Here is a 57,671-nt window from a genome sequence, read left to right on the forward strand (position 1 = left end):
AGCACCGGCACCGTCACGGCCCCGTCCAGGCACCCCTGCGCCATACCGCTCAGGACACCGCCAGGGCCGATCTCCACGAACGTGGTCACCCCCAGGTCGTGGAGGGTCCGGACACCGTCGGCGAAGCGCACCGCCTCGCGGACGTGCCGTACCCAGTACTCCGGGGTGTAGGGCTCGGCCAGGCGACCGGTGAGGTTCGAAACGACCGGTATACGCGGCTCGTTGAAGGTCAGGTCGCTGATGGCCTGTGCGAAGTCGTCCAGCATCGGATCCATCAGGGGCGAGTGGAACGCGTGGCTGACCTTCAGGCGGGAGGTCTTGCGACCCTGAGCGGCGAACGCCTCGGCGACCGCCAGGACTGCCTCCTCCGCGCCCGAAATCACGACCGACCGAGGCCCGTTGATCGCCGCGACACCGACACCGACGCCGTCGGTCAGCCGGGGCAGCACCTCGTCCTCGGTGGCCTGTACGGCGACCATCGCACCGCCCGCGGGCAACGCCTGCATCAGCGCGGCACGCGCCGACACCAACTTCACCGCGTCGTCCAGCGACAACACCCCAGCCACATGCGCGGCCGCGATCTCACCCACCGAGTGACCGGCCACATAATCCGGCCGCACACCCCACGATTCGAGAAGCCGGAACAACGCCACCTCGACCGCGAACAACGCGGGCTGCGTGCACCCGGTCTGGTCCAGAGACTCGGCGTCGACATCGAACGGCACATCCAGCCGCGCGCACACCTCGTCGTACGCATCGGCGAACACGGGGAACGCCCCGTACAAGTCACGCCCCATGCCCAGACGTTGCGAGCCTTGACCGGAGAACAGGAATCCGACCTTGCCTCCCGGTCGGCCCTGGACGACTCCGGGTGAGGGGGTGCCGGCGGCCAGCAGGCCCAGTTCTCGGCGGAGTTCGGCGTTGGTCTCGCCGATGACGGCCGCCCGGTGGCGCAGGGCGCTGCGGGTGGTGGCCAGGGAGAAGCCGACGTCGGCGGGTGAGGTGTCGTCCTGTACATGGGCCAGCAGCCGTCGTGCCTGGTCGCGCAGTGCGGCGCCGCTCTTGGCGGAGAGCAGCCAGGGCAGGAGTACCGGGCCGGTGCTCGGCTCCTCGGCTTCGACGGGCGGGGCCTGTTCGATGATGGTGTGGGCGTTGGTGCCGCTCACACCGAACGACGAGATCGCGGCCCGGCGCGGGCGGTCCGTCTCCGGCCAGTCCACGGCATCCGTCAGCAGCCGCACCGCACCCGCCGACCAGTCCACATGCGGTGTCGGCTCGTCCACATGGAGGGTCCGGGGCAGGACGCCATGGCGCATCGCCATGACCATCTTGATGACGCCGGCCACACCGGACGCCGCCTGGGCATGACCGATGTTCGACTTCAACGAGCCCAGCAGAAGCGGCCGTTCACGATCCTGCCCGTAGGTCGCGAGCAGCGCCTGCGCCTCGATCGGGTCACCGAGTGTCGTCCCCGTACCGTGCGCCTCCACCGCGTCCACATCGGCGGGAGTGAGTCCGGCGGAGGCGAGGGCCTGTCGGATGACGCGCTGCTGCGCCGGACCGTTGGGCGCGGTCAGACCGTTCGACGCGCCGTCCTGGTTGACCGCGCTGCCCCGAACGACGGCCAGCACCTGGTGCCCGTTGCGGCGGGCGTCGGACAGCCGCTCCACCAGCAGCATGCCGACACCCTCGGCCCACCCGGTGCCGTCCGCACCGGCACCGAACGCCTTGCAGCGGCCGTCGGGGGCCAGCCCGCGCTGGCGGCTGAACTCCACGAAGGCGCGCGGGGTGGACATGACCATCACACCGCCGGCCAGTGCCATGGAGCACTCGCCGCCGCGCAGCGCCTGGACCGCCCAGTGCAGGGCGACCAGGGAGGAGGAGCAGGCCGTGTCGACGGTGACGGCCGGTCCTTCCAGGCCGAGGGTGTAGGCGATGCGGCCGGACATGATGCTGGCGGAGTTGCCGGTGCCGAAGAAGCCCTCGGAGTCGTCGATCGCGTGGAAGGCCTGGGCGGCGTAGTCCTGGTAGCCGGAGCCGACGAAGACTCCGGTACGGCTGCCGCGCACCGACTCCGCGTCGATACCGGCACGCTCGAACGTCTCCCACGTCGTCTCCAGCAGCAACCGCTGCTGCGGATCCATCGCCACGGCCTCACGCGGCGAGATCCCGAAGAACCCCGGATCGAACTCCCCCGCGTCGTAAAGGAATCCACCGTGCCGCGTGTACGTCTTGCCGGAGGCGTCCGGGTCCGGGTCGTAGATGCCGTCCACGTCCCAGCCGCGGTTCTCCGGGAACTCGCCGACCGCGTCACCACCGGAGGCCACCAGCCGCCACAGATCCTCGGGCGAACGCACCCCGCCCGGATACCGGCACGCCATGCCGACGATCGCGATGGGTTCGTCGTCCGCGGCGGGTGCGGTGCCCGGCTCCGGGGCGGCCGCCGGGGTGCGGCCGGTGAGCTCGGTGCGCAACTGCCGTGCGATCGCCTGGGCGTTGGGGTGGTCGAAGACCAGGGTGGTGGGCAGGGTGAGGCCGGTCTCGGTGGTGAGCCTGTTGCGCAGTTCGACGGCGGTCAGGGAGTCGAAGCCGAGGTCCTTGAAGGCCCGGTCGGCCTCGACCTCGCCGATGCCGCTGTGGCCGAGGACGGCCGCCGCGTGGGTGCGGACGAGGTCGACCAGCAGGGTGTGCTGTTCGGTCTCGGACACCTTGGTGAGGCGGTCGGCCAGGGGCGAGGCGGTGGCCGTGCCGGGTTCGCCCGCCGCGCTGTGCGCGGTGCGGATCGGCTCGGCCTGCGGGAGGTCGCCGAACAGGGCGCTCGGGCGGCCCATGGTGAACGGGGGCAGGAACCGTGCCCAGTCGATGTCGGCCACCGTGGTGGTCGCCGCGCCGGAGTCCAGCGCCCGTGCGAGTGCGGCCACGGCGAGCGCGGCGGGCATCGGGAGCAGGCCGCGGCGGCGCAGCCGTTCGTCCGCGCCGTCGCCCTCGGCCATGCCGCCGCCCGCCCAGGGGCCCCAGGCCACGGCGGTCGCCGGCAGTCCTCGGGCGCGGCGGCGTTCGGCGAGTCCGTCGAGCAGGGCGTTGGCCGCCGCGTAGGCGGCCTGGTGGCCGCTGCCCCACACACCGGCGATGGACGAGAAGAGCACGAAGGCGTCGAGCTCCCGGCCGTCGAAAAGCGCGTCGAGGTGCAGGGCGCCCGCCGCCTTGGCGGAGAGCACGTCGGCGAAGGCGCCCGGCGTCATGGTGTCCAGCGGGTCCAGGTGGTCCACTCCCGCGGTGTGGACGACGGCGTTCACCGGGTGCGCGGCGAGCAGCGCGGCCAGCGCCGCACGGTCGGCGACATCACACGCGGCGACGGTCACCCGTACGCCCGACTCCTCCAACTCCGCCTTCAGAGCGGCGGCACCGGGCGCGTCGAGACCCCGACGGCTGGTCAGCACCAGATGCTCGGCACCCGCACCGGCGAGCCAGCGCGCCACATGCCCGCCCAGCGCACCCGTACCACCCGTGATCAGCACCGTGCCGCGCGGCGACCACCCGTAAGGGGTACCGGTGTCGCGGCGGGCGGGTGCCTGGGTGAGCCTGCGACCGAAGACACCTCGGGCGCGGATGGCGACCTGGTCCTCCGCCGACTGGGTGAGGACCGCGGCGAGACGGTCGGTGACCCGGTCGTCGATCGTGTCCGGGAGGTCGATCAACCCGCCCCAGCGCCGAGCGTGTTCCAGCGCGGCGACCCGGCCCAGACCCCAGACGGCGTGCTGGGCGGCGCTCGGCGCCGGGTCCGCGCGGCCGGTGGACATGGCGGACCTGGTCAGTGCCCACAGCGGGGCGGCAATGCCCGCGTCGCCCAGGGCCTGGACGAGCGCGAGGGTCAGCGCGGTGCCGACGGAGATGTCCGGGTGGGCGGCATGGGGGCTCTCCTCGGTGCCGAGGAGGGAGATCACCCCGTCGACCGTGACGTCCCTTACCGTGTCGGTGAGTTGGCGCAGCAGTGTGTCCCGGTCGGCGGCGGGGTCGACGGTGACCCGGATCAGCCGGGCGCCACGGGCGGCGAGCCCGTCGGCGACGGCGGACGTCCACGCGGCCTCGGCCGGCCGATCCTCGGCGGCCGTCGCATCGTCCGTGCCGGTCGGCTCCTGGGTGGTCAAGAACAGCCAGTCACCCGGCAGTTCACGGGTCCGCAGACCGCTGAGCGGCTTCCAGCCCGTGCGGTAGGACCAGCCTTCCACGGCCGATTCCTGGCGCCGCTTCCGGCGCCACGCGGACAACCGGGGCAGCACCGCGTCCAGTTGCTCGGCGGGCAGGTCGAGGGTGGCGGCGAGGGACTGGGTGTCCTCGCGCTCCACGGTCTCCCAGAACCCGGCCTCCACGGCGTCGGTCGCCGCGGCGGCGCCTGTGGGCGCGGTGGTCCGGAGCCAGTACCGCTGGTGCTGGAAGGCATAGGTGGGCAGTTCGGCGCGCCGGGCGCCGCGCCCGGCGAAGAACGCCGCCCAGTCGGCGGGGACGCCGAGCACATGCAGGCGCGCGACCGCGCCGGTGATCGCCTCGGGCTCGGGGCCGGCGGACCGTGTGGAGGGCACGGTGACCGCGCCGTCCAGGCAGCCCTGGGCCATGGCGCTCAGCACCCCGCCGGGGCCGGTCTCCACGAATGTGGTGACGCCCAGCTCGCCCAGGGTGCGGATGCCGTCGGCGAAGCGCACGGCCTCGCGGACGTGCCGGACCCAGTAGTCCGGGGTGTACGCGTCGACGAGTTCGCCGGTGAGGTTCGAGACGACGGGTGTCCGGGGCGTCTCGAAGCGCAGTCCGCCGACGACGCGGGCGAAGTCCTCCAGTACGGGGTCCATCAGGGGCGAGTGGAAGGCGTGGCTCACCGTGAGCCGGGACGTCTTGCGGCCCTGGCGGGTGAAGACCTCCGCGATCTCCAGCACGGCGTCCTCGGCTCCGGAGACCACGACGGACTCGGGGCCGTTGACCGCCGCGATGTCGGTGTCGTCGGTGAGATGCGGCCGGATCTCGTCCTCGGTGGCCTGTACGGCGATCATCGCGCCGTCGGCGGGCAGGGCCTGCATCAGCGCGGCACGGGCGGTCACGAGTGTGGCCGCGTCCTCCAGTGAGAGGGCCCCGGCGACGTGCGCGGCGGCGATCTCGCCCACGGAGTGTCCGGCCAGGTAGTCCGGTCGTACACCCCAGGACTCCAGCAGGCGGTGGACGGCGACCTCGTGCGCGAACAGGGCGGGCTGGGTGAAGGCGGTGCGGTTCAGGTGCGCGCCATCGCCGTGGCCGTTCTCGCCGAAGGCCACCTCCCGCAGCGGCCGGTCGAGGTGCCGGTCGAGATGGGCGCACGCCTCGTCGTAGGCCGCCGCGAAGACCGGGAAGGCGTCGTACAGTTCACGTCCCATGCCGACGCGCTGGGAGCCCTGGCCGGAGAACAGGAATCCGACCTGGCCGGTGTCGGCGCGGCCGAGGGCGACGCCGGGGGCGGGCGCCGCGGAGGCCAGGGCGCGCAGGCCCTCGGCGATCCGGTCGTGATCGGTGCCGACCACGGCGGCACGGTGCTCCAGGGCGGCCCGTGTGGTGGCCAGCGAGAACCCGATGTCGGTGAGGGAGGGTTCGGCGCCGTCGGCGACCAGGGCGAGCAGGCGTTCGGCCTGGGCGCGCAGTGCGGCCTCGGTCTTGCCGGACAGCACCCAGGGCACGGCCGGGGAGGTGACCTCGGCCGGTGCGACGACGGCCGGTTCGGCCATCGTCGCCTGTTCGATGATGGTGTGGGCGTTGGTGCCGCTCACACCGAAGGACGAGATCGCCGCGCGGCGCGGGCGGTCCGTCTGCGGCCAGTCCACGGCATCCGTCAGCAGCTGCACCGCACCCGCCGACCAGTCCACGTGCGGCGTCGGCTCATCGACGTGCAGCGTCCGGGGCAGCACGCCGTGACGCATCGCCATGACCATCTTGATGACGCCGGCCACACCGGATGCCGCCTGGGCATGACCGATGTTCGACTTCAACGAGCCCAGCAGAAGCGGCCGTTCACGATCCTGTCCATAGGTCGCGAGCAGCGCCTGCGCCTCGATCGGGTCGCCCAGCTTCGTCCCCGTACCGTGCGCCTCCACCGCGTCCACATCGGCCGGGGTGAGCCCGGCGGAGGCGAGGGCCTGCCGGATCACCCGCTGCTGAGCCGGACCGTTGGGCGCGGTCAGACCGTTGGACGCGCCGTCCTGGTTGACCGCGCTCCCCCGGACCACCGCAAGCACCTCATGACCGTTGCGGACGGCGTCGGACAGGCGCTCCACGAGCACCACGCCCACGCCCTCCGCCCAGCCGGTGCCGTCCGCACCGGCGCCGAACGCCTTGCAGCGGCCGTCGGCGGACAGCCCGCGCTGGCGGCTGAACTCGACGAACGCGGCCGGTACGGCCATGACGTTGACGCCGCCCGCGACGGCCATGGTGCTCTCGCCGCTCCGCAGCGACTGCATGGCCAGGTGCAGGGCGACCAGCGACGACGAGCAGGCCGTGTCGACGGTGACGGCCGGGCCCTCCAGGCCGAACGAGTAGGCCACGCGCCCGGAGACGACGCTGGCGGCGCTGCCGGTGAGCAGATGCCCCTCGACGCCCTCGGGGACCTCCGGGAGGCCGGCGCCGTAGCCCTGGTAGGACATGCCGACGAACACACCCGTGCGGCTGCCCTGCATGGCGGCCGGGTCGATGCCGGCCCGCTCGAAGGCCTCCCAGGTGGCTTCGAGGAGCAGCCGCTGCTGGGGGTCCATCGCGAGCGCCTCGCGCGGCGAGATGCCGAACAGCGTGGCGTCGAAGTCACCCGCGTCGTGGAGGAAACCGCCGTCGCGCGCGTACGTCTTGCCCGGGGTGCCCGGGTCGGGGTCGTAGAGGCCCTCGATGTCCCAGCCGCGGTCCTCGGGGAAGCCGGAGATCGCGTCGCCGCCGGACGTCACGAGCCGCCACAGGTCCTCGGGGGAGCCGACGCCGCCGGGGAGGCGGCAGCTCATGGCCACGATGGCGACGGGTTCGTCGCCGTCGGCGGGCACCTGCCGCTCCGGCCCTGCGTCGTCCTGCGCCCCGAGGAGTTCGGCGCGCAGGAAGTGGGCCAGGGCGGTGGCGTTGGGGTAGTCGAAGACCAGGGTGGTGGGCAGTTTCAGGCCGGTGTCGGCCGTGAGCTTGTTCCGCAGTTCGACGGCGGTCAGGGAGTCGAAGCCGAGGTCGTTGAACGCCCGGCCCGGTTCCACGGCCGCGCTGCCTTCGTGGCCGAGCACGGCGGCGGCGTGGGCGCGGACGAGGTCCACCAGGGTGCGGTCCCGCTCGCCCGCCGACAGTCCGGCCAGTCGTGCGGCGAGCGCGTTGCCCGCCTCGGCGCCACCGGCGGCCGGGCCCTCCAGGGCGCGGGCCGCCTCGGGCACGTCGGCGAACAGGGCGCTGGGCCGGGTGACGGTGAAGGGGCCGATGAACCGCTGCCAGTCGAAGTCCGCGACGGTGAGCGCGGTGTCGTCGTCGGCCAGCGCCTGTTGGAGCGCGGAGAGCGCGAGGGCGGGGCGCATCGGGGGCAGGCCGCGGCGCAGCAGCATCTGCTCGCCGTCGCCGACCCCGGCCATGCCGCCGTCGGCCCAGCCGCCCCAGGAGACGGCGAGCGCGGTGCGTCCGCGTGCCCGCCGGTGCTCGGCGAGGGCGTCCAGGTAGGCGTTGGCCGCGGCGTAGGCGGCCTGGCTGGCGCCGCCCCAGATGCCGGCGCCCGAGGAGAACAGGACGAACGCGTCGAGTTCCTGATCGGCCAGCAGTTCGTCCAGGTGAGTGGCGCCCGCGGCCTTCGCGGACACCGTACGGGCGAACCCGGCCGGGTCGCTGTCCTCGATCATGGTGTGGTCGCCGACGCCCGCGGCATGGACGACGGCGTTCACCGGGTGCTCGGCGAGCAGCGCGGCCAGCGCCGCACGGTCGGCGACATCACACGCGGCGACGGTCACCCGTACGCCCGACTCCTCCAACTCCGCCTTCAGAGCGGCGGCACCGGGCGCGTCGAGGCCCCGACGGCTGGTCAGCACCAGATGCTCGGCACCCGCACCGGCGAGCCAGCGCGCCACATGCCCGCCCAGCGCACCCGTACCACCCGTGATCAGCACCGTGCCGCGCGGCGACCACTCCCGTGCGGGATCGGTGGCGCGGGTGGCCCGGACGAGTCGGCGCCCGTGGACGCCGGAGGGGCGGATCGCCACCTGGTCCTCGGCCCGCTGGCCGAGGACGGCGGTCAGGCGGGCCGCGGTACGGGGGTCCAGCGGGTCGGGCAGATCGAGCAACCCGCCCCAGCGCCCCGGGTGTTCGAGCGCCGCGGCCCGGCCGAAGCCCCACAGCTGGGACTGGAGCGGGTGGTCGACGCGGTCGGAGCGGCCGGTGGCCACCGCGCCGCGCGTGGCGCACCACAGCGGGGCGTCCACGCCCGCGTCGCCGAGTGCCTGCGTCAGGCAGAGGGTCGCCGCGAGGCCGTACGACAGACCGGGCTGCCCGGCCGAGGCAGTTTCCCCCTCGCCCATGGCCTCTCCCTTGGCCTGGCCCTCGGCCTGGTCCTCGGCCTGGTCCTCGGCCTCGGCGAGCAGGGAGAGTACGCCGGTCACCGGGCCGATGCCGGCCAGTTCGCGGGCCAGGGTGCGGCGGTCGGTGTCGGGTCCGGTGACGAGCGTGACCGTTGCCGCGCCGTGGTCGGTGAGGGCGGCGCGGATCGATGCGGTCCACTCGCTCTCCTCGGCCATCACGAGCAGCCAGGTTCCGGCCGCGTCGGGTTGCGGGAGCGCGCCGAGCGGCTTCCAGGTGACGCGATAGCGCCAGCCGTCGACCACGGACCGCTCGCGGCGCTGCCTGCGCCACGCGGACAGCCGGGGCAGGAGCGCGGTCAGCGAGGCGTCCGCGCTCAGGCCCAGGGTCGCGGCGAGAGAGTCGGCGTCCTCGCGCTCGACGCTGTCCCAGAAACCGGAGTCCGCCGGGTCGGCCGGGGCGCTGATGGCGGCCGGGTCCTCGTCGCCCTCCAGCCAGTAGCGCTCGCGCTGGAAGGCGTAGGTGGGCAGGGTGACGCGGTGGGCGCCGGGGATGAGGGACTGCCAGTCGGGGCTCTCGCCGCGCACGTACAGTTCGGCGAGCGCGGAGACAACGGCGTGCCGTTCGGAACGGTCGCCGCGCAGGACGGGCACGGCCACAGTGTCGTCCAGGCAGCCCTGCGCCAGGGCGGTGAGGACACCACCGGGGCCGACCTCCACGAAGGTGGTCACGCCCGACTCGTGCAGGGTGTGCACACCGTCGGCGAAGCGGACCGCCTCGCGGACGTGTCGTACCCAGTACTCGGGGGTGTAGGGCTCGGCCAGGCGACCGGTCAGGTTCGAAACGACGGGAATTCGCGGCTCGTTGAAGGTCAGGTCGCCGATGGCCTGTGCGAACTCGTCCAGCATCGGGTCCATCAGGGGCGAGTGGAAAGCGTGGCTGACCTTCAGGCGGGAGGTCTTGCGACCCTGGCGGGCGAAGACCTCCGCGATCTCCAGCACGGCGTCCTCGGCTCCGGAAAGCACCACGGAACGCGGCCCGTTGACCGCCGCGACACCGACGCCGTCGGTCAGGTACGGCAGCACCTCGTCCTCGGTAGCCTGTACGGCGACCATCGCACCGCCCGCGGGCAACGCCTGCATCAGCGCGGCACGCGCCGACACCAACTTCACCGCGTCGTCCAGGGACAGCACACCCGCCACATGGGCGGCGGCGATCTCACCCACCGAGTGACCGGCCACGTAATCCGGCCGCACACCCCACGATTCGAGAAGCCGGAACAACGCCACCTCGACCGCGAACAACGCCGGTTGGGCGTTCCCGGTCTGGTGCAGGGACTCGGCGTCGACATCGAACGGCACGTCCAGCCGCGCGCACACCTCGTCGTACGCATCGGCGAACACGGGGAACGCCTCGTACAACTCACGCCCCATGCCCAGACGTTGCGAGCCCTGTCCCGAGAACAGGAATCCGACCTTGCCCGTCGGGTGGGCGCGCCCGGTGACGACGTTCGCGGCCGGTTCGCCGGTGGCGAGGGCGGTGAGGGCGTGGCGGAGTTCGTCGGGGTTCTGGGCCAGGAGTACGGCGCGGTCCTCGAAGGTCTCGCGGGTGGCCAGGGAGTAGCCGATGTCGGGGGCCGTCCAGCCGTCCGTCGCGTCGAGGTGGCCGGCGAGGCGGGCCGCCTGTGCGCGCAGCGCGGGCTCGCCCTTGCCGGACAGGACCCACGGCACGGGCGCGCCGGAGTCCGGGGTCGGGGACAACTCCGCTGTGGTGGGGGCCTGTTCGATGATGGTGTGGGCGTTGGTGCCGCTCACTCCGAAGGACGAGATCGCGGCGCGGCGCGGGCGGTCCGACGTGGGCCAGTCGACGGCCTCGGTCAGCAGCCGGACGGCACCGGCCGACCAGTCCACATGCGGTGTCGGCTCATCGGCGTGCAGGGTGCGCGGGAGCACGCCGTGGCGCATCGCCATGACCATCTTGATCACACCGGCGACGCCCGCGGCGGCCTGGGTGTGGCCGATGTTGGACTTCAACGAGCCCAGCAGGAGCGGCCGTTCGCGCTCCTGTCCGTAGGTGGCGAGCAGCGCCTGCGCCTCGATCGGGTCGCCGAGTGTCGTGCCCGTACCGTGTGCCTCGACGGCGTCCACGTCGCCCGGGGTGAGTCCGGCGGAGGCGAGGGCCTGGCGGATGACGCGCTGCTGCGCCGGACCGTTGGGCGCGGTCAGACCGTTGGACGCGCCGTCCTGGTTCACGGCGCTCCCCCGCACCACCGCGAGGACCTCATGGCCGTTGCGGACGGCGTCGGACAGGCGCTCCACGAGCAGCACGCCCACGCCCTCGGACCAGCCGGTGCCATCCGCGTCCGCGCCGAAGGCCCGGCAGCGGCCGTCGGGTGACAGGCCGCGCTGGCGGCTGAACTCCACGAAGACGTTCGGGCTGGCCATGACGGTGACGCCGCCGGCCAGGGCCATCGTGCACTCGCCGCCCCGCAGCGACTGCATGGCCAGGTGCAGGGCGACCAGGGAGGAGGAGCAGGCGGTGTCGATGGTGACGGCGGGGCCTTCGAGACCGAAGGTGTAGGAGATCCGACCGGAGACGACGCTGGAGGCGCCGCCGACGAGCCGGTGTCCCTCGACGCCTTCGGGCGTGCGGTGCACATCGGCGCCGTAGCCCTGGTAGGCCATGCCGACGAAGACGCCGGTCCGGCTGCCGCGCAGCTGTCCGGGGGTGATCCCGGCGCGTTCGAAGGCCTCCCACGAGGTCTCCAGGAGCAGGCGCTGCTGGGGGTCCATGGCCAGGGCCTCGCGCGGGGAGATCCCGAAGAAGCCCGCGTCGAAGCCGGTGGCGTCGTAGAGGAATCCGCCGTCGCGGGCGTAGGTCTTGCCGGGGCGTTCGGGGTCGGGGTCGTAGAGCGCGTCGACGTCCCAGCCGCGGTCGGCCGGGAACCCCGCGATGGCGTCGCCGCCGGACGCCACCAGGTCCCACAGGGCCTCGGGCGAGTCGACGCCGCCGGGCAGGTGGCAGCTCATCGCGACGATGGCGATGGGCTCGTCGTCGGCGGCGGCCGGGTGCCGGTCCTGCGGTACGGCGCGCTGCGCGCCGAGGAGTTCGCTCTTGCCGAGGAGTTCGCTCTCCAGGAAGCGGGCGAGCGCGGTGGCGCTGGGGTGATCGAAGACCAGGGTGGGCGGCAGCGCGAGACCGGTCGCCGCGTTGATCTTGTCGCGGAGCTCGACGGCGGTCAGGGAGTCGAAGCCGAGGTCCTTGAAGGCCCGGTCGGGCTCGATCTCGCCGGTGCCGCTGTGGCCGAGGACGGCCGCGACATGCGCGCGGACCAGGTCGAGCAGGTCCCGGGTGCGCTCGGCCTCGGGCAGTGCGGCGAGCCGGGCCGCCAGGGGCGCGGTGCCGGTCCCGGCGTCGGCGGGCGCCGCGGCGGTGCGGGCGCGGCGCACCTCGGGCAGCTCGGACAGCAGGGCGCTGGGGCGGCCGAGGGTGAACGGTCCGATGAACCGTTCCCATGCGATGTCGGCCACGACGACCGCGGTGTCGTCGCAGTCCAGGGCGCGCTGGACCGCGGTCACGGCGAGCGCGGCGGGCAGGGTGACGACGCCGCGGCGGCGCAGGTGTTCCTCGTCGGCGTCGGTGACCATGCCGCCGTCGGCCCAGGGGCCCCAGGCGATCGCGGTGGCGGTCAGGCCCCGGGCCCGGCGCCGGGCGGCGAGCCCGTCGAGGTGGGCGTTGGCGGCGGCGTAGGCGGTCTGCCCGCCGCTGCCCCACACGCCGGCGATCGAGGAGAAGAGCACGAAGGCGTCCAGCTCGCGGTCGCCGAGCAGTTCGTCCAGATGGGTGGCGCCGTGGGCCTTCGCCGCGAGGGTGTGGGCGAAGTCGGCCGGTGTCAGTTCGCCGAAGGGGGTGAACTGGGGGACGCCCGCGGCGTGGAAGACGGCGGTGAAGCGGTGTTCGGCGAGCAGGGCCGCGACCGCGTCGCGGTCGGCGACGTCGCAGGCGGCGAGGGTGACGCGGGCGCCCAGTTCCTCCAGTTCGGTCCTGAGCGCGGGCGCGCCGGGGGCGTCGGCGCCCTGGCGGCTGGTGAGCACCAGGTGCTCGGCGCCCGCACCGGCGAGCCAGCGGGCGATGTGCCCGCCGAGGGCGCCCGTGCCGCCGGTGATCAGGACGGTGCCGCGCGGCGACCACGTCCGGGCGGTGGCGCCGCGGGCGTGGTCGAGCCGGGCGGTGAACACACCAGAGGCGCGGACGGCGACCTGGTCATCCCACTCCCCCGCACCGGCGCCCTGGGCGAGTACGGCGGCGACCCGCCCGGCGGCGCGCTCGTCGACGGTGGCGGGCAGGTCGATCAGGCCGCCCCAGCGGCGGGGGTGCTCCAGTGCCAGGGTGCGGCCGAGGCCCCACACCTGGTGCTGTACGGCACTGAGCGGGGCGTCGTCGAAGCGGCCGGTGGCGGCCGCGCCCCGGGTGGCGCACCACAGCGGGGCGTCGATGTCCGCGTCGCCCAGCGCCTGCGCCAGGGCCACGGTCTGTGCGAGTCCCTGGGTGAGCGCGGGGTGCTCGGGCGTGGCGGTCTCGTCGGTGGCGAGCAACGACAGGACGCCGTCGAGCGGTCCTGCGTCCGCCACGGCCCGGCTCAGCTCATCGGCGAGCCGGGCGCGGTCGGCACTCGCGCCGATCGTCAGCGGGACCAGTCGCGCGCCGCGTCCGGCGAGCGCCGTGCGCACCGTCTCGGCCCACTCGTCGCCCCCGGGCGCGGCGAACAGCCAGGTGCGGTCGGAGAGATCGCCCCCGGACAGGCCGCTGAGCGGCTGCCAGGTCAGCTGGTAGCGCCGGCCGTCCACGGCGGACTGCTCGCGTCGTCGGCGCCGCCAGGCGGACAACTTCGGTACGACGACGTCCAGTTCGCCTGGGCTCAGCTCCAGCGTCGCGGCGAGGGATTCGGCGTCCTCGCGTTCGACGCTCGCCCAGAAGTCGGCGTCGACCGCGTCCACGGCGGCCGTCTCGGCCTCGGGGGTCTCCAGCCAGTAGCGCTGCTGCTGGAAGGCGTAGGTGGGCAGGTCGACACGGCGGGCGCCCGGGAAGAGGGCCTCCCAGTCGGGGGATGCGCCGTGCGTGTGCAGTTCGGCGAGCGCGGTGATGACGGCTCGGGGTTCGGGTCGGTCGGCGCGCAGTACGGGGATGGTGACGATGCCGTCCGCACAGCCCTGCGCCATGCCGCTGAGGACACCGCCGGGACCGATCTCCACGAAGGTGGTCACGCCCAACTCGTGCAGGGTCCGGACACCGTCGGCGAAGCGGACCGCCTCGCGGACATGCCGGACCCAGTATTCGGGGGTGTACGGCTCGGCGAGCCGACCGGTGAGGTTCGAAACGACGGGAATCCGCGGCTCGTTGAAGGTCAGTCCACCGATCGCCCGCGCGAACTCCTCCAGCATCGGATCCATCAGCGGCGAGTGGAACGCGTGGCTGACCTTCAGCCGGGACGTCTTACGCCCCTGGCCGGCGAACAGCTCCGCGACGGCGAGGACGGCGTCCTCGGTGCCCGAAACCACCACCGAACGGGGGCCGTTGACCGCCGCGACACCGACCTCGTCGGTGAGATGCGGCAGTATCTCGTCCTCTGTCGCCGCTACGGCGGCCATCGCGCCGCCCTCGGGGAGCGCCTGCATCAGCGCGGCGCGCGCCGACACCAGCTTCGCGGCGTCCTGAAGGGACAGCACACCCGCCACATGCGCGGCGGCGATCTCACCGACCGAGTGACCGGCGACGTAGTCCGGCCGGACACCCCACGACTCCAGCAGCCGGAACAGCGCCACTTCGAGGGCGAACAGCGCCGGCTGGGTGTGCCCGGTCCGGTTCAGCCGCTCCGCGTCCGTGTCGAGTGTGACATCGAGGTGGGCGCGGATCTCGTCGTAGGCGGCGGCGAACGCGGGGAAGGCGTCGTAGAGTTCACGGCCCATGCCGAACCGCTGCGAGCCCTGACCGGAGAAGAGGAAACCGGTCCGGTCGCCGAGGCGGCCCGTGTTCTGCACGACGGCCGCGGAGGGGACCCCTGAGGCCAACGCCCGTACGCCCTCGGTGAGTTCTTCCAGGCTTTCACCGACGACGGCCGCCCTGCGGTCCCAGGCGGTGCGGGTCGTGGCGAGGGAGAAGCCGATGTCGGCCGGTGCGCAGCCGGGGCCGCGGTCATCCAGGAAGGCGAGCAGGCGCTGGGCCTGGGCGCGCAGCGCCGCCTCGCTCCTCGCCGAGAGGACCCACGGCCGTACGCCGGTGGCGGGGGTCTCGGCCGGTTCGGTGGCGGGCTCCTCGTCGAGGGCCGGAGCCTGCTCGATGATCGTGTGCACATTGGTGCCGCTGACGCCGAAGGACGAGACGGCGGCGCGGCGGGGGTGGTCGGTCTCGGGCCAGTCGACGGCCTCGGTGAGCAGTCGTACGCCGCCCGCCGTCCAGTCGACCTGGTCGGTCGGCTCGGCCACGTGCAGCGTCTGCGGCAGGACGCCGTTGCGGATGGCCATCACCATCTTGATGACCCCGGCGACGCCGGAAGCCGCCTGGGTGTGCCCGATGTTGGACTTGACGGAGCCGAGCCACAGCGGCCGGTCCTCCGGGTGCTCCTGGCCGTATGTGGCGAGCAGCGCCTCCGCCTCGATCGGGTCGCCGAGGGTGGTGGCCGTGCCGTGTGCCTCGACGGCGTCGACCTGGGAGGCGGTCAGGCGCGCGTTCTCCAGCGCCTGCCGGATCACCCGTTCCTGCGACGGGCCGTTCGGGGCGGTGAGGCCGTTGGAGGCGCCGTCCTGGTTGACGGCGCTGCCTCGGATGACGGCGAGCACGTCATGGCCGAGCCGGCGGGCGTCGGACAGCCGCTCCAGCAGCAGGACGCCGACGCCCTCGGACATGCCGGTGCCGTCGGCGGTGGCGGAGAACGCGCGGCAGCGGCCGTCGGGCGACAGGCCGCGCTGGGCGCTGAACGCGACGAAGGTGTTCGGGGTGGCCATCACGGTGGCACCGCCCGCAAGGGCGAGCGAGCACTCGCCGCGGCGCAGCGCCTGGGCGGCCAGGTGGAGCGCGACCAGTGAGGACGAGCAGGCCGTGTCGACGGTGACCGCGGGGCCTTCGAGGCCGAGGGCGTAGGAGATACGGCCGGAGACCACGGCGGCGGTGTTCGCGGTGACGAGGTGGGCCTCGATGTCGCTGTCGCCCGGCCGCTGGAGGTAGGCGTGGTCCTGTCCGTTGGTGCCGACGAACACACCGGCCCGGGTGCCGCGCGCGGTGGCGGGGTCGATGCCCGCGCGTTCGAAGGCCTCCCAGGAGGTCTCCAGGAGCAGCCGCTGCTGCGGGTCCATGACCAGGGCCTCGCGCGGCGAGATCCCGAAGAACGCGGGGTCGAACTCCCCGGCGTCGTACAGGAATCCGCCCTCGCGGACATAGCTGCGGCCGGTCCGTCCGGGCTCGGGGTCGTAGAGCGCGTCGAGGTCCCAGCCCCGGTCGGTGGGGAATCCGGAGACGCCGTCGCCGGCCGAGGCGACCAGGCGCCACAGGTCCTCGGGGGAGGCGACGCCGCCCGGGTAGCGGCAGGCCATACCGACGATGGCGACGGGCTCGGTGTCCTTCGCCTCCAGCTCACCCAGCTGCCTGCGGGTCTGGCGCAGGTCCACCATCACGCGCTTGAGGTAGTCCCTGAGCTTGTCGTCGTTCGACATGTTTTACGTCCTCGGTAGCAGTGCGTGAGAGAGGTTCAGAGAGACCCGAGCTCTTGGTCGATGAGGTCGAACATCTCGTCGTCGGTGGCCGCGTCGATCCGGTCGAGGTCGAGTTCGCGGTCGGCGCCGGTGCCGGTGTCGGCGGTGTTCGACGCGGTGCCCTGGGTGTCGGTCCACTTCCAGAGCAGCGCCTTCAGGCGGGCGGTGACCTTGTCCCGTACCGCGTCCTGCGGGGCGAGCGCCGCGAGCAGCGTCTCCAGCCGGTCGAGTTCGCCGAGCACGGGCGGGATCTCGGCGGCCGACTCGCGTACGAGGTTCTTGTGCAGGAGCCGGGCGACGGCGACGGGGCTCGGGTGGTCGAAGACGAGGGTGGGCTTGAGCCGGAGCCCGGTCGCGGCCTTGAGCCGGTTGCGCAGTTCCACGGCGGTCAGGGAGTCGAAGCCGATGTCCCGGAAGGCGGTGGTGGGTTCGACGCGGGCGGCGGTGGCGTGGCCGAGGGCGGCCGCCGCCTGGTTGCGCACCAGCTCCAGCAGGATCCTCTCCTGGTCGGCCTCCGGCATCCCGGTGAGACGGCGGGCCAGGGCCGGGGTTCCCGAGGCCGTGGTCTCGCCGGACGCGGCGCCGGCGCTGCCGACGAGGCCGCGCAGGACGGCGGGCAGCAGCCCGGTGCGGGCCATGGCGCGCAGCCCCGGCACGTCCAGCCGGACCGGCACGATCACCGGCCGGTCCACGGTGAGGGCGGCGTCGAACAGGGCCAGCCCCTCGGACGGGGTGAGCGGTACGACTCCGGCGCGTCCCATCCGGTTGCGGTCGGCGTCGGTGATCCGGTCGCCCATGCCGCCGTTGTCCGTCCACAGGCCCCAGGCCAGCGAGGTGCCGGGCAGGCCCGCGGCCCGGCGCCGCAGCGCCAGCCCGTCCAGGAAGGCGTTCGCGGCGGCGTAGCTCGCGGCGCCCGCGCTGCCCAGGACTCCGGCCAGGGAGGAGAAGAGCACGAATGCGGAGAGGTCCAGGCCCTGGGTCAGTTCGTGCAGGTTCAGTGCTCCGTCGGCCTTCGGCCGCAGCACGGTGTCCAGGCGCTCCGGGGTCAGGGCGGTGATCACACCGTCGTCCAGGACCGCGGCCGCGTGCACCACGGCCGTGAGCGGGTGCTCGGCCGGGACCGAGGCCAGCAGCGCGGCGAGGGCGTCCCGGTCCGCGATGTCGCAGGCGGCCACATCGACATGTGCGCCCAACTCGGAAAGTTCTGCCACGAGTTCGCCGATGCCTTCGGCCGCGGGGCCCCGGCGGCCGGCCAGCAGCAGCCTGCGGGCGCCGCGTTCGGCGACGAGATGGCGGGCGAGGGACCGGCCGAGGCCACCGGTCGCGCCGGTGAGCAGCACGGTCCCCTCGGGGTCCCAGGCGGGCCCGGCGGGCTCCTCGGGCGGGGTGATCCGGGCGAGGCGCGGCACATAGATCTTTCCGTCGCGCACCGCGGCCTGCGGCTCGTCCAGGGCGGCGAGCGCGGCGACCAGCGCGGGGTCGGTGGCGATAGCCGCGACCGGGTCGTCCACGTCCACGTCGACGTCCACGAGCAGGATCCGGTCCGGATGCTCGGCCTGGGCCGACTTCACCAGCCCGGCGACCCCGGCATGCGCCGCGTCGGCCTCCGGGCCGTCCAGTTCGACGGCTCCCCGGGTCAGCACCACGAGTCGCGCGTCGGAGAACCGCTCGTCCGCGACCCACTCCCGGACGACCGACAGCACACCCGCCAGCGCGGCACGCGTCGCCGTGGCGAGGTCGCCCCGGCCCGGGGCGCAGGGCAGCAGGACGTGCGCGGGCACGGCCGTACCGTCGTCCACGGCGCGGCGGAGCGCGTCAAGGCCGGAGAAGGCGCCCCCGTCGCCGAGGACCGCCCACCCCGTTTCGGCACCGGTGGCGGGAGCGGACGTCGTGGCGTGCTCGACCCACTCGACGCCGAACATCCAGTCCCGGTGCGCCACTCGCGAGGCCAGTACCTGCTGCGCGGACATGGTCCGGGTCCGCACGGAGGCGGCCGAGGCGACGGGAGAGCCGTCGGCGCCGGCCAGTTCGATCGCCACCGCGTCGTCGCCGACAGGCCGGACACGGACGCGTACGGCGCCGGAACCCGGCGTGTGCACGGACAGACCGCTCCAGGAGTACGGCATGCGCACCCCGGCCGATTCCTCGGCGCGCGGCAGGCCGAGGGCGGCGGCCAGCAGTACGGGGTGCAGCGCGTGGCGGCCCGCCCGGCCCTGCTCGGTGGCGGGCAGGACGGCCTCGGCGTACAGCTCCTCCCCCGCGCGCCAGGCGGCGCGCAGATACGGGCGGTCCTCGACGTCCAGGGGTTCGGCGTCCGTCGGCGGCCAGAGCAGCAGGTCGAAGTCCGGCGCCGGAGCGTTCCGGGTCAGTTCCCCGGTGGCGTGCCGGACCCAGGGCTCGTCGGCGCCGACCGCGGCGGACCGGCTGAAGACGCGTACCGGGCGCCGGTCGGGGTCGTCGCCCGCGCCGATCTGCACCTGCACGCGGACGGCGCCCTGTTCCGCGAGGACCAGCGGGGCGTCCAGGTCCAGCTGGTCCAGGTGCGGGAACCCGGCCCGCCGTCCGGCGGACAGCGCGAGGTCCACGAACGCGGCGACCGGGAGCACCGGCACCCCGCCGACGGTGTGCTCCGCGATCCAGGGCAGGTCGGCCGGGGACAGCCGCCCGGTGAACAGCAGGTCCGGTGTCCCGGCGGTCTCCACCATCGCGCCGAGCAGGGCGTGGCCCGCCGGGTCCAGTCCCGCCGAGGAGACGTCGGGCGCGGCCGTGCCTTCGAGCCAGTAGCGTTCGCGCTGGAAGGCGTAGGTGGGCAGGTCGATCCGCCGGGCGCCGGGGAACAGCGCGCCCCAGTCGGGGGAGACGCCGTGCGCGTGCAGCTGCCCGAGGGCGAGGGTGAGCGCCTGTGGTTCGGGCCGGTCGGTGCGCAGGGCGGGGACGGTGACGATGTCCGTGTCGTCCAGGCAGCCCTGGGCGAGAGCGCTGAGGACGCCACCCGGGCCGATCTCCACGAACGTGGTCACCCCCAGGCCGCCGAGGGTCTTGACACCGTCGGCGAAACGGACCGCCTCGCGGACATGCCGGACCCAGTATTCGGGGGTGTACGGCTCGGCCAGCCGCCCGGTGAGGTTCGAAACGACGGGAATCGTCGGCTCGTTGAAGGCCAGTCCGCCGACCGCTCGCGCGAACTCCTCCAGCATCGGATCCATCAGCGGCGAGTGGAACGCGTGACTGACCTTCAGCCGGGAGGTCTTACGGCCCCGGCGGCCGAACTCCTCCGCGATCTCCAGCACCGCGTCCTCGGCACCGGAGACCACGACGGACTGCGGCCCGTTGACCGCCGCGATACCGACCCCGTCGGTCAGGTGCGGAAGGACTTCGTCCTCGGTGGCCTGTACGGCGACCATCGCACCGCCGCCCGGCAACGCCTGCATCAGACGGGCACGGGCCGACACCAGCTTGACGGCGTCCTCAAGGGACAGCACGCCCGCCACATGCGCGGCGGCGATCTCACCGACCGAGTGACCGGCCACGTAGTCCGGCCGCACCCCCCACGACTCCAGCAGCCGGAACAGCGCCACCTCGACGGCGAACAGCGCGGGCTGTGCCGAACCCGTCCGGTGCAACTCCTCCGAGTTTACGTCGACCGGCGTGCCCAGGAGCGCGCACACCTCGTCGTGGGCGGCGGCGAACACGGGGTAAGCCTCGTACAACTCACGGCCCATGCCGAGGCGTTGGGAGCCCTGCCCGGAGAACAGGAAGGCGGTCCTGCCCCGGTCGGCGCCGGCCCGGCCGGTCACCAGCTGGGCCGCGGGCTCGCCCGCCGCGAGAGCGGTCAGTCCCGCGCGCAGCTCTTCGCCGTCGGCGCCGACGACCACGGCCCGGTGTTCCAGCGCCGAGCGGGTGGCCGCCAGCGAGAAGCCCACGTCGGCCGGGGACGCGGCCGCGAGGTCGGCGCAGGACAGCAGTCGTCGGGCCTGTTCCCGCAGTGCCTGCCCGCTCTTCGCGGAGAGCACCCACGGCACCACGGCGGTCCGGGCCCGCGCCGGTCCCTCGGCCGGGGCCTCCTCCTCGGGCTCGGGCGCCGGTTCCTCGGGGGCCGCTTCGAGAATGATGTGCGCGTTGGTGCCGCTGATCCCGAACGAGGAGATCCCGGCCCGGCGGGGGTGGTCGGTCTCCGGCCACGCGGTCGCCTCGGTCAGCAGCTCGACCGACCCGGCCGACCAGTCGACCCGCGGGGTGGGCCGGTCCACGTGCAGCGTCTTCGGCAGTACGCCGTGCCGCATCGCCAGCACCATCTTCATCACTCCGGCGACCCCGGCCGCGGCCTGCGCATGTCCGATGTTGGACTTCAACGAGCCGATCAGCAGCGGACGTCGACGCCCCTGCCCATAGGTCGCCAGCAGCGCCTGCGCCTCGATCGGGTCGCCGAGGTCGGTGCCCGTGCCGTGCGCCTCCACGGCGTCGATCTCCTCGGCGGACAGCCCGGCGCCGGCCAGCGCTTCGAGGATCACCCGCTGCTGCGAGGGGCCGTTGGGCGCGGTCAGACCGTTGGAGGCGCCGTCCTGGTTGACGGCGCTGCCACGGACGACCGCGAGCACCCGGTGGCCGAGCCGCCTGGCATCCCGCAGCCGCTCCACCAGCAGCAGTCCGGCGCCCTCGGACCAGGACGCGCCATCCGCCGCCGCCGCGAAGGACTTGCAGCGGCCGTCGGGTGCGAGGCCGCGCTGACGACTGAACTCCACGAAGGCGGACGGGCCCGCCATGACCGTCACTCCCCCGGCGAGCGCCATCGTGCACTCACCGGCCCGCAGGGCCCGCACGGCGAGGTGCAGGGCGACGAGCGAGGACGAGCAGGCGGTGTCCACGGTGACCGCGGGGCCCTCGAAACCGAAGGTGTAGGCGATGCGTCCGGAGGCGACGCTGCCGGAGTTGCCGGTGCTCATCAGCCCCTCGACCCCTTCGGGGAGGTCGCCGGGCAGGAAGCCGTAGTCGTGGTACATCAGACCGGCGAAGACGCCGGTGCGGCTGCCCTTGAGGGCGGCGGGGTCGATGCCCGCGTGTTCGAAGGCCTCCCAGGCGGTCTCCAGCAGCAGCCGCTGCTGGGGGTCCATGGCCAGGGCCTCGCGCGGCGAGATCCCGAAGAAGTCCGCGTCGAAGTCCGCCGCGTCGCGCAGGAAGCCGCCCTGCCGGGTGTAGACCTTGCCGGGCCGCTCGGGGTCGGGGTCGTAGAGTCCGTCGACGTCCCAGCCGCGGTCCTCGGGGAACCCCGAGACGGCGTCCGTGCCCTCGGCCAGCAGCCGCCACAGTTCCTCGGGGGTGCCGACGCCGCCGGGGAACCGGCAGCTCATGCCCACGATGGCGATGGGCTCCTGGTCGCGGGTCTCCAGCTCGCGTACGCGTCGCCGGGCCTGGCGCAGGTCGGTGGTGGCCCGCTTGAGGTAGTCCCGGAGCTTGTCTTCGTTCATCATCGGTGTTGCCCGCCCCTTTTGGCCTGCGCGGTTCAGGAGTTGCCGAGTTCGTCGTCGAGGAGGTCGTACAGCTCCTCGTCGCTGGCCGAGCTGAGGTCGTCGTCGGTCTCGGCTCCGCCCGTGTCTCCGGTTTCGGCCGGCTCGTTCCCGTTCCAGCGGGCGAGCAGGGCCTGGAGACGCATGTTGATCCTGGTCCGGGTGACGTTGTCGAGACCGTCCGTTCCCGCGCCGTCCAGGGCGGCGGCGAGGCGGTCCAGCTCGTCGAAGACCGGTGCCGTCCCCGCCGTACCGCCGGGGAGGTCCTTCAGTACCCGCTGGGCGAGCGCCGCGGGCGTCGGATGGTCGAAGACCAGCGTCGCGGGCAGGCGCAGGCCGGTGGCCCGGTTCAGCCGGTTGCGCAGCTCCACCGCGGTCAGCGAGTCGAAGCCGAGGTCGCCGAAGGCCTGGTCGGGCTGGACGGCCTTGGCCGAGCTGTGTCCGAGGACGGCTGCGGCCTCGGACCGTACGAGGACGAGTACGACGTCCGCGCGCTCGCTCTCGGGCAGCCCCGCGATCCGCTGGGCCAGCGGTACGGCGGACGCGCGGTCGGTACGGCGCGGCCGGCCGCCGACCAGTGCCTTGAGCAGCGGCGGCACCGGCGCGGTCGCGTTGCGCAGCGCGGCCAGGTCCAGCCGGGCCGGCACCACCACGGGCTCGCCCAACGACAGTGCAGCGTCGAGGAGTTCAAGGCCGTCCTCGTCGGACAGCGGCAGTACGCCGCCACGGGCGAGTCGGCCGCGGTCGGCGCCGCCGAGGTCCTCGGTCATGGCGCCGGTGCGCTGCCACAGTCCCCACGGCAGGGACAGCGCGGGCAGCCCCTGTCCCCTGCGGTACCCGGCGAAGGCGTCCAGGTAGGCGTTGGCCGCCGCGTAGTTGGCCTGGCCCGGGGTGCCGAGGGTGCCCGCGAGGGAGGAGAAGACCACGAACGCCGAGACATCGCCGACCAGTTCGTGCAGGTTGAGTACGGCGTCCACCTTGGGGCGCAGCACCGCGTCCAAGCGCTCGGGGGTGAGCGCGGGCAGCACCCCGTCGTCGAGGACACCGGCCGTGTGCACCACGGCCGTCACCGGTGTGCCGGACAGCACCTCGGCGAGGGCGTCCCGGTCGGCCACATCGCAGGCGGCCCAGCGCACTTCGGCACCGGCCGCGGTCAGTTCGTCCCGGAGTTCCGCCGCGCCCTCGGCGTCCGCCCCGCGCCGGCTCATCAGCAGCAGGCGGCGCACGCCGTGTTCGGCGACCAGGTGCCGGGCGACGAGTCCGCCCAGGGCGCCGGACGCGCCGGTCAGCAGGACGGGGCCCGGCCCGAAGTCCACGGTGGCCCGCGGGGCTTCGGCGGCGGTCCTGGTGAGCCGGGGCAGCAGGAGTGTGTCACCGCGCAGCGCGGCCTGCGGCTCCTCGAAGGCGAGGAGCCGGGGGACGACGGTCGCCGCGATCCGCTCCACGTCGGTGCTCCCGTCGCCGTCGGCCGCGCTCACCGCGTCCGGGTGCGCGTCGGCGTCGGCGTCGGCGTCGATGAGGACGATGCGGTCCGGGTTCTCGGACTGCGCCGAGCGGATCAGGCCCCACACGGCGGCCTGCACCGGGTCGGCTCCCGCTTCCTGGCCGGCTCCCGCTTCCGGACCGTCCCCGGTGGCGACCGCGCCCCTGGTCACCAGCACCAGGCGGGCCACCCGGTCCTCGGCCAGCCACCACTGCACCAGCCCGAGCACCTTGCGCAGGACGTCCCGGACGCGTTCGGCGCCGGTGCCCGACCCGACCGGGCAGGGCACGACCACGGCGTCCGCGTACGCCCGTACCCCGGTCTCCGTCGCGGGGGCGGCGAGGAGGGCGGAGATGTCGTCGTAGGCCCGTACGACCGTGGTGTGCCCGTCGGCCTGTGCGGTGAGCGGTGCCCACTCCACGGTGAACAGGGAGTCCCGGGCGTTCGTGCGCAGTTGCTCGGCCGACACCGGGCGCAGCGTCAGCGACTCCACCGAGACGACGGGACGGCCCGTGCCGTCGGCGGCCTCCAGCCGTACGGTGTCCCCGCCGGCCGGGGAGAGCCGCACCCGCAGGGCGGCCGCTCCGGTGCCGTGCAGGGTGACGCGGGACCATGCGAAGGGCAGCAGGGGCCCGTCGGCGGCCGGTACCAGGCCGCCCGCGCCCAGTGCGTGCAGCGCCGCGTCGAGCAGGGCCGGGTGCAGGCCGAACGTGTCCGTGCGCGCCTCGTCGGTGACGGCGAGTTCGGCGTAGACCGCGTCATGGCCGCGCCAGGCGGCACGCAGCCCCTGGAAGACCGGGCCGTAGCTCAGGCCGAGGTCCGCCAGCCGGTCGTAGAAGCCGTCCAGGTCCACCGGCCGGGCGTCCGCCGGGGGCCAGCTGCGCAGGTCGGTGCCGGACGGGGTGGCGCCCGTGGTGAGGACCCCGGTGGCATTGCGGACCCAGGATCCGGCACCGGCGCGCGAGTGCACGCCCAGCGGGCGGCGGCCGGACTCGTCCTGGGCGCCCACCAGCACCTGGAGCGCGACGCCGCCCTCCTCGGGCAGGATCAGCGGTGCGTGCAGGGTGAGTTCTTCCACCAGGTCGCAGCCGGTCTCGGCGGCGGCGTGGGCGGCCAGTTCCACGAAGGCCGTGCCCGGCAGCAGGACCGTACCGAGCACCGCGTGGTCGGCCAGCCAGGGCTGGGCCCGCAGGGACAGCATCCCGGTGAGCAGATGGCCGCCGGCGTCGGGCAGTTCCACCGCCGCGCCCAGGAACGGGTGGTCGGTGGCGTCGAGACCGGCCGCCCGTACGTCACCGGCCGGGGCGCCCGCCGTCAGCCAGTACCGCTCGTGCTGGAACGCGTAGGTCGGCAGGTCGGTGCGGCGCGCGCCCGGCAGGACGGCGTCCCAGTCGATGCCGACGCCGTGCGTGTGCGCCTGGGCCAGGGAGAGCATCAGCCGGTCGCGTCCGCCGTCGCGGCGGCGCAGCGTGGGTACGACCGCGGCGTCGGCCCCGGCGGCCTCGATGGCGTCCTGGATACCGGCCAACTGGACCGGGTGCGGGCTGACTTCGACGAAGACGTCGTATCCGTCGGTCAGCGCGGCCCGGATCGCGTCGTGGAAGCGGACCGTCCGGCGCATGTTGCGGTACCAGTAGCCGGAATCCAGCTCGCCCGTGTCCAGTTTCCCGCCGGTCACCGTGGAGTAGAAGGGCACGGCGCCGGGGAGCGGGCCGACACCGGCGAATCCCTCGGCGGCCTGGGCCTGGACGCGTTCGATCTGCGGTGAGTGCGCGGCGTAGTCGACGGCGACGCGGCGGGCCTGGACGCCCTCCCGCTGGCAGTGCGCGAGGAGTTCGTCCACGGCGTCGGTGTCACCGGAGACCACGGCGGTTGCGGGGCCGTTCACGGCGGCGACGCCGAGCCGGCCGTCCCAGCGGGCGACCAGTTCCCGCACCTCCTCGTCCGGGAGCGGCACCGAGGCCATGGCGCCGAGCCCCTGGAGTTCGCGTACCGCGAGGCTGCGCCGCACCACGACGCGGGCCCCGTCCTCCAGGGAGAGGGCACCGGCGATCACCGCGGCGGAGACCTCGCCCTGGGAGTGCCCGACGACCGCGTCGGGGGTCACTCCGAAGGAGCGCCACACCTCGGCGAGGGCGACGGTCATCGCCCAGAGCACGGGTTGCAGCACGTCGACCCGGTCCTGTTCGACGTCGGACGTGCCGCGCAGCACCGCGGTGAGGGACCAGTCGACGTGCGGTGCCAGCGCGCGTTCGCAGGCGTCGACGCGGTCGCGGAAGACCGGGTCGGTATCCAGCAGTTCGGCGGCCATGCCGACCCACTGCGAGCCCTGTCCGGGGAAGACGAAGACGGTCCTGCCGCCGCGTGCGCTGCCGGTCACCGCGCCGGGCGGGGTGGCGCCGGCCGCGACACCGGCCAGCTGCCGTCGAAGTTCCCGGAGGGTCGGCCCGACGACCACGGCGCGGTGTTCGAAGGCCGCCCGGGTCGTAGCCAGCGAGTGCGCCACGTCGGTCAGGAACGCCGCCTCGCCGTCGCCATCGTCGCTGCCGTCGCTCTTCTCCAAGAAGGAGGCGAGGCGGGCGGCCTGAGCCCGCAGTGCCGCCTCGGTCCTGCCGGACAGCACCCACGGCACGACCGCGCCGGACCCGGACGCCGGTTCGTCGTCCGTGCGGGTCTGCTCGGCGACGTTCGCGGGGGCCTGCTCGATGATGGTGTGGGCGTTGGTGCCGCTGACCCCGAAGGAGGACACGGCGGCCCGGCGGGGGCGGTCCGTCTCCGGCCAGTCCACGGACTCGGTCAGCAGCCGTACCTCGCCCGCCGACCAGTCCACATGGGGCGTCGGCTCGTCCACGTGCAGGGTCCGCGGGAGCACGCCGTGCCGCATCGCCATGACCATCTTGATCACTCCGGCGACACCCGCGGCGGCCTGCGTGTGGCCGATGTTGGACTTCAGCGAGCCCAGCCACAGCGGCTGTCCTCCGGGCCGCTCCCGCCCATAGGTGGCGAGCAGCGCCTGTGCCTCGATCGGGTCGCCGAGCTTCGTCCCCGTACCGTGCGCCTCCACGGCGTCCACATCGGCCGGGCTGAGTCCGGCGGATGCCAGCGCCTGCCGGATCACCCGCTGCTGGGAGGGGCCGTTGGGCGCGGTCAGGCCGTTGGACGCGCCGTCCTGGTTGACGGCGCTCCCCCGGACGACGGCCAGCACCCGGTGCCCGTGGCGTTCGGCGTCGGACAGCCGCTCCACGAGGAGCATGCCGACGCCCTCGCCCCAGCCCGTGCCGTCGGCACCGGCGGCGAACGCCTTGCACCGGCCGTCGGGGGCCAGTCCGCGCTGGCGGCTGAACTCCACGAAGACGGTCGGGCTCGCCATGACGGTGACACCGCCGGCCAGCGCCATCGTGCACTCGCCGCTTCGCAGGGCCTGGACGGCGAGGTGCAGGGCGACGAGCGAGGAGGAGCAGGCCGTGTCGATCGTGACGGCGGGCCCTTCCAGGCCGAAGGTGTAGGAGACGCGCCCGGAGGCGACGCTGCCGGAGCCGCCGGTGGTGAGCAATCCCTCGACGCCTTCGGGCAGTTCGCGCGGTCCCTGCCCGTAGTCGTGGTACATCAGGCCGGTGAAGACGCCGGTACGGCTGCCCCGCAGCGCCGCCGGGTCGATCCCGGCGCCCTCGAACGCCTCCCAGGACGCCTCAAGGAGGAGCCGCTGCTGGGGGTCCATGGCCAGCGCCTCGCGCGGCGAGATCCCGAAGAACCCGGCGTCGAACTCGGCCGCCTCGTGCAGGAATCCGCCGTCGCGCGCGTAGGTCTTGCCGAGGCGCTCCGGGTCGGGGTCGTACAGCCCCTCGATGTCCCAGCCGCGGTCCTCGGGGAACCGGGAGATGCCGTCGCGGCCCGCGGCCACCAGCCGCCACAGGTCCTCCGGGGAGCGCACGCCGCCCGGGAGGCGGCAGCTCATGCCGACGATGGCGATCGGCTCGTCCGTGTCGGCGACGGTCCGCCGTGCCGTGGGCCGGGCCGTGGCGGCCGGGGACGCGTCGAGGAGTTCGTCGCCGATGTGCCGGGCGAGGGCGGTAGGGGTGGGGTGGTCGAAGACCAGGGTGGCGGGCAGCCGCAGGCCGGTGGCGCCGGTGAGACGGTTGCGCAGTTCGACGGCGGTCAGCGAGTCGAAGCCCAGGTCCTGGAAGGCGTGCGTGGGCTGGACGGCCCGGGGCGAGGGGTGCCCGAGCACGGCGGCGACCTCGCTCCGGACCAGTTCGAGGAGCGCCTCCGCGCGCTCGTCGCCGGTCAGCCCGGCGAGGCGGTCGGCCAGGGATCCGGTGGCCGCGCGCTGGGCGGTGCCGCGCAGGGCGCCACGGACGAGCCCGCGCAGCGGGGCCGGTACGGTCTCCGCCGCGCGGTCGCGCAGGGCGGTGGTGTCGAGGCGGATCGGTACGAGCACGGGCTCGCCGGCGGTGAGCGCCGCGTCGAACAGCCGTAGGCCGTCCTCGGTGGTCAGCGCCAGGACTCCGGAGCGTGCCAGCCGCGACCTGCCCGTCGCGTCCAGGGCGTCGGCCATGGCGCCTTCCTGCTCCCACAGGCCCCAGGCGAGGGAGACCGTGGGGCGGCCCTGGGCGCGGCGGTGCCGGGCGAAGGCGTCGAGGAAGGCGTTGGCGGCGGCGTAGTTGCCCTGGCCGGGGTTGCCGAAGACGCCCGCGGCGGAGGAGAACAGCACGAACGTCGTGCTGTCGGCGGTGAGTTCGTCCAGGTGGAGCACGGCGTCGGCCTTGGGCGCGAGGACGGCGCCCACGCGCTGCGGGGTGAGTGCGGCGATCACGCCGTCGTCCAGGACTCCGGCGGTGTGTACGACGGAGTCGACCGGGTGGGCGGCGAGCAGCCGGGCGACGGCGGCGCGGTCGGCGAGGTCGCAGGCGGCCCAGGTCGCTTCGGCGCCGAGCGCCGCGAGTTCGGCCGCCAGGTCCGTGGCGCCCGGCGCGTCCGCGCCCCGTCGGCTGACGAGCAGCAGCCGCCGTACGCCGTGTTCGGTCACCAGGTGCCGGGCGAGGGTGCCGCCCAGCGCGCCGGAGGCGCCGGTGAGGAGCACGGTGCCGAGGCCGGTGGGGGCGGGGGCGCTGCCGACCGCCTCGTCCGCGGTCCCGATGACCGTGTCGTCCGTCTCGTCCGCGGTCCCGGTGACCGTGTCGTCCGTCCTGTCCGCGCTTCCGGTGACCGCGTCCTCCGTCGTCCGGGCGGCGGCGGCACGGACCAGGCGCGGTACGCCGGCTTCCCGCTCGCGGACGACGACATGGGGCTCGCCGGTCCGTACGACGCCGGGCACGAGCGTGGCCGCCTCGTCCGGGCGGTCGGTTTCGAGGAGCACGATCCGGCCGGGGTTCTCCGCCTGGGCCGAGCGCACCAGTCCGGCCGCGGCGGCGTGCGCGAGGTCGTCGCAGCGCGCCACCAGGACAAGGCGCGCCGTGCGGTCCTCCGCGAGCCAGCGCTGGACGAGTCGTAACACCTCGGTGGTGACCGCGCGGACCCGCTCGGCCCCGCTCACCCCTTCCGGCCCGTCGGGGCACGGCACCACGACCACGTCCGGCTGTGCCGACCCGTCGGTCTCGGCCGGTGCGTCGAGGTCCGGAACGTATGCGACGACCGTCCCGTCCGTGTCGTCGGCGGCCAGGCTCAACGGCGTCCGCTCGACGGTGAACAGCGCGTCGGCGGAACGCCTGCGGAGCTGCTCGGTCGACACGGGGCGGAGGGTCAGCGACTCGACGGACGCCACCGGCTGACCGGCGCCGTCGGCCACCGTCAGGGACACCGTGTCCGTACCGGCCGCCGCCAGCCGCACGCGTACGGTGGACGCGCCCGTGGCGTGCACGGACACCCCGGACCAGGCGAACGGCAGGAGCGGCCCGTCGGCCTCGGGGACCAGCCCGCCCGCGCCGATCGCATGCAGGGCCGCGTCCAGCAGCGCCGGGTGCAGCAGGAAGGACCCGGTGTCCGTGCCGTCGGGGAGGGCGACCTCCGCGAAGATTTCGTCACCCGTGCGCCAGGCGCTCCGCAGTCCGCGGAACGCGGGCCCGTACGCCAGGCCGAGGGCGGCCGACCGGTCGTAGAGACCGTCGAGTTCGACCGGTTCGGAGCCCGCGGGCGGCCATGCGCCGAGTGCCCGGCCGACGGCCTTCTCCTCCTCGCCGCCCGCCGTGGCGCTCCCTTCGGTGACGAAGCCGGTCGCGTGGCGGACCCACGGCAGGTCGGTGTCGTCCTCAAGGCGCGCGTGCACGGTCAGCGGCCTGCGGCCGGAGCCGTCGGCCGCGCCGACCCATACCTGCACCGCGACACCGCCCTGCTCGGGCACCACCAGGGGCGCTTCGAGGGTGAGGTCCTCCAGCAGGTCGCAGCCGGCTTCGTCGGCGGCGCGCACGGCCAGTTCCACGAACGCGGTGCCGGGCAGCAGCACGGTCCCGAGCACGGTGTGGTCGCTCAGCCAGGGATGGGTGCGCAGGGACAGCCTGCCGGTCAGCAGTCGCTCGTCGCCGCCGGCCAGGGAGACGGCGGCGCCCAGCAGCGGATGGTCGGCCGCACCGAGACCGGCGGCGCGGACGTCGCCGCGCGTGGCCGCCGCGGTGTCGAGCCAGTAGCGCTCGTACTGGAAGGCGTAGGTGGGCAGTTCGACCCGTCGGGCACCCGGGAAGAAGGCGTGCCAGTCCGGCGAGACGCCGTGTACGTGCAGTTCGGCCACGGCGGCGACGAGCGCGGCCCGCTCGGGGCGGTCGGCGCGCAACGCGGGCACGGTGACCACGTCGTCGTCCAGGCAGCCCTGGGCGAGGGCGCTGAGCACCCCGCCCGGACCGATCTCCACGAACGTGGTCACCCCCAGGTCGCCGAGCGTCTTCACGCCGTCGGCGAACCGCACCGCCTCCCGCACATGGCGGACCCAGTACTCGGGGGTGTACGGCTCGGCCAGCCGCCCGGTGAGGTTGGAGACCACCGGGATCCTCGGCTTCGCGAACACCAACGCGCCCACGACCTCGGCGAATTGCTCCAGCATCGGGTCCATCAGGGGCGAGTGGAAGGCGTGGCTGACCTTCAGCCGGGACGTCTTACGGCCCTGCTCCCGGAAGGACTCACCGATCGCGGCGACCGCGTCCTCGGCGCCCGAAACCACCACCGACCGGGGGCCGTTGATCGCCGCGATGCCCACGCCATCGGTCAGATGCGGCAGCACCTCGTCCTCGGTGGCCTGTACGGCGACCATCGCACCGCCACCCGGCAACGCCTGCATCAGACGCGCACGCGCCGACACCAGCTTGGCCGCGTCCTCAAGGGACAGCACACCCGCCACATGAGCAGCCGCGATCTCACCGACCGAGTGACCGGCCACATAGTCCGGCCGCACGCCCCACGACTCCAACAACCGGAACAACGCCACCTCGACCGCGAACAACGCGGGCTGCGTCGAACCCGTCTGGTTCAACTCCTCCGAGTCCACGTCCACGGGCGCGTCCAGAACCGCGCACACCTCGTCGTACGCCGCGGCGAACACGGGGTACGCCTCGTACAACTCGCGCCCCATGCCAAGGTGTTGTGAGCCCTGGCCGGAGAAGAGGAAGCCGACGCGGCCGCCGGTGCCGGAGAGGCCGCGGGCGATGCCCGGGGCCGGGGAGCCGGAGGCCACGGCACGCAGTCCTGCGGCGAGTTCGTCCGGCGTCCCGCCCTGGACCACCGCGCGGTGCTCCAGGGCGGTGCGCGTCGTGGCGAGCGAGAACGCGACGTCGTACAGGGGGACTTCGGCGTCCACGCGGGTCAACAGCCGTTCAGCCTGGGCGCGCAGGGCCTCCTCGGTCCGGCCCGAGAGCACCCACGGCACCGGTCCGACCTCGGCCGGGCGCAGGGCCTCCGGGGCGACGGCCTCGGTGCTCTCCGCGCCTTCCTCCGCAGCGTCCGGGTCCTCGGTGTCCGGCGCGAACGCCTCGGCGGACGGGGCCTCTTCGATGATCGTGTGCGCGTTGGTGCCGCTGATCCCGAAGGAGGAGACACCGGCCCGGCGCGGCTCGTCGGACGCGGGCCAGGGCCTGTTCTCGGTGAGCAGCCGTACGGCCCCCGTCGACCAGTCGACGTGCGGGGAGGGGGCGTCGATGTGCAGCGTGCGCGGCAGTTCGCCGTGGCGCAGGGCCATGACCATCTTGATGATGCCCGCGACACCGGCCGCGGCCTGGGTGTGCCCGATGTTGGACTTGATGGAGCCCAGCATCAGCGGCTTGTCGTCCGGGCGGCCCTGTCCGTAGGTGGCGAGGAGCGCCTGCGCCTCGATCGGGTCGCCGAGCCGGGTGCCCGTGCCGTGCGCCTCGACCGCGTCGATCTGTGCGGTGGTCAGCCGGGCGGCGGCCAGGGCCTGGCGGATCACCCGTTGCTGGGAGGGGCCGTTGGGGGCGGTCAGGCCGTTGGAGGCGCCGTCCTGGTTGACGGCGGAGCCGCGGACGACGGCGAGGATCTCGTGTCCGTTGCGCCGGGCGTCGGAGAGGCGTTCCACCAGCAGCAGGCCGGCGCCCTCGCCCCAGCCGGTGCCGTCGGCGCCGGCCGCGAACGCCTTGCAGCGGCCGTCGGGCGCCAGTCCGCGCTGGCGGCTGAAGCCGACGAAGGTGGCGGGGCCGACCATCGCGGTGACACCGCCCGCGACGGCCAGCGAGCACTCGCCGTTGCGCAGCGACTGGACGGCCAGGTGCAGGGCGACCAGGGACGAGGAGCATGCCGTGTCGACCGTGACCGCCGGGCCCTCAAGCCCGAAGGTGTACGAGAGCCGTCCGGAGGCGACACTGCCCGAGGTGCCCGTGCCCAGGTAGCCTTCCAGGTCCTCCGGGGAGTTCTGGAGGGCGGCGAGGAACTCGTGGTTCATCACGCCGGTGAACACACCGGTCCTGCTCCCCGCGAGCGAGGAGGCGTCGATGCCGGCCCGTTCGAAGAGTTCCCACGACGTCTCCAGCAGCAGCCGCTGCTGGGGATCCATGGCGAGGGCCTCCCGGGGGGAGATCCCGAAGAGACCGGCGTCGAACCGCGCGAGGTCGCTCAGGAACCCGCCCTCGCGGGCGTAGCTCGTGCCACGGGCTTCCGGATCCGGGTCGTAGAGCGCGTCCAGGTCCCAGCCGCGGTCGGCCGGGAACCCGGCGACGGCGTCACGGCCGCCCGCGACCAGCTCCCACAGGTCCTCGGGCGAGTCGACGCCTCCCGGATAGCGGCAGCTCATGCCGATGATGGCCACCGGCTCCCCGGCGGCGTCCTCGTAGTCACGAAGGCGCCGCCGGGTCTCCTGGAGGTCCGCGGTGACTCGCTTCAAGAAATAGCGGAGCTTGTCCTCGTTCGCCACCGAAATCGTCCCTCACCCCTGCGATGACTTACCGGAATTCGGCAAGGGATCACCGGGACGCGCCGGAGCGGTCAGGAAATCCCGAATTCCTTGCCGAGCAGATCGAATACTTCGTCGTCCGTGGCCGATTCCAGATCGCTGCCCCTCGAACCAGGCACTTCCTGGTCCGATGTCTTACCGGATTCACCGGCAATCAGCAGCACTTCCCGGAGCTTCGCCACGATCCGGTCGCGAGCTTCGCTCGCTGCCAACTTCGTGACCAATTCTTGTTCGACCTTGTCCAAGTCGGCAAGTAGGGAATCCACTAGGGCCGGTTCGGCGGCCCCCGCAATCTCCGTGAACACATGACGAGCCAGGAGGGCGGGTGTCGGGTGGTCGAACACCAGGGTCGCGGGAAGCCGCAACCCGGTGGTCCGGTTCAGCCGGTTGCGCAGTTCGACGGCCGTGAGGGAGTCGAAGCCCAGATCCTGGAAGGCGTGTTCCGGCCGGATCGTGCGGTCCGACGCATGCCCCAGGACCGCGGCCACCTCGGCCCGCACCAGATCCAGCACGGTCTTCTCCCCCTCGCCGTCAGGCAGTTCCGCCAGGCGCTCGGCCAGCGAGGGCCCCTGGGCGGAAGCGGAGGAGCCGGCTGAGGTGGCCGCCTGTACGGCCCTTCGGCCGGCCGGGGCCGGTGTCAGCGCGCGCAGCACCGGCGGCGCCTCACCGCCGCGCAGGGCGCCGGTGTCGATACGGACCGGGGCGAGCACCGCCGCGTCCGAGGCCAGCGCCGCGTCGAACAGCCGCAGCCCCTCCCCGGCCGGCAGCGGTAGCACCCCGCTGCGTGCCATCCGCGCCCGGTCGGCCGCGGCGAGACCGTCCGTCATCGCACCGGACTGCTCCCACACCCCCCACGCCAGCGAGGTGGCGGGCAGCCCAGCCCGGCGCCGGTGGGCGGAGAAGGCGTCGAGGAAGGAGTTCGCCGCCGCGTAACTCGCCTGGCCCGCGCTGCCGATCAGACCGGCGACGGACGAGAACACCACGAAGGCGGCCGGGCTCAGGCCCCGGGTGCACTCGTGCAGATTCAGCACGGCGTCCACCTTGGGGCGGAAGACCTCCCTCATCCGCTCCGGGGTGACCGAGCCGATCACACCGTCGTCCAGTACGCCCGCGGTGTGCACGACGGCCGACAGCGCATGCCCGCCGAGCCCGTCGAGCATCGCGGAGACGGCCTCCCGGTCCGCGATGTCGCAGGCCGCCCAGGTGATCTCGGCCCCCAGCGCGGCGAGTTCGGCCGCCAGCTCGGCGGCGCCCGGCGCGTCCGCGCCCCGGCGGCTCGCCAGCAGCAGCCGCCGTACCTTGTGTTCGGACACCAGGTGCCGGGCGACGAGCCCGCCCAGCGACCCGGAGGCACCGGTCACGAGCACCGTGCCGGCGGCGAGGTCCGGCACCTCGTCAAGGGCCCCGGTGGTCCTCACGAGACGCGGCACGCGCACCTCCCCGTCGTGGACCGCGAACTGCGGTTCACCGGCGGCGAGTACGGCGGGCAGCACACGGACCACGTCGTCGGTGTCCTCGGCCTCCGCCAGCACGAACCGGTCCGGGTTCTCCGACTGCGCGGACCGCACCAGCCCCCACACCGCCGCATGGGCCAGATCGCCCGGACGCGTCACCAGCACCAGCCGCCCCGCACGTTCCCGCGCCGACCACGACTGCACCAGTGCCAGAACCTCGCTCGCGATGGCGTGCACGCGGTCGGCGGTCGGGGTGCCGGGCGTGTCCGGGCACGGTACGACCGTGACAAGCTCGGTCCTACTTTGACTCGCGCTGTCGGCCTCGGCCTCGGGATCGAGTTCGGTTTCGGAAAGGGCAGCGGACAGGGCGGCCAGGTCCGGGTAGACCCGTACATCGAGTGGGGCGTCGTCCTCCACCGGGGCAAGGGGCTGCCAGGCCAGGCCGAACAGTGAGTCGTCGGCCCGCCCGTCGGAATCGCCGGCCGCGAGCAGCTGCTCGCGCGACACCGGCCGCAGCGACAGCGATCCGACCGTGGCGACCAGGCCACCCGAGGCGTCGGCCACGGTCAGCGACACCGCGTCCGTGCCCGTACGGGAGACCTTGACCCGCAGCGCCGCCGCGCCCGTGGCCCGCACCCCCACCTCGGACCAGGCGAACGGCAGCAGCGGCCCGTCGGCCACGGGGACCAGCCCGCCCGCGCCGATCGCGTGCAGCGCCGCGTCCAGCAGCGCCGGATGAACGGCGAACGCGTCCGCGTCCATGTCCTCGGGGAGGGCGACCTCGGCGAGGACGTCGTCCCCGGCGCGCCACACCGAGCGCAGCCCGCGGAAGACCGGGCCGTAGCTCAGGCCGAGCCCGTCCAGGCCCTCGTAGAACCCGCTCAGATCGACGGGCTCCGCAGCCGCCGGTGGCCACGCTCCGAGGTCCACGCCGTGTGGCGGGGCGGGCAGTTCGTCCGTCAGGTAGCCGACGGCATGCCGTGCCCACGGCGCGTCGTCCGGGGCGTCGTCCGGCCGCGAGTGCACGCTCAGCGCGCGCCGGCCGGACTCCTCCTCGGGCCCGACCCACACCTGCACGGCGACGCCGCCATGGTCCGGGACGATCAGCGGTGCTTCCAGTGTCAGATCCTCGACCTGTGCGCACCCGGCCTCGTCGCCCGCGCGCACCGCCAGCTCCACGAGTGCGGTACCCGGCAGCAGCACCCTGCCCATCACCGTGTGGTCGGCGAGCCAAGGGTGCGTCCTGAGCGACAGCCGCCCGGTGACCAGGAACCCACCGGCGCCGGGCAGCGCGACCACCGCACCGGCCAACGGGTGCTCCGCCGCGCCGAGTCCGAGCCCGGCGGCAGCGGCCTCACCGCTGAACTCCTCCGGTGCCTCCAGCCAGAAACGCTCGTACTGGAAGGCGTAGGTCGGCAGATCGACCCGCCGGGCACCCGGGAAGACCGCCCGCCAGTCCGGGGACACACCGTGCACATACAGCTCGGCGAGCGCGGTGACGACGGCCTGCGGCTCGGGACGGTCCGTCCGTACGACGGGGACGGTCACGATGTCGTCCACACAGCCCTGGACGAGGGCACTCAGCACACCGCCCGGACCGATCTCCACGAACGTGGTCACACCCAGCTCGTGCAGAGTCCGCACACCGTCCGCGAAACGAACCGCCTCACGGACGTGCCGGACCCAGTACGCGGGCGTGTACGGCTCGGCCAGCCGACCCGTGAGGTTCGAAACGACCGGAATCCGCGCCTCGTTGAAGGTCAGGTCGGCGATCGTCCGCCCGAACTCCTCCAGCATCGGATCCATCAACGGCGAGTGGAACGCGTGACTCACCTTCAACCGGGACGTCTTACGACCCTGCTTCTGGAAGACCTCGCCGATCGCCACGGCCGCGTCCTCCGCACCGGAAACCACCACCGACTGCGGTCCGTTGATCGCCGCGATGCCCACACCATCGGTCAGATACGGCAACACCTCGTCCTCAGTGGCCTGAACGGCGACCATCGCACCGCCAACCGGCAACGCCTGCATCAGACGCGCACGCGCCGACACCAGCTTGGCCGCGTCCTCAAGCGACAGCACACCCGCCACATGCGCAGCCGCGATCTCACCCACCGAGTGGCCGGCCACGTAGTCCGGCCGCACACGCCACGATTCGAGCAGCCGGAACAACGCCACCTCGACCGCGAACAGCGCGGGCTGCGTCGAACCCGTCTGGTTCAACTCCTCCGAATCAACGTCCACGGGTGCATCGAGAACCGCACACACCTCGTCGAAGGCGGCAGCGAACGCGGGGTACGACTCGTACAACTCACGTCCCATGCCGAGCCGTTGCGACCCCTGCCCCGAGAACAGGAACCCGACCTTGCCTCCGCCGCCCGGTTCGCCCGTGATGATCCGGTTGGATGTGGAGCCCGTGGCCAACGCGCGCAGGCCGTCGAGGAGTTCGTCGCGGTTCTCGCCCACCGCTGCGGCCCGGTACTCCATGGCCGAGCGCGTGGTGGCGAGGGAGAGGGCGAGGTCGGCCGGCCGTAGGTCCGTGGTCGAGGCCAAGGACAGCAGGCGCTCCGCCTGGGCCCGCAGTGCCGTGTCGCTCTTCGCGGACAGCACCCACGGTACGACCGCACCGGGCTCGGGCTCGGGCGCCGACTCCGCCGAGTCCGGGGCCTGTTCCACGATCACATGGGCGTTGGTCCCGCTGATGCCGAAGGACGACACAGCAGCCCTGCGCGGCCCCTCATGGGCAGGCCACTCCACGGCTTCGGTCAGCAGCCGGACATCACCCGCCGACCAGTCCACGTGCGGCGTCGGCTCGTCCACATGCAGGGTCTGCGGCAGCACACCGTGCCGCATCGCCATGACCATCTTGATCACACCACCGACACCCGCGGCCGCCTGCGCATGCCCGATGTTCGACTTCAGCGAACCCAGCCACAACGGCCGCTCCCCCGACCGCTCCTGCCCATAGGTCGCGATCAACGCCTGTGCCTCGATCGGGTCACCCAACCGCGTCCCCGTACCGTGCGCCTCCACGGCATCGACCTGGTCCGAAGACACACCGGCATTGGCCAACGCCTGCCGGATCACCCGCTGCTGCGACGGACCGTTCGGCGCCGTCAGACCATTCGACGCACCATCCTGATTCACCGCCGTACCCCGGACAACCGCCAACACCTGATGGCCGTTCCGACGAGCATCGGACAACCGCTCCACCAGCAGCATGCCCGCACCCTCAGCCCAACCCGTGCCATCCGCACCCGCCGAGAACGCCTTGCACCGACCATCCATCGACAGACCACGCTGCCGACTGAACTCCACGAACGTCGAAGGAGTGGCCATCACGGTGACGCCGCCGACGAGGGCCATGGAGCACTCACCGCTGCGCAGCGCCTGAGAGGCCAGATGCAGGGCCACCAGCGACGACGAGCACGCCGTGTCCACCGTGACCGCCGGGCCTTCGAGGCCGAAGGTGTATGAGACCCGGCCGGAGGCGATGCTGCCAGCGCTGCCGCTGCCCAGGTAGGCGTCCATGCCCTCTCCCGGCGTCTTCACGCGGGCGCCGTAGTCGTGGTACATCACGCCCGCGAAGACACCGGTCCTGCTCCCCCGCACCGTCGCCGGATCGATCCCGGCCCGCTCGAACGCCTCCCACGACGTCTCCAGCAGCAACCGCTGCTGCGGGTCCATCGCCAGCGCCTCACGCGGCGAGATCCCGAAGAAGGCCGGGTCGAACTCGGCGGCCTCGTGGAGGAAGCCACCGTGGCGCACGTAGGACTTGCCGGAGTGGTCGGGGTCCGGGTCGTAGAGGTTCTCGACGTCCCAGCCGCGGTCCTCGGGGAAGCCCGAGATCGCGTCGCCGCCGGAGGCGACGAGGCGCCACAGGTCCTCGGGCGACCGCACATCGCCGGGGAACCGGCAGGCCATGCCCACGATCGCGATCGGCTCGTCCGTGCCGGTCACCGCGGCCACCGCGGCCTCGGGCCGATCCTGAACACCCAGTGTCTCGGCCAGCAGGAAGCGGGAGAGCACGAGGGGTGTGGGGTGGTCGAAGACAAGGGTCGCGGGGAGCCGCAGCCCGGTCGCCGCGTTCAGCCGGTTGCGGAGTTCCACCGAGGTGAGCGAGTCGAAACCGGCGTCCTGGAAGGCGTGTTCCGGCTGCACGGCCTGGGCCGAGGAGTGCCCCAGCACGGCGGCGACCTCACCGCGCACCAGGTCCAGCACCACCTGCTCGCGCTCGGCCACCGGCAACCCGGCCAGCTGCTGACCCAGCGAGCCCTTCGGTGCGCTCTGCGCCGTACGCCGCGCGGTGCCCCGTGCGGGTCCGCGCAGCCCTCGCAGGACCGGCGGCACGGTGTCCTGGAGACCGCCGAGGTCCAGCCGCAGCGGGGCGACGGTGGGCTGGTCCAGGGCCAGCGCCGCGTCGAAGAGCCGCAGTCCCTCGTCGATGGCCAGTGGGGCCAGGCCCACCCGCTTGAGGCGGGTGAGATCCGCCTGGTCGAGCCGGTCGGCCATGCCGCCGCCCTGCTCCCACAGGCCCCATGCGAGCGATGTGGCGGGGAGCCCCTGGGCGCGGCGGAATTCGGCGAAGGCGTCGAGGAAGGTGTTCGCCGCCGCGTAGTTGCCCTGTCCCGCGCTGCCCAGGATGCCGGACACGGAGGAGAACACGACGAACGCCGACAACTCGCCCGCCAATTCATGGAGGTTGACCACGGCGTCGACCTTGGGTCGCAGCACCTTGTCCATGCGCTCGGGAGTGAGCGAGGCGATCACGCCGTCGTCGAGGACACCGGCCGTGTGCACCACGGCCGTCACCGGTGTGCCGGACAGCACCTCGGCGAGGGCGTCCCGGTCGGCCGCGTCGCAGGCCGCCCAGCTCACCTCGGCGCCCCACGCGGTCAGTTCGGCCTCCAGCTCGACCGCGCCGGGCGCCGTCGCGCCACGTCGGCTGAGCAGCAGCAGGCTCCGTACACCGTGCTCGGCGACCAGGTGCCGGGCGACGAGCCCGCCCAGCGCCCCGGACGCACCGGTCAGCAGCACGGGGCCGGCGCCGAAGTCCTGGGTGTCGGTGGTCGTTCCGGTGGCCGTTCCAGTGGCCGTTCCAGTGGTCGTTCCAGTGGTCGTTCCGGTGGTCGTTCCGGTGGCCTTCGCCAGACGCGGGACGAACACCTCCCCACCCCGCACGGCGAACTGCGGCTCTTCGGAGGCGAGTACGGCGGGCAGTACGCGCACCACGTCGTCGGTGTCCTCGGCCTCCGCCAGCACGAACCGGTCCGGGTTCTCCGACTGCGCGGACCGCACCAGCCCCCACACCGCCGCATGGACCAGATCGCCCGGACGCGTCACCAGCACCAGCCGCCCCGCACGTTCCCGCTCCAGCCACCACTGCACCAGCGCCAGGACGTCAGCCGTGACGCTGTGCACGCGGTGCACCCGGTCGGTCTCCGCGCCGGATCCCGTCGGGCACGGTACGACGACGGCCTCCGATGTCCCTTCCGACTCCCGCAGCGCGTCGAAGTCCGCGAACGTCTCGATCGCCGGTGCCTCGGCGGTGGAGGGGAGAGCGAGCGGCGTCCACCCAAGCCCGAACAGCTGCTCGCTCCCGCCCGCGTCGCGCAGTTGCTCCGTCGAGACCGTCCGCAGCGACAGCGACTCGACCGAGGCCACCGGTTCACCCGCGCCGTCGGCCACGGCCAGCGTGATCGAGCCGGTGGCCGTCCGCGACAGCCTCACCCGGACCATCGCCGCACCGGCCGCGTGCACGAACACGCCGGACCAGGCGAACGGCAGCGCGGGGCCGTCGTCCAATGACACCAGTCCACCGGCGGCCAGTGCGTGCAGAGCGGCGTCCAGCAGGGCCGGGTGCAGGGCGAACGCCGTCGCCTCCGCGGCCGACTCCGCCGGCAGCTCGACCTCGGCGTAGACGTCGTCCCCGCCGCGCCACACCGAGCGCAGGCCCTGGAAGAGCGGGCCGTAGTCCAGGCCCACGGCGGCCATGCCCTCGTAGAACGCCGTCAGGTCGACGGCTTCCGCGCCCGCCGGCGGCCATGCGCCGACGTCCGCGGCGGAGGGTGCCGCGGCCGCAGACAGTACGCCCGTCGCGTGCCGCAGCCATGGACCGTCACCGGTTCGCGAGTGCACGCTCAGCTGCCGACGGCCCGACTCGTCCGCAGCTCCGGCAGCCACCTGAAGGGTGACGCCACCGCTCTCGGGCACGACCAGGGGAAGCTCAAGGGTGAGATCCTCGATCCATCCGCACCCCGTCTCGTCGCCCGCCCGGATCGCCAACTCCACGAACGCGGTGCCGGGCAGCAGCACGGTCCCGTGTACGGCGTGGTCGGCGAGCCACGGGTGGGTTTCGAGGGAGAGCAGGCCGGTGAGCAGGACACCGTCGCTGTCGGCCGTCACGATCGCGGCACCCAGCAGCGGATGATCCGCCGCCCCCAGACCGGCGGCCCGGACATCACCGGACACCCGGGGAACGTCGAGCCAGAAGCGCTCGCGCTGGAAGGCGTAGGTGGGCAGGTCGACCTGGCGGGCGCCGGGGAGGAGAGCCTGCCAGTCGATCGAGACGCCGTACGTGTGCAGCGACCCCAGCGCGGCAGCGATCGCGTACGGCTCCGGACGGTCGGCGCGCAGGGTGGGCACGGTGACGATGTCGTCCACACAGCCCTGGGCGAGGGCACTCAGCACACCGCCAGGACCGATCTCCACGAACGTGGTCACACCCAGCTCGTGCAGAGTCTGCACACCGTCGGCGAAACGGACCGCCTCGCGGACGTGCCGGACCCAGTACGCGGGCGTGTACGGCTCGGCCAGCCGACCCGTGAGGTTCGAAACGACGGGAATCCGCGGCTCGTTGAAGGTCAGGTCGGCGATCGTCCGCCCGAACTCCTCCAGCATCGAATCCATCAACGGCGAATGGAACGCGTGACTCACCTTCAACCGGGACGTCTTACGACCCTGCTCCCGGAAGACCTCGCCGATCGCCACGGCCGCGTCCTCCGCGCCCGAAACCACCACCGACTGCGGCCCGTTGATCGCCGCAATGCCCACACCATCGGTCAGATACGGAAGCACCTCGTCCTCGGTGGCCTGTACGGCGACCATCGCACCGCCACCCGGCAACGCCTGCATCAGACGCGCACGCGCCGACACCAGCTTGGCCGCGTCCTCAAGCGACAACACACCCGCCACATGAGCAGCCGCGATCTCCCCCACCGAATGACCAGCCACGTAATCCGGCCGCACACCCCACGACTCCAACAACCGGAACAACGCCACCTCGACCGCGAACAACGCGGGCTGCGTCGAACCCGTCTGGTTCAACTCCTCCGAATCAACGTCCACGGGCGCATCCAGAACCGCACACACCTCATCGAAAGCGGCAGCGAACACGGGGAACGCCTCGTACAACTCCCGCCCCATGCCGCGCCGTTGCGACCCCTGCCCCGAGAACAAGAACCCGACCTTGCCCCCGACCGTGCCTCCCACCGGAGCCGCACCGGAAGCGAGTGACTCCAACTCCCGCCGCAGCTCGGCGAGATTCGCGCCCACGACCGTCGTACGGCGTTCCAGTGCCGCACGCGATGTCGCCAGCGAGAACGCCACGTCCTCCGGCCTGAGTTCGCCACCCTCGGCGCCCTTGATGCCCTCGATGCCCTCGATGCCCTCGATGTCGAGGAAGGACAGCAGCCGGGACGCCTGCCCTCGCAGTGCCGTGTCGGTCTTCGCGGACAGCACCCACGGTACGACCGCGCCCGATGCCGGAGCCGTCACCTCCCCCGCCACGCCGGGCGCCTGCTCCACGATCACGTGGGCGTTGGTGCCGCTCACGCCGAAGGAGGACACGGCGGCGCGACGCGGCCCGTCGTGCGCAGGCCACTCCACGGCCTCGGTCAGCAGGCGCACATCACCCGCCGACCAGTCCACGTGCGGCGTCGGCTCGTCCACATGCAGCGTCTGCGGCAGCACACCGTGCCGCATCGCCATGACCATCTTGATCACACCACCGACACCCGCAGCCGCCTGCGCATGCCCGATGTTCGACTTCAGCGAACCCAGCCACAACGGCCGCTCCCCCGACCGCTCCTGACCATAGGTCGCGATCAACGCCTGCGCCTCGATCGGGTCACCCAACCGCGTCCCCGTACCATGCGCCTCCACAGCATCAACCTGGTCCGACGACACACCGGCATTCGCCAACGCCTGCCGGATCACCCGCTGCTGCGACGGACCGTTCGGCGCCGTCAGACCATTCGACGCACCATCCTGATTCACCGCCGTACCCCGGACAACCGCCAACACCCGATGGCCGTGCCGACGAGCATCGGACAACCGCTCCACCAGCAGCATGCCCGCACCCTCAGCCCAACCCGTGCCATCCGCACCCGCCGAGAACGCCTTGCACCGACCGTCCGCCGACAGACCACGCTGCCGGCTGAACTCCACGAAGACGCTCGGGCCGGCCATGACGGTGACGCCACCGACGAGGGCCATGGAGCACTCACCACTGCGCAGCGCCTGAGCCGCCAGATGCAGGGCCACCAGCGACGACGAGCACGCCGTGTCCACCGTGACCGCCGGGCCTTCGAGGCCGAACGTGTACGAGACGCGACCTGAAGCGACGCTGCCCGCGCTGCCGTTGACGAGGTAGCCTTCCAGCCCGGCCGGTGAGGTGTGCACGCGGCCGCCGTAGTCGTGGTACATCACGCCCGCGAAGACACCGGTCCTGCTCCCCCGCACCGTCGCCGGATCGATCCCGGCCCGCTCGAACGCCTCCCACGACGTCTCCAGCAGCAACCGCTGCTGCGGGTCCATCGCCAGCGCCTCACGCGGCGAGATCCCGAAGAACTCTGCGTCGAAGTCCGCCGCGTCGCGCAGGAATCCGCCCTCGCGGGTGTAACTGGTGCCCCACTGGTCGGGGTTCGGGTCGTAGAGGTTCTCGACGTCCCAGCCGCGGTCCTCGGGGAAGCCCGACACGGCGTCGCGACCGGAGAAGACCAGCTGCCACAGGTCTTCGGGTGACCGCACACCGCCGGGGTAGCGGCAGGCCATACCCACGATCGCGATCGGGTCGTCGGCCGTTACGGCGGTCGTCGGCCGGGTCACCGGCGCAGTTGCCGCCGTGTCGGAGCCGGTGGCCTCGGCGGTGAGGAAGCGGGCGAGGGTCAGCGGGTTCGGATGGTCGAAGATCAGGGTGGCGGGCAGTCGCATGCCGACGGCCGAGTTGAGCCGGTTGCGCAGTTCGACGGCGGTCAGCGAGTCGAACCCGATGTCCTTGAACGCGTCGTCCGCGCCGACCGATCGGGCACCGGAGTGCCCCAGCACGGCGGCGACCTCACCCCGCACCAGGTCCAGCACCACCTGCTCCCGCTCGGCCACCGGCAACCCGGCCAGCCGCTGACCCAGCGAGCCCTTCGGCGCGGTCCGCGCCGTACGCCGTACCGGTGTGACCCGTACCAGTCCGCGCAGGACCGAGGGCACGGGCTGTCCCTGGCCTTCGCGGAACTGGCCCTGCCCGTCACGGAAGGCGGATGTGTCGAGGCGGATCGGGGCGACGGCCGCCCGGTCGGTGACCAGTGCCGTGTCGAACATGCGCAGGCCGTCCGCCGCCGCGATCGGGGCGAGGCCCATGCGCTTGATGCGGGTGAGATCGGTGTGGTCGAGGCCCCCGGTCATGGCGCTCTCGCTGTCCTGCGCCCACAGGCCCCAGGCCAGCGACGTGGCGCGCAGGCCCAGGGCTCGGCGGTGCTCGGCGAGGGCGTCGAGGAACGTGTTGGCGGCGGCGTAGTTGCCCTGTCCCGGCGTGCCGAGGGTGCCCGCCACCGAGGAGAAGAGCACGAACGCGGAGAGGTCGCCGCACAGTTCGGCCGCGAGGTCGTGCAGGTTGAGCGCGGCGTCCACCTTGGGGCGGAACACGGCGTCCAGCCGGTCGGGCGTCAGCGATCCGATGATTCCGTCGTCCAGGACGCCGGCGGTGTGCACGATCGCGGACAGGTTCTGTCCCGGACCGGCCAGGAGTGCGCGGACGGCGTCGCGGTCGGCCATGTCGCACGCGGCCCAGGTGACATCGGCGCCCCGCGCGGTCAGGTCGGCGGCGAGTTCGGCCGCGCCGGGCGCGTCCCCGCCACGGCGGCTGACGAGCAGCAGGCTGCGTACGCCGTGCTGGGTGACCAGATGCCGGGCGAACAGCCCGCCCAGGCCGCCGGACGCACCGGTCAGCAGGACGGTGCCGGTGCCGAGGGCGGGGACCGGCGGCTCGGCGTCCGGCGTGGCGACACGGGCCAGCCTCGGCACCAGGATCTCGCCGTCCGCGCGTACCAGGGCCTGCGGCTCGCCCGAAGCGAGCAGGCCGGGGAGCGCGTGGGCAAGGTGGCCAAGGTGGGCAAGACCGGGCAGCACCTGGGCAGGGCCGGTGCCGGCCTCCGTCGAGGTCTCGACCAGCACGATGCGGTCGGGGTTCTCGGTCTGCGCCGAGCGCACCAGTCCACGGACCGCCGCCTGGGCGAGGTCTTCGGTGCGGGTGACCAGCACCAGGCGCGCCGGGCGTTCCCCGGCTAGCCACCACTGGATCAACTCCAGTACGGCGCAGGTGACTTCGCGAACACGGGTGGCCAGATCCGTGGCGGAACCGGTCGGGCAGGGCACGATCACGGCATCGGCGGGGACCTCGGTCTCCGCTTCGGCTGCCGTTACGGCCGGTGAGTCGGCGTCCCGAAGGGCGGCGAGATCCTCGTACGGCTCGATCCTGATGCCATCCGGCGCGGACGGCAGGCCGACCGGTGTCCACTCCAGCCCGAAGACCGCGTCGTCGCCACCGGAACCTGCGCGCAGCTGGTCGGCGGGTACCGGGCGCAGCGTCAGCGAGTCGATCCGCGCGACCGGCTCACCGGTGCCGTCGGCCAGCAGCAGCGACACCGTGGAAGTACCGGCGCGCGAGACCTTCACCCGCAGGGCGGAGGCACCGGCGGCCGCCAGTCGCACCCCGCTCCAGGCGAACGGGAGCAGCCCCTGCCCGGTCCCGGCGTCGGGTTCCACCGCGCCGAGCCAGACGGTGTGCAGGGCGGCATCGAACAGCGCGGGGTGCAGGCCGTACGCGCCCGCGTCCATGCCGTCCGCGCCGGGCAGTTCCACCTCGGCGAAGAAGTCGTCCCCGGCGCGCCAAGCGGCGCACAGCCCCTGGAAGACGGGGCCGTAGTCGAGTGCCATACCGGCGAGGCGGTCGTAGAACCCGTCGACGTCGATCGGCTCGGCGCCCGCGGGCGGCCAGGCGGCGAGTGAGTCGTCCGCGGGCTCTTCGGTGGCGACGGTCAGCGAGCCGGAGGCGTGTCGGACCCAGGCCCGCGCGGGATCGTCCTGGTGGGCGGGCGCGTCCCCGTCGTCGGTCCGCGAGTGCACGGTCAGCGACCTGCGGCCCGTGCCGTCGTCGGCGCCGACCCGCACCTGGAGGGCGACGCCGCCGCGCTCGGGCATGAGCAGCGGTGTCTCCAGTGTCAGCTCTTCCAGCAGGTCGCAGCCCACGGCGTCGGCGGCGGCGGCGGTGGCCAGCTCCACGAACGCGGTGCCGGGCAGCAGCGCGACCCCGCTGACGGCGTGGTCCATCAGCCACGGGTGCGTGTGTGTCGAGAGCCGCCCGGTGAGGAGGTGTCCGTCGCCGTCGGCCAGCGGCACGGCGGCGCCCAGCAGCGGATGACCGGCCGGGCCCTGGCCCACCGCGTTCATGTCGCCGGTGGGGGCAGGGGCGTTGAGCCAGTAGCGCTCGCGCTGGAAGGCGTAGGTGGGAAGGTCGATACGCCGGGCATCGGGGAAGAAGGCGTCCCAGTCCACCTCGGCGCCACTGACGTGGAGTTGGGCGTAGGCGGTGGTGAGCGCCTGGGGTTCGGGGCGGTCGGCCCGCAGTACGGGGATGGTGACGATGTCGTCCGCACAGCCCTGCGCCATACCGCTGAGGACACCACCGGGACCGATCTCCACGAAGGTCCCGACACCCAGCTCGCGCAGGGTCCGCACACCGTCCGCGAAACGAACCGCCTCGCGGACATGCCGGACCCAGTACGCGGGCGTGTACGGCTCGGCCAAGCGACCCGTGAGGTTCGAAACGACCGGAATCCGCGCCTCGTTGAAGACCAGCCCGCCGACGACCTCGCGGAACTCCTCCAGCATCGGATCCATCAACGGCGAATGGAACGCGTGGCTCACCTTCAACCGGGACGTCTTGCGACCCTGACCGGCGAACAGCTCCGCGACCGACAGAACCGCGTCCTCAGCACCGGAAACCACCACCGACTGCGGTCCGTTGATCGCCGCGATGCCCACACCATCGGTCAGATGCGGCAGCACCTCGTCCTCGGTGGCCTGTACGGCGACCATCGCACCGCCGCCCGGCAACGCCTGCATCAGACGAGCGCGGGCCGAGACCAACTTCGCCGCGTCCTCAAGCGACAGCACACCCGCCACATGCGCAGCCGCGATCTCACCGACCGAGTGACCGGCAACGTAGTCCGGCCGCACACCCCACGATTCGAGCAGTCGGAACAAGGCCACCTCGACCGCGAACAGCGCGGGCTGCGTCGAACCCGTCTGGTTCAACTCCTCCGAATCAACGTCCACGGGTGCATCGAGAACCGCACACACCTCGTCGAAGGCGGCAGCGAACACGGGGTACGACTCGTACAACTCCCGCCCCATGCCGAGCCGTTGCGACCCCTGCCCCGAGAACAGGAACCCGACCTTGCCCGTCGTGTGAGCGCGCCCGGTGACGAGGTTCGCCGCCGGTTCGCCCGCCGCGAGGGCCGTAAGAGCCGTCCGCAGTTCGGCCGGATCGGTGCCGATCACGGCGGCGCGGTGCTCCAGTGCCGACCGTGTCGTGGCCGTGGAGAAGCCGGCGTCAACCAGCGACACGTCGTCCGTCGCGAAGGTCCCCAGGCGTTCCGCCTGGGCGCGCAGTGCCATTTCGCTCTTCGCCGACAGCACCCATGGCACGGGCACCGGGCGGTGTTCCCTGGCCGGCTCGGGCACGGTCGTGGCGGGCGCTTCTTCGAGGATCGTGTGCGCGTTGGTGCCGCCGATGCCGAAGGAGGAGATCGCGGCCCGGCGGGGCTCGGTGGTGGTTCCGGGCCATGGCACCGGTTCGGTGAGCAGTCGTACGGTGCCCGCCGACCAGTCGACGTGCCCGGTCGGCTCGTCCACATGGAGGGTCCGCGGCAGCGTGCCGTGCCGCAACGCCAGCACCATCTTGATCACACCGGCGACACCGGCGGCGGCCTGCGTGTGACCGATGTTGGACTTGACCGAGCCCAGCCACACCGGCCGGTCGGCGGAGTGTTCGCGGCCGTATGTGGCGAGCAGCGCCTGTGCCTCGATCGGGTCGCCGAGCTTCGTCCCCGTACCGTGCGCCTCCACGGCGTCCACATCGGCCGGGGTGAGCCCGGCGGAAGCCAGCGCCTGCCGGATCACCCGCTGCTGCGACGGGCCGTTCGGAGCCGTCAGGCCGTTGGACGCGCCGTCCTGGTTCACCGCGCTGCCCCGGACCACCGCCAGCACCTGGTGGCCGTGGCGCCGGGCGTCGGAGAGCCGTTCCACCAGCAGCAGGCCGACGCCTTCGCCCCAGCCGGTGCCGTCGGCACCGGCGGCGAACGCCTTGCAGCGGCCGTCCGCCGACAGGCCGCGCTGCCGGCTGAACTCCACGAACAGGTCCGGCGTGGTCATCACGGTGACGCCCCCGACCAGGGCCATGGAGCACTCGCCGCTGCGCAGCGCCTGGGCCGCGAGGTGCAGCGCGACCAGGGACGACGAGCACGCCGTGTCCACCGTGACCGCCGGGCCCTCAAGTCCGAACGTGTAGGAGATGCGGCCGGAGACGACCGAGGCCGCCTTGCCGGTGAGGGCGTACCCCTCGATCTCCTCGGGCGCGTTGCGCAGCCCGTTGGCGTAGTCCTGGCCGTTGGTGCCGATGAACACACCGGTGCGGCTGGCGCGCATGGACGCGGGGGCGATCCCGGCGCGCTCGAAGGCCTCCCACGCGGTCTCCAGCAGCAGCCGCTGCTGCGGGTCCATGGCCAGCGCCTCGCGCGGCGAGATCCCGAACAGACCGGCGTCGAAACGGTCGGCGCCCTCGATGAAGCCGCCCTCACGGGTGTACGTCGTGCCGGGCCGCTCGGGGTCGGGGTCGTAGATCGCGTCGAGGTCCCAGCCGCGATCGGTGGGGAAGCCGGTCATCGCGTCCCGGCCGGAGCCGAGCAGCTCCCACAGGTCCTCCGGCGTCCGGACACCGCCGGGGAAGCGGCAGCTCATGCTGACGATCGCGAGCGGCTCGTCGGCCGCGACGGCGGTCACCGCCTGCGGGACGGCTGTCTCCGGGCCGTGTCCGCCGAGGAGTTCGCCGAGGAGTTCGTCGCTCAGGTGGCGGGCCAGGGCGGTCGGGGTCGGGTGGTCGAAGACCAGGGTGGCGGGCAGTGCGAGACCGGTGGCCGTGCTCAGCCGGTGGCGCAGTTCGACGGCGGTGAGCGAGTCGAAGCCGGTCTCGCGGAACGTACGGTCGGCCTCGAAGGCGCCCCTGCCGGTGTGACCGAGCACCATGGCGGCCTGCTCGCGCACCAGGTCGAGCAGGATGCGCACCCGTTCCCCCGGTGTGGCGTCGAGGAGGCGCCGGACCAGCGCGGACGCGGGCACCTCGGTGCTCCTCGCGGCGCGGGCGCGGGCTTCGAGGGCCTTGCGGGCCTCGGGTACGCCGTGCAGCAGCGGGCAGGGGCGCGGGCCGGCGAAGGCCGGGACGAAGCGGTCCCAGTCCACGTCCGCGACGGTCACGAAGGTCTCGTCGCTGGTCAGCGCGGTGTGCAGGGCGGAGATCGCGGGAAGTGCCGCGATCGGGCGTACGCCGCGCCGCCGCAGGTGGTCACCGGCGGCGCCGTCGGCCATGCCGCCGTCCGCCCAGGGGCCCCAGGCGACGGCCAGCGCGGGCAGTCCCTGCGCCCGGCGCTGTTCGGCGAGGGCGTCGAGGAAGGCGTTCGCGGCACCATAGGCGCCCTGGCCGCCGTTGCCCCAGACACCGGTCATCGAGGAGAAGAGCACGAAGGCGTCGAGGTCTTCGCGGTCCCGGGTCAGCTCGTGCAGATGGAGCGCCGCGGCCGCCTTGGGGCGCAGTACGCCGTCGAGGCGCTCGGGCGTGAGCGAGTCGATCAGGCCGTCGTCCAGTACGCCCGCCGTGTGCACCACGGCGTTCACGGTGTGCCGGGCGAACAGTTCGGCGAGGGCGTCGCGGTCGGCGGCATCGCACGCGGCGACCGTGACCCGTGCGCCCGACTCCTCCAGTTCCGCCGTGAGTTCGGCGGCTCCCGGGGCCTCGGGTCCTCGGCGGCTGATCAGCACCAGGTGCTCGGCCCCGGCACCGGCGAGCCAGCGGGCCACATGGCCGCCCAGCGCGCCGGTACCACCGGTCACGAGCACGGTGCCGCGCGGCGACCAGGCCGCGTCCGCCGGCGCCGCGTTCCGCGCCGCGCGCACGAGGCGTCGTACCGACACACCGGAGGGGCGTACGGCGAGCTGGTCCTCGTCGCTCCGGTCCAGGAGACCGGCCAGGCGCGTCAGTGCGCGGGGGTCCCATTCGGTGGGCAGGTCGACGAGGCCGCCCCAGCGTTGCGGCTGTTCCAGGGCGACGATCCTGCCCAGGCCCCAGAGCCGCGCGGCGGCCGGGTCGGTCAGCGGGTCCGTCGGGCCGGTCGACACCGCGCCGCTGGTCAGGCACCACAGCGGGGCCTCGATCCCGGCGTCGCCGAGGGCCTGGACGAGCAGCACGAGCCGGTGGAGGGCGTCCGTCCCCGCGTCCGCCGGGGCCGGTGCCGCGCCCGCCGGAGCCGGTACCGCGTCGGCCGAAGCCGGGGCCGCCGCGAACAGGACGCCGTCGACCCGCTCGTACTTCGCCTCGGCCTCGGCCAGGGTTCGGGCGAGCGCGGCGCGGTCGGTGTCCTCGGCCATGGTGAACGGTACGAGTGTCACGCCGAGTTCCGTGAGCCCCGCGCGCATCGCCTCGGTCCACGCGGTCTCCTCGGGGACCACGTACAGCCAGGTCCCCGAAGGGGCGGCTCCGACCGGGTCGCCGAGCGGCTGCCAGGTGATCCGGTAGCGCCGGCCGTCGGCGGCGGACCGCTCGCGCCGCTGTCGGCGCCAGGCAGACAACTTGGGTGCGACCACGTCCAGTTCGGCGGGCTCCAGCCCCAGGAGCGACCCGAGCGACGCCGGGTCCTCGCTCTCGACGGAATCCCAGAACTCGGCGTCCGACGCCTCCGGGAGGCCACCGGTCGCCGTCCGGGGTACGTCGAGCCAGTAGCGCTCGCGCTGGAAGGCGTAGGTGGGCAGGTCGACACGACGGGCAGCCGGAAAGAAGGCGCCCCAGTCCAACTCGGAGCCGGTGCAATGCAGTTCGGCGAGCGCGGCGACGACGGCCCGCTGTTCGGGGCGGTCGCCGCGCAGTACGGGGATGGTGACGATGTCGTCCGCACAGCCCTGCGCCATACCGCTGAGGACACCACCGGGACCGATCTCCACGAAGGTCCCGACACCCAGCTCGTGCAGGGTCCGCACACCGTCCGCGAAACGAACCGCCTCGCGGACATGTCGTACCCAGTACTCGGGTGTGTACAGCTCGGCCAGCCGACCCGTGAGGTTCGAAACGACCGGAATCCGCGGCTCGTTGAAGGTCAGGTCGGCGATCGTCCGCCCGAACTCCTCCAGCATCGGATCCATCAACGGCGAGTGGAACGCGTGGCTCACCTTCAACCGGGACGTCTTGCGGCCCTGCTCCCGGAAGGCCTCGCCGACCGCCACAGCCGCGTCCTCCGCACCCGAAACCACCACCGACTGCGGTCCGTTGATCGCCGCGATGCCCACACCATCGGTCAGATGCGGCAGCACCTCGTCCTCGGTGGCCTGAACGGCGACCATCGCACCGCCAACCGGCAACGCCTGCATCAGACGCGCACGCGCCGACACCAACCGCGCCGCGTCCTCAAGCGACAGCACACCCGCCACATGCGCAGCCGCGATCTCACCGACGGAATGACCGGCAACGTAATCCGGCCGCACACCCCACGACTCCAGCAGCCGGAACAGCGCCACCTCGACGGCGAACAGCGCAGGCTGAGTCATGCCCGTCTGATGCAGTGTCTCCGCCTCGACATCGACCTCGATGTCGAGGAGCGCGCACACCTCGTCGTACGCCGCGGCGAACACCGGCCAGGAGGCGTACAGTTCGCGGCCCATTCCCAAGCGCTGGGATCCCTGGCCCGAGAACAGGAACCCGACCTTGCCGCCGACGGCGCCGCCCACCGGAGCGGCACCGGAGACGATCGCCTCCAACCCGTGCCGGAACTCCCCGACTTCCGCCCCGACGACCGCCGCACGGCGCTCCAGCACCGCGCGGGACGTCGCCAGCGAGTACGCCACGTCCTCCGGGCGGACGCCCGCGCCTTCGTCGTCCAGGAAGGACAGCAGCCGGGCCGCCTGCGCCCGGAGCGCCGTGTCGTTCCTCGCCGACAGCAGCCACGGTACGACCGCTCCCGAGCCCGGCGCCGGGGGTTCCTCGGGCGTGCCGGGGGTCTGCTCGACGATGATGTGCGCGTTGGTGCCGCTGATGCCGAAGGAGGACACCGCCGCCCGGCGCGGCGGGCCGGCCGCGGGCCACTCCACCGCCTCGGTCAGCAGTCGTACATCGCTCGCCGACCAGTCCACGTGCGGGGTCGGCTCGTCCACGTGCAGCGTTTGCGGCAGGAGGCCGTGGCGCATCGCCATGACCATCTTGATCACACCGGCCACACCGGCGGCGGCCTGGGTGTGACCGATGTTCGACTTGAGCGAGCCGAGCCACAACGGCCGTTCCCGCGACCGTTCCTGGCCGTACGTGGCGATGAGGGCTTCCGCCTCGATCGGGTCGCCGAGTTTCGTCCCCGTACCGTGTGCCTCCACGGCGTCGACGTCGGCGGGCGTGAGTCCGGCGGCCGCCAGCGCCTGGCGGATGACGCGCTGCTGGGAGGGGCCGTTGGGGGCCGTGAGTCCGTTGGAGGCGCCGTCCTGGTTGACGGCGCTGCCCCGGATGACGGCGAGCACCTGGTGGCCGTTGCGGCGGGCGTCGGAGAGCCGTTCCACCAGCAGCATGCCGACGCCCTCGGCCCAGCCCGTGCCGTCCGCGCCGGCCGCGAACGCCTTGCAGCGGCCGTCCGCCGACAGGCCGCCCTGGCGGCTGAACTCCACGAACATGCCGGGCGTGGACATCACGGTGACGCCACCGGCCAGGGCCATCGTGCACTCGCCGCCGCGCAGCGACTGGACGGCCAGGTGCAGGGCGACCAGGGACGAGGAGCAGGCCGTGTCCACCGTGACGGCGGGGCCTTCGAGGCCGAACGAGTAGGCCACGCGGCCCGAGGCGACACTCGTCGTCGTGCCGGTCAGCAGGTAGCCGCCGGCTTCGTCGACGGGCTCGTGCAGCCGGGGGCCGTAGTCCTGTGCCGTCGCGCCGATGAATACGCCCGCCCGGCTGCCGCGCAGGGTGGCCGGGTCGATGCCGGCCCGTTCGAAGGCCTCCCAGGCGGTCTCCAGGACCAGCCGTTGCTGGGGGTCGATCGCGGCGGCCTCGCGCGGGCTGATGCCGAAGAAGGCGGCGTCGAAATCGGCCGCTCCGTGCAGGAAGCCGCCGTACCGTGTGGAGGACTTGCCGGGGGTGCCGGGCTCCGGGTCCCAGAGCGCTTCGACGTCCCAGCCGCGGTCCGTCGGGAACCCGGAGACGGCGTCGCCACCGGAGGCGAGCAGCCGCCACAGGTCCTCGGGGGAGCTGATTCCGCCGGGCAGTCGGCAGCTCATGGCCACGATGGCGATGGGCTCGTCGGGGTCGGCGGCCGTCGTGGGCGTACGGTCCGCCGTGGCCTCGGCGCCAAGGGAGCGGGCGGCGAGGTGGCGGGCGAGCGCGGCCGGGGTGGGGTGGTCGAACAGCAGTCCGCTGGGCAGGCGCAGGCTGGTGGCGGCGCCGAGCTGGTTGCGCAGTTCCACCGAGCTGAGCGAGTCGAAGCCGAGGTCCTTGAAGGTCCACTCGCTCTCGACCTGGCGGGCCTCGGCGTGGCCGAGAACGGCGGCGATATGGGCGCGGACCAGGTCGAGCGCGGCCTCTTCGCGTGCGGACTCGGGCAGTTCGGCGAGCCGTCGGCCGAGGGCACCGACCGGCGCGGTGACGGCTCCGGTGACGGTGTCGGTTCCGGTGACGGTTCCGGCGACGGCGTCCGGCCGCGGGTCCACGGGAGCCCCACCGCCGCTGATGGGCGAGGTGGTGGCGCCGTCCAGCCAGTAGCGCTGCCGCTCGAACGCGTAGGTGGGGAGCGCGACCATGCGGTGTGTGCCGCGTCCGCCGCCGCGTCCGCCGCCGAACAGTGCCTCCCAGTCCGGCTCCAGGCCATGGACGTGCAGTGCGGCGACGGCCGTCAGCAGGGCGGAGGTCTCGGGGCGGCGGGCGCGCAGGGCGGGGACGAACAGGGACTCGTCGTCGGCTCCCGCGCGGGCCATGGAGGTGAGGACGCCGCCGGGACCGAGTTCGAGGTAGGTGCGTACGCCCTGCGCGTCGAGGCGGGCGACGCCGTCGGCGAAGCGGACCGCCTCGCGCACATGGCGGACCCAGTACGCGGCGTCGCACCCCTCGTACGCCGGGAGTTCCGCGGCGAGTCGGCCCGTCACATTGGACACGATCGCAAGGCGCGGGGCGTGGAAGGTCAGGCCCTCGGCCACCTCGCGGAACTCCGCCAGCATGGGTTCCATGTGCGGGGAGTGGAAGGCGTGGCTGACCCGCAGTCGGCTGGTCTTGCGGCCGAGGGCGGCGAAGGCGGCGGCGATCTCGGTGGCGAGGTCCTCGTCGCCGGAGACGACGACGGAGTCCGGGCCGTTCAGCGCGGCGATGCTGACGCGGTCGGTGTGCGCGCCGATGCGGTCTTGGACCTCGTCCTCGGTGGCCTGGACGGCGATCATGGCGCCACCGGCGGGCAGCGCCTGCATCAGACGGCCGCGTGCGGCCACGAGGGTGCAGGCGTCGGCGAGCGAGAGGACACCGGCCACGTGCGCGGCGGCGAGTTCGCCGATGGAGTGGCCCATGAGCACGTCGGGGGTGATGCCCCAGCTCTCCAGCGCCCGGAACAGGGCGACTTCGAGGGCGAACAGCGAGGTCTGGGTGTAGAGGGTCCGGTCGAGTTCCGCCGCTTCCGCGGTGCCTTCGGCGGCGAACATGATCTCGCGCAGCGGCCTTGGCAGCAGCGGGTCGAGGTGGGCGCACACGTCGTCCAGTGCGGTGGCGAACGCCGGTACGGTGGCGGCCAGTTCGCGGCCCATGCCGGCGCGCTGGCTGCCCTGGCCCGAGAAGAGGAAGGCGAGTTCGCCTCGGGGTGCCGTACGGCCCGTGGTCAGTGCCGCGTCGATGCCGTCGGTGGACAGCGCGCGCAGGGCGCGCAGGAGGTCGTCGCGGTTCTCGCCGACGACGACGGCCCGGTGTGCGAAGGCGGTACGGCCGGTGGCGAGCGACCGGCCGACATCGGGCAGGGCGAGCGCGGGGTGCGCCTCGGCGTGGGCCAGCAGGGTGGCGGCCTGGCCGCGCAGCGCGGACGCGGTCCTGGCGGACAGCGGCCAGCAGGTCGCGGCCGTATTGGTGCCGGACTCTCCCGTGCCCGCTGCTGCGTCCGCGCCTCCCGCGTCCGCTCCCGTGCCGTGCTCCGCGTCCGGGGCCGTCGTCTCCCGGTGTTCCGCCAGCACGATGTGGCAGTTGGTGCCGCCCATGCCGAACGAGCTGACCCCGGCGAGCAGCGGACGGCCGTCGTCGGTGGCCCACGCGCTGTGCTCGTTCTGCACGCGCAGGTTCAGCCGGTCCAGCGGGATCGCCGGGTTGGGCGTCTCGAAGTTGAGGCTGGCGGGCAGTTCGCGGTGGTGGAGCGCGAGGGCCGCCTTGAGCAGGCCGGTGATGCCGGCGGCGCCCTCCAGATGGCCGACGTTGGTCTTGGCCGAGCCGACCCGCAGCGGGTTGCCGGGCGCGCGTCCCGCGCCCAGCACGGCGCCGAGCGCGGCCGCCTCGACGGGGTCGCCGACCTTGGTGCCGGTGCCGTGCAACTCGACGTAGCCGATGTGCGCGGGGTCGACCCCGGCGCGTTCGCAGGCGAGCCTGAGCACCTGTTCCTGTCCGGAGCGCAGGGGCACGGTCAGTCCGTCGCCGCCGCCGTCGTTGTTGACGGCGCTGCCGCGGATCACGCAGTAGACGGGGTCGCCGTCCGCGACGGCTTGGGCGAGGGGTTTGAGGACGACGATGCCGCCGCCCTCGCCGCGGACGTACCCGTTGGCGCGGGCGTCGAAGGTGAAGCAGCGGCCGTCGGGGGACAGTCCGCCGAACTTGGCGGCGCCCAGGGTGCTTTCGGGCACGAGGTTGAGGTTGACGCCACCGGCGAGGGCGACGGTCGACTCGCCCTTGCGCAGGCTCTCGCAGGCCAGATGGACCGAGACCAGGGACGAGGACTGGCCGGAGTCCACGGTCAGGCTGGGGCCGCGCAGACCGAGGAAGTACGAGACCCGGTTGGCGATGATGCCGCGGTGCAGGCCGGTGACGGTGTGCGGGGAGATGGCCGTGAGCCCGGAGCGGTGGTGCAGGGTCGCGTAGTCGTCCCAGATGGCGCCGACGAAGACCCCGGTACGGGTGGAGCGCAGGGTGCCGGGGCGTACGTGCGCGTCCTCCAGCGCCTCCCAGGCCAGCTCCAGGACGAGCCGCTGCTGCGGGTCCATCGCGGCGGCCTCCTTGGGGGAGAGCCCGAAGAACCCGGCGTCGAAGTGGCCGACACGGTCGAGGAACCCACCCCGGCGGATGTCGCTCCGTCCGGGCTCGGACGGGTCGGCGTCGGCCACCGCGGCCCCGTCCCACCGGTCCGCGGGTACGTCGGTGATCGCGTCCCTGCCCTCGCTGAGCAGCCGCCAGAAGGCCCCCGGGTCGGCGGCGCCCGGCAGCCGGCACGCCAGACCGATGACGGCTATGTCACCGGCCGAGTCCGCCGAAGCCGAACCGGCCCGATTCCCCGTCCCGTTGAGCTCGGACTCGACCATTTGCACTCCACCCGCCCACACAGAGAACGAAAAGGCACCGCACCGTGGCGGCCACGGCACAGGCGATCGGTGGACCGAGGCGGCAACGGGTTGCGGTGTGGCCCCAGTTTCGGTCCCGCGGCAGCGCCCCGCCGCTGTGGCGGATCAGTTTTAGGGGAATCCCCAAGGGTGGAATCCCGGCGGCCGGAAATCTCTAAGGAGAACCCTAGGGGCGGTCGTGAGACAACTGCACGTCATACAGCTGTCCCCTGTTCTCCTGCGCTGACGAGGTCCGAGGATTTTCATGGTGCATTCGCAAGCTGCCGAGAATTCCTCGGCCCAGCCTTTTCCGACGGCGCGCCCCACGGGTTGTCCTTTCGACCCGCCCGCTCCCTTCGCGCGAGCGCGCGCGGAGTGCCCGATGACCCCGCTGCGGTACCCCGACGGGCACGTCGGTCAGCTGGTCACGGGTCTGGAGACCGCGCGGTCCGTGCTGGCGGACACCCGGTTCAGTTCGCTGCCCGCCGGGAAGCGCTCGCCGGTGAAGGTGCCCGGCTCGGAGCTGAGCACCGACGCGCTGCCCGCGGGGATGTTCGTCAATATGGACCCGCCCGAGCACACCCGTTACCGCCGGCTGCTGAGCAAGCACTTCACCATCCGGCGGGTACGGGAACTGCGCCCGCGGATCCAGGAGTTGACGGATCGTCTGCTGGACGAGATGGCGGGCGCGAGCGGCCCCGTCGATCTCGTCCAGGCCTTCGCCAAACCCCTGCCCACACTGGTCACCTCGGAACTGCTCGGCCTGCCGGAGGCGGACCGCGCGGAGTTCGGGCGCCATGTCGACGTGCTCTTCAGCCTCTCCACCACCGGGGAGGAGATGCAGCAGTCGATGGCGATCCTCGGCGGGATGCTCCATGCCCTGATCGCGGCCGCGCGCAAGGACGCGGGCCCGGACATCCTGGGCAGGCTCACCGTGGAGACGGACCTGACCGACGAGGAGCTGCTCGGGATCACGATCGTCCTGCTCATCGCCGGTCTTGAGACCACCACCAACATGCTCGCGCTGGGTACTTACGCGCTGCTGCGCCACCCCGAGCAGCTGGCCGCGCTGCGCGCCGACTGGTCGCTGATGGACGATGCCGTCGAGGAGCTGCTGCGCTACCTCAGCGTGGTGCAGATCGGGCCGATCCGCGTGGCCGCCGAGGACTTCGAGTTCGAGGGGCGGTCGATCCGCGCGGGCCAGGTCGTCACGGTGTCGCTGCCCGCGGCCAACCGTGACCCGCTGGGTTTCGAGGACCCCGACACCTTCGACATCCGCCGCGGCCCGTCCCGGCACATGGCCTTCGGCAACGGCCCCCACCAGTGCATGGGGCACCATCTGGCCCGGCTCGAACTCGCCATCGGATACGAGTCGTTGCTGCGCCGCTTCCCCCGCCTGGAACTGGCTGTGCCGCCCGCGGAGATCGGCACCCGGGAGATGATGGTGACGTA

5 protein-coding genes (1 of these 5 running past the window's edge) are annotated in these 57,671 nt (G+C 73.2%); 1 reads left to right on the top strand and 4 read right to left on the bottom strand.

Annotation, left to right across the window (positions count from 1 at the left end; translation table 11 throughout):
- From AB0N90_RS20970 to AB0N90_RS20985, 4 genes are all read right to left on the bottom strand, one after another.
- On the bottom strand, positions 1 to 16,238 hold a 16,238-nt coding region (locus tag AB0N90_RS20970), incomplete at its 3' end, for a type I polyketide synthase (protein WP_365198621.1).
- 35 nt (positions 16,239 to 16,273) lie between these two features.
- Positions 16,274 to 21,742, bottom strand: coding sequence for an SDR family NAD(P)-dependent oxidoreductase (locus tag AB0N90_RS20975; RefSeq protein WP_365199117.1), 5,469 nt, complete (start codon positions 21,740 to 21,742; stop codon positions 16,274 to 16,276).
- A 35-nt stretch (positions 21,743 to 21,777) separates the two neighbouring features.
- Positions 21,778 to 32,607, bottom strand: coding sequence for a type I polyketide synthase (locus AB0N90_RS20980; protein ID WP_365198624.1), 10,830 nt, complete (start codon positions 32,605 to 32,607; stop codon positions 21,778 to 21,780).
- 71 nt (positions 32,608 to 32,678) lie between these two features.
- On the bottom strand, positions 32,679 to 56,201 hold the full coding sequence (locus AB0N90_RS20985; protein ID WP_365198626.1) for a type I polyketide synthase: 23,523 nt from the start codon (positions 56,199 to 56,201) through the stop codon (positions 32,679 to 32,681).
- Positions 56,202 to 56,601: 400 nt separating this feature from the next.
- On the opposite strand from AB0N90_RS20985, the gene AB0N90_RS20990 reads away from it, so the two are divergent.
- Positions 56,602 to 57,671: the 5' portion of a cytochrome P450 gene (locus tag AB0N90_RS20990; protein WP_365198629.1), read on the top strand. The gene runs 31 nt beyond the window's last position; only the first 1,070 of its 1,101 coding nucleotides appear in the window; the start codon lies at positions 56,602 to 56,604; its stop codon lies off the right edge, out of view.

Origin of the sequence: Streptomyces sp. NPDC093018 (assembly GCF_040684035.1) — a bacterium.
GTDB lineage: Bacteria > Actinomycetota > Actinomycetes > Streptomycetales > Streptomycetaceae > Streptomyces > Streptomyces murinus.

Bases quoted from the DNA above. Each gene is read 5' to 3' on its own strand.
- AB0N90_RS20975 (WP_365199117.1), bottom strand. From the start codon at position 21,742: ATGAACGAAGACAAGCTCCGGGACTACCTCAAGCGGGCCACCACCGAC.
- AB0N90_RS20985 (WP_365198626.1), bottom strand. From the start codon at position 56,201: ATGGTCGAGTCCGAGCTCAACGGGACGGGGAATCGGGCCGGTTCGGCT.